This window comes from Burkholderia sp. GbtcB21, assembly GCF_019091065.1.
In the GTDB taxonomy this organism is placed as follows: Bacteria; Pseudomonadota; Gammaproteobacteria; order Burkholderiales; family Burkholderiaceae; genus Burkholderia; species Burkholderia pyrrocinia_C.
The window spans coordinates 745,459-801,989 of the sequence record NZ_JAGXKA010000002.1 but is presented as its reverse complement, the minus strand read 5'-3'; the positions used below and the strand labels follow the sequence as shown (position 1 = coordinate 801,989).

General features: G+C 66.0%; 53 protein-coding genes and 1 tRNA gene (2 of these 54 only partly in view). 36 read left to right on the top strand and 18 right to left on the bottom strand.

Translation table 11 applies throughout. From position 1 onward, the window contains the following. Positions 1-1,023, top strand: the 3' portion of a protein-coding gene (locus tag KVT39_RS08010; protein ID WP_175750262.1) for a long-chain fatty acid--CoA ligase. The gene continues 651 nt to the left of window position 1, outside the view; 1,023 of the gene's 1,674 nt are visible here — the last part of the coding sequence; its start codon lies off the left edge, out of view; it ends in the stop codon at positions 1,021-1,023. Positions 1,024-1,285: 262 nt separating this feature from the next. On the opposite strand, the gene KVT39_RS08005 is transcribed toward KVT39_RS08010, so the two are convergent. Further along, a complete protein-coding gene (locus tag KVT39_RS08005; RefSeq protein WP_034182628.1) occupies positions 1,286-2,443 on the bottom strand; it encodes a porin in 1,158 nt (385 codons plus the stop codon). Between the two features lie 275 nt (positions 2,444-2,718). On the opposite strand from KVT39_RS08005, the gene coq7 reads away from it, so the two are divergent. The 18 genes from coq7 (at position 2,719) to lpxC (ending at position 22,879) form a co-directional block, all read left to right on the top strand. Next, on the top strand, positions 2,719-3,345 hold the full coding sequence (gene coq7, locus KVT39_RS08000) for a 2-polyprenyl-3-methyl-6-methoxy-1,4-benzoquinone monooxygenase (RefSeq protein WP_034182629.1): 627 nt from the start codon (positions 2,719-2,721) through the stop codon (positions 3,343-3,345). 385 nt (positions 3,346-3,730) lie between these two features. Further along, on the top strand, positions 3,731-4,159 hold the full coding sequence (gene mraZ, locus KVT39_RS07995) for a division/cell wall cluster transcriptional repressor MraZ (protein WP_006487094.1): 429 nt from the start codon (positions 3,731-3,733) through the stop codon (positions 4,157-4,159). Positions 4,160-4,182: 23 nt separating this feature from the next. Beyond that, a complete protein-coding gene (rsmH, locus tag KVT39_RS07990; protein ID WP_034182630.1) occupies positions 4,183-5,124 on the top strand; it encodes a 16S rRNA (cytosine(1402)-N(4))-methyltransferase RsmH in 942 nt (313 codons plus the stop codon). After that, positions 5,121-5,462, top strand: coding sequence for a cell division protein FtsL (gene ftsL / locus KVT39_RS07985; protein ID WP_009694564.1), 342 nt, complete (start codon positions 5,121-5,123; stop codon positions 5,460-5,462). The genes rsmH and ftsL overlap by 4 nt, the downstream gene beginning before the upstream one ends. Continuing rightward, positions 5,459-7,306, top strand: a complete 1,848-nt coding sequence (locus KVT39_RS07980) for a penicillin-binding protein 2 (RefSeq protein WP_217588326.1) — start codon at positions 5,459-5,461, stop codon at positions 7,304-7,306. The genes ftsL and KVT39_RS07980 overlap by 4 nt, the downstream gene beginning before the upstream one ends. Further along, a complete protein-coding gene (locus KVT39_RS07975) occupies positions 7,303-8,841 on the top strand; it encodes a UDP-N-acetylmuramoyl-L-alanyl-D-glutamate--2,6-diaminopimelate ligase (RefSeq protein WP_131947300.1) in 1,539 nt (512 codons plus the stop codon). Before KVT39_RS07980 ends, KVT39_RS07975 begins: the two co-directional genes overlap by 4 nt. Next, on the top strand, positions 8,838-10,244 hold the full coding sequence (gene murF, locus KVT39_RS07970) for a UDP-N-acetylmuramoyl-tripeptide--D-alanyl-D-alanine ligase (protein ID WP_131947299.1): 1,407 nt from the start codon (positions 8,838-8,840) through the stop codon (positions 10,242-10,244). The genes KVT39_RS07975 and murF overlap by 4 nt, the downstream gene beginning before the upstream one ends. 16 nt (positions 10,245-10,260) lie before the next feature. Continuing rightward, positions 10,261-11,430, top strand: a complete 1,170-nt coding sequence (gene mraY / locus KVT39_RS07965) for a phospho-N-acetylmuramoyl-pentapeptide-transferase (protein WP_006477019.1) — start codon at positions 10,261-10,263, stop codon at positions 11,428-11,430. Positions 11,431-11,458: 28 nt separating this feature from the next. Further along, complete coding sequence (murD, locus tag KVT39_RS07960) at positions 11,459-12,970, top strand: UDP-N-acetylmuramoyl-L-alanine--D-glutamate ligase (RefSeq protein ID WP_131947298.1); 1,512 nt, start codon at positions 11,459-11,461, stop codon at positions 12,968-12,970. Continuing rightward, positions 12,967-14,250, top strand: a complete 1,284-nt coding sequence (ftsW, locus tag KVT39_RS07955; RefSeq protein WP_034182635.1) for a putative lipid II flippase FtsW — start codon at positions 12,967-12,969, stop codon at positions 14,248-14,250. Before murD ends, ftsW begins: the two co-directional genes overlap by 4 nt. After that, entirely contained in the window at positions 14,247-15,350 is a 1,104-nt protein-coding gene (gene murG / locus KVT39_RS07950; protein WP_034182636.1) for an undecaprenyldiphospho-muramoylpentapeptide beta-N-acetylglucosaminyltransferase, read from the top strand. The genes ftsW and murG overlap by 4 nt, the downstream gene beginning before the upstream one ends. Further along, positions 15,347-16,744 (top strand): UDP-N-acetylmuramate--L-alanine ligase, encoded by a 1,398-nt coding sequence (gene murC, locus KVT39_RS07945; protein ID WP_175963137.1) that lies wholly within the window; start codon positions 15,347-15,349, stop codon positions 16,742-16,744. Before murG ends, murC begins: the two co-directional genes overlap by 4 nt. A gap of 1 nt (position 16,745) precedes the next feature. Continuing rightward, positions 16,746-17,687: a D-alanine--D-alanine ligase gene (locus KVT39_RS07940; RefSeq protein ID WP_217588325.1), complete on the top strand. Its 942-nt coding sequence runs from the start codon at positions 16,746-16,748 to the stop codon at positions 17,685-17,687. A 19-nt stretch (positions 17,688-17,706) separates the two neighbouring features. Next, on the top strand, positions 17,707-18,459 hold the full coding sequence (locus tag KVT39_RS07935) for a cell division protein FtsQ/DivIB (RefSeq protein ID WP_034182639.1): 753 nt from the start codon (positions 17,707-17,709) through the stop codon (positions 18,457-18,459). A gap of 26 nt (positions 18,460-18,485) precedes the next feature. Beyond that, positions 18,486-19,718 (top strand): cell division protein FtsA, encoded by a 1,233-nt coding sequence (gene ftsA, locus KVT39_RS07930; RefSeq protein WP_034182640.1) that lies wholly within the window; start codon positions 18,486-18,488, stop codon positions 19,716-19,718. A gap of 111 nt (positions 19,719-19,829) precedes the next feature. Next, positions 19,830-21,026, top strand: coding sequence for a cell division protein FtsZ (gene ftsZ, locus KVT39_RS07925; RefSeq protein WP_006477012.1), 1,197 nt, complete (start codon positions 19,830-19,832; stop codon positions 21,024-21,026). Between the two features lie 188 nt (positions 21,027-21,214). Then, on the top strand, positions 21,215-21,721 hold the full coding sequence (locus KVT39_RS07920) for a peroxiredoxin (protein ID WP_217588323.1): 507 nt from the start codon (positions 21,215-21,217) through the stop codon (positions 21,719-21,721). 240 nt (positions 21,722-21,961) lie between these two features. Continuing rightward, positions 21,962-22,879, top strand: a complete 918-nt coding sequence (gene lpxC / locus KVT39_RS07915; protein ID WP_105389884.1) for a UDP-3-O-acyl-N-acetylglucosamine deacetylase — start codon at positions 21,962-21,964, stop codon at positions 22,877-22,879. Positions 22,880-22,956: 77 nt separating this feature from the next. Here the strand turns inward: lpxC and KVT39_RS07910 are convergent, their stop codons facing one another. Then, complete coding sequence (locus KVT39_RS07910) at positions 22,957-23,436, bottom strand: DUF721 domain-containing protein (protein WP_034182644.1); 480 nt, start codon at positions 23,434-23,436, stop codon at positions 22,957-22,959. 255 nt (positions 23,437-23,691) lie between these two features. On the opposite strand from KVT39_RS07910, the gene secA reads away from it, so the two are divergent. The 4 genes from secA to KVT39_RS07890 all read left to right on the top strand — a co-directional run bounded on the left by secA (position 23,692) and on the right by KVT39_RS07890 (position 29,220). After that, on the top strand, positions 23,692-26,490 hold the full coding sequence (secA, locus tag KVT39_RS07905; RefSeq protein ID WP_034182645.1) for a preprotein translocase subunit SecA: 2,799 nt from the start codon (positions 23,692-23,694) through the stop codon (positions 26,488-26,490). 144 nt (positions 26,491-26,634) lie between these two features. After that, complete coding sequence (gene argJ / locus KVT39_RS07900) at positions 26,635-27,876, top strand: bifunctional glutamate N-acetyltransferase/amino-acid acetyltransferase ArgJ (RefSeq protein WP_034182646.1); 1,242 nt, start codon at positions 26,635-26,637, stop codon at positions 27,874-27,876. Positions 27,877-27,895: 19 nt separating this feature from the next. Next, on the top strand, positions 27,896-28,765 hold the full coding sequence (locus KVT39_RS07895; protein ID WP_034182647.1) for an ATP-binding protein: 870 nt from the start codon (positions 27,896-27,898) through the stop codon (positions 28,763-28,765). Then, on the top strand, positions 28,762-29,220 hold the full coding sequence (locus KVT39_RS07890) for an NUDIX domain-containing protein (protein WP_034182648.1): 459 nt from the start codon (positions 28,762-28,764) through the stop codon (positions 29,218-29,220). The genes KVT39_RS07895 and KVT39_RS07890 overlap by 4 nt, the downstream gene beginning before the upstream one ends. A gap of 60 nt (positions 29,221-29,280) precedes the next feature. On the opposite strand, the gene KVT39_RS07885 is transcribed toward KVT39_RS07890, so the two are convergent. The 9 genes from KVT39_RS07885 to KVT39_RS07845 all read right to left on the bottom strand — a co-directional run bounded on the left by KVT39_RS07885 (position 29,281) and on the right by KVT39_RS07845 (position 37,200). After that, positions 29,281-29,481: a DNA gyrase inhibitor YacG gene (locus KVT39_RS07885; RefSeq protein WP_175750257.1), complete on the bottom strand. Its 201-nt coding sequence runs from the start codon at positions 29,479-29,481 to the stop codon at positions 29,281-29,283. A 28-nt stretch (positions 29,482-29,509) separates the two neighbouring features. Then, on the bottom strand, positions 29,510-30,265 hold the full coding sequence (gene zapD / locus KVT39_RS07880; RefSeq protein ID WP_034182650.1) for a cell division protein ZapD: 756 nt from the start codon (positions 30,263-30,265) through the stop codon (positions 29,510-29,512). A 109-nt stretch (positions 30,266-30,374) separates the two neighbouring features. Further along, a complete protein-coding gene (gene coaE / locus KVT39_RS07875) occupies positions 30,375-30,983 on the bottom strand; it encodes a dephospho-CoA kinase (protein ID WP_034182651.1) in 609 nt (202 codons plus the stop codon). A 1-nt stretch (position 30,984) separates the two neighbouring features. After that, entirely contained in the window at positions 30,985-31,896 is a 912-nt protein-coding gene (locus KVT39_RS07870; RefSeq protein WP_034182652.1) for an A24 family peptidase, read from the bottom strand. Positions 31,897-31,941: 45 nt separating this feature from the next. Beyond that, positions 31,942-33,147 carry a type II secretion system F family protein gene (locus KVT39_RS07865; protein ID WP_175750256.1) on the bottom strand — a complete coding sequence of 402 codons (1,206 nt, stop codon included), beginning with the start codon at positions 33,145-33,147 and terminating at the stop codon, positions 31,942-31,944. Positions 33,148-33,149: 2 nt separating this feature from the next. Next, entirely contained in the window at positions 33,150-34,427 is a 1,278-nt protein-coding gene (locus tag KVT39_RS07860; RefSeq protein WP_175750255.1) for a GspE/PulE family protein, read from the bottom strand. A gap of 83 nt (positions 34,428-34,510) precedes the next feature. Further along, a complete protein-coding gene (locus KVT39_RS07855; protein ID WP_175750254.1) occupies positions 34,511-35,803 on the bottom strand; it encodes an HlyC/CorC family transporter in 1,293 nt (430 codons plus the stop codon). Positions 35,804-35,946: 143 nt separating this feature from the next. Then, a tRNA-Pro gene (locus KVT39_RS07850) sits at positions 35,947-36,023 on the bottom strand. Positions 36,024-36,204: 181 nt separating this feature from the next. Beyond that, positions 36,205-37,200, bottom strand: a complete 996-nt coding sequence (locus tag KVT39_RS07845; RefSeq protein WP_034182656.1) for a polyprenyl synthetase family protein — start codon at positions 37,198-37,200, stop codon at positions 36,205-36,207. 210 nt (positions 37,201-37,410) lie between these two features. Here KVT39_RS07845 and rplU point away from each other — a divergent pair, with 210 nt between their 5' ends. From rplU to proB, 4 genes are all read left to right on the top strand, one after another. After that, the gene (rplU, locus tag KVT39_RS07840; RefSeq protein ID WP_006025184.1) at positions 37,411-37,722 is read left to right on the top strand and encodes a 50S ribosomal protein L21; all 312 of its coding nucleotides are present in this window, start codon (positions 37,411-37,413) and stop codon (positions 37,720-37,722) included. Positions 37,723-37,746: 24 nt separating this feature from the next. Then, a complete protein-coding gene (rpmA, locus tag KVT39_RS07835) occupies positions 37,747-38,010 on the top strand; it encodes a 50S ribosomal protein L27 (protein WP_006476999.1) in 264 nt (87 codons plus the stop codon). Between the two features lie 186 nt (positions 38,011-38,196). Further along, positions 38,197-39,309, top strand: a complete 1,113-nt coding sequence (obgE, locus tag KVT39_RS07830) for a GTPase ObgE (protein ID WP_217588322.1) — start codon at positions 38,197-38,199, stop codon at positions 39,307-39,309. A 90-nt stretch (positions 39,310-39,399) separates the two neighbouring features. Then, on the top strand, positions 39,400-40,518 hold the full coding sequence (gene proB, locus KVT39_RS07825) for a glutamate 5-kinase (RefSeq protein ID WP_034182658.1): 1,119 nt from the start codon (positions 39,400-39,402) through the stop codon (positions 40,516-40,518). A 96-nt stretch (positions 40,519-40,614) separates the two neighbouring features. Here proB and KVT39_RS07820 read toward each other — a convergent pair whose 3' ends face one another. Next, the gene (locus KVT39_RS07820; RefSeq protein ID WP_034182659.1) at positions 40,615-41,172 is read right to left on the bottom strand and encodes a CNP1-like family protein; all 558 of its coding nucleotides are present in this window, start codon (positions 41,170-41,172) and stop codon (positions 40,615-40,617) included. 63 nt (positions 41,173-41,235) lie between these two features. Continuing rightward, complete coding sequence (locus KVT39_RS07815; RefSeq protein WP_034182660.1) at positions 41,236-41,883, bottom strand: RNA pyrophosphohydrolase; 648 nt, start codon at positions 41,881-41,883, stop codon at positions 41,236-41,238. 218 nt (positions 41,884-42,101) lie between these two features. Here KVT39_RS07815 and KVT39_RS07810 point away from each other — a divergent pair, with 218 nt between their 5' ends. After that, positions 42,102-43,838 carry a proline--tRNA ligase gene (locus tag KVT39_RS07810; RefSeq protein ID WP_034182661.1) on the top strand — a complete coding sequence of 579 codons (1,737 nt, stop codon included), beginning with the start codon at positions 42,102-42,104 and terminating at the stop codon, positions 43,836-43,838. A 21-nt stretch (positions 43,839-43,859) separates the two neighbouring features. Beyond that, entirely contained in the window at positions 43,860-44,462 is a 603-nt protein-coding gene (locus KVT39_RS07805) for a MarC family protein (protein ID WP_217588321.1), read from the top strand. Between the two features lie 79 nt (positions 44,463-44,541). Here KVT39_RS07805 and KVT39_RS07800 read toward each other — a convergent pair whose 3' ends face one another. After that, positions 44,542-45,093: a hypoxanthine-guanine phosphoribosyltransferase gene (locus KVT39_RS07800; RefSeq protein WP_034182663.1), complete on the bottom strand. Its 552-nt coding sequence runs from the start codon at positions 45,091-45,093 to the stop codon at positions 44,542-44,544. 94 nt (positions 45,094-45,187) lie between these two features. Next, entirely contained in the window at positions 45,188-46,555 is a 1,368-nt protein-coding gene (ffh, locus tag KVT39_RS07795) for a signal recognition particle protein (RefSeq protein WP_034182664.1), read from the bottom strand. Between the two features lie 89 nt (positions 46,556-46,644). Here ffh and KVT39_RS07790 point away from each other — a divergent pair, with 89 nt between their 5' ends. The 7 genes from KVT39_RS07790 (at position 46,645) to KVT39_RS07760 (ending at position 54,556) form a co-directional block, all read left to right on the top strand. Further along, the gene (locus KVT39_RS07790; protein WP_105389877.1) at positions 46,645-47,538 is read left to right on the top strand and encodes an inner membrane protein YpjD; all 894 of its coding nucleotides are present in this window, start codon (positions 46,645-46,647) and stop codon (positions 47,536-47,538) included. A 13-nt stretch (positions 47,539-47,551) separates the two neighbouring features. Then, a complete protein-coding gene (locus KVT39_RS07785; RefSeq protein WP_034182666.1) occupies positions 47,552-47,860 on the top strand; it encodes a PP0621 family protein in 309 nt (102 codons plus the stop codon). Continuing rightward, positions 47,857-48,447, top strand: a complete 591-nt coding sequence (ampD, locus tag KVT39_RS07780; RefSeq protein WP_034182667.1) for a 1,6-anhydro-N-acetylmuramyl-L-alanine amidase AmpD — start codon at positions 47,857-47,859, stop codon at positions 48,445-48,447. The genes KVT39_RS07785 and ampD overlap by 4 nt, the downstream gene beginning before the upstream one ends. Before the next feature lie 452 nt (positions 48,448-48,899). After that, positions 48,900-51,890 carry a ribonucleoside-diphosphate reductase subunit alpha gene (locus KVT39_RS07775; RefSeq protein WP_105389875.1) on the top strand — a complete coding sequence of 997 codons (2,991 nt, stop codon included), beginning with the start codon at positions 48,900-48,902 and terminating at the stop codon, positions 51,888-51,890. A 363-nt stretch (positions 51,891-52,253) separates the two neighbouring features. Then, positions 52,254-53,465, top strand: a complete 1,212-nt coding sequence (locus KVT39_RS07770) for a ribonucleotide-diphosphate reductase subunit beta (protein ID WP_034182669.1) — start codon at positions 52,254-52,256, stop codon at positions 53,463-53,465. A gap of 82 nt (positions 53,466-53,547) precedes the next feature. Beyond that, positions 53,548-53,874, top strand: a complete 327-nt coding sequence (locus tag KVT39_RS07765; protein ID WP_217588320.1) for a hypothetical protein — start codon at positions 53,548-53,550, stop codon at positions 53,872-53,874. A gap of 28 nt (positions 53,875-53,902) precedes the next feature. After that, the gene (locus tag KVT39_RS07760) at positions 53,903-54,556 is read left to right on the top strand and encodes a histone H1-like DNA-binding protein (RefSeq protein ID WP_034182670.1); all 654 of its coding nucleotides are present in this window, start codon (positions 53,903-53,905) and stop codon (positions 54,554-54,556) included. A 214-nt stretch (positions 54,557-54,770) separates the two neighbouring features. Here KVT39_RS07760 and KVT39_RS07755 read toward each other — a convergent pair whose 3' ends face one another. The 3 genes from KVT39_RS07755 to tpx all read right to left on the bottom strand — a co-directional run. Beyond that, positions 54,771-55,244 (bottom strand): glycine zipper 2TM domain-containing protein, encoded by a 474-nt coding sequence (locus KVT39_RS07755; protein ID WP_034182671.1) that lies wholly within the window; start codon positions 55,242-55,244, stop codon positions 54,771-54,773. A 19-nt stretch (positions 55,245-55,263) separates the two neighbouring features. Beyond that, entirely contained in the window at positions 55,264-56,202 is a 939-nt protein-coding gene (locus tag KVT39_RS07750; RefSeq protein WP_034182672.1) for a carbohydrate kinase family protein, read from the bottom strand. A gap of 85 nt (positions 56,203-56,287) precedes the next feature. Beyond that, positions 56,288-56,531, bottom strand: the end of a protein-coding gene (gene tpx, locus KVT39_RS07745; protein WP_034182673.1) for a thiol peroxidase. The gene runs 260 nt beyond the window's last position; only the last 244 of its 504 coding nucleotides appear in the window; its start codon lies beyond the right edge, outside the window; its stop codon occupies positions 56,288-56,290.

Below are 56,531 nucleotides of genomic sequence, written 5' to 3'. Positions count from 1 at the left end.
GTCGCGAAGGGTGCGACGCTGCTGCACCGGAACATCGTGTCGAACGTGCTGCAGGCCGGCGCCTGGCACCATCCGGCTCATGAGAAGTACCCGGAGGTGAAACAGTTCGTGACGGTTGTCGCGCTGCCGCTGTATCACGTGTTCGCGCTGACCGTCTGCGGTTTCCTGACGATGCGCACGGGCGGGATGGGCATCCTGATCCCGAACCCGCGCGACATCGGCGGGATGATCAAGGAACTGAAGGGCTACCAGATCTCGACGATTCCGGCCGTCAATACGCTGTACAACGCACTGCTGAACCATCCCGAATTCAGTCAGCTCGACCTGTCGAAGCTCGTGATTGCCAACGGCGGCGGCATGGCGATCCAGGAGGGCGTCGCGAAGCGCTGGTATGAAAAGACCCATACCGCGATCATCGAAGGATACGGGCTGTCCGAGACGTCGCCGGTGGCGACCTGCAACCCGGTGACGGCGACCGAATACAGCGGGACGATCGGCTTGCCGCTGCCGTCGACCGAAGTGGCGATTCGCGACGACGCCGGCAACGACGTCGCGCTCGGCGAGCCCGGCGAGATCTGCATCCGTGGGCCGCAGGTGATGGCCGGCTACTGGAACCGGCCGGACGAGACCGAGAAGGTCATGTTCCCGGACGGCTTCTTCAAGACGGGCGACGTCGGCGTGATGGATGCGCGCGGTTACGTGAAGATCGTCGACCGGAAGAAAGACATGATTCTCGTGTCCGGCTTCAACGTGTATCCGAACGAAGTCGAGGACGTGGTGGCGTCGCATCCGGGCGTGTTCGAGGTGGCGGCGGTCGGCGTGCCGGACGAGCATTCCGGCGAAGCGGTGAAGCTGTTCATCGTGAAGAAGGACCCGGCGCTCACCGACAAGGACATCCTCGCTTACTGCAAGGAGCGGCTCACCGGTTACAAGCGGCCGAAACTGGTCGAGTTTCGCACGGAGCTGCCGAAAACGAACGTCGGCAAGATCCTGCGGCGCGAGTTGCGCGACGGACGCGCGTAACGGACGCGCGTAGCAGCGCGGTTGAACGGAAGAGCCCGGCTTGTGCCGGGCTTTTTTGTTTGCGGCACGGATCGGATGAGGTGGTTTCCCGCAGCGGCCGGCGTCTGGCCGTGGTTTTTCGCGCAGCGAACGGACACGGAGCTCCGGCGATGCGTGCAACGCGACCGGCCGGTCCGCCGCGCACCCGTCTTGCCGTCGCACCGGAAAAGAAAAAGGCGCCCGAAGGCGCCTTCAATATGCTGCGTCTTGTCAGACAAGCTGATTAGAACTTGTGACGGATGCCGACGCGTGCTGCGACCTGGTTGCTGGTGCTCGAACCTGCGAGACCGTTGATCGCTGCCGTTGCCTGAACGACATTGCCTTTCGCGTCGAGCGCGTTGCCCGATGCGTGCTGGTACACGCCGATCACGTAGACGTCGGTGCGCTTCGACAGGAAGTAGTCGACGCCCAGCGAGCCTTGGTGGTACTTGGCTGCCGAGTTGCCGTCGATCTTGCTGCCTTGCGTGTAGTCGTACGCTGCGCCGAGAATCAGCGCCGGGGTCAGCTGATACTTGAAGTTGATTTCGCCGTTGTTGAACGTCGCGGTCTGGTTCACGAACGGACCGACCGAGAAGCCCTTGAACTTCGTGTTCGAGTACGTCGCGCCGATCGTCGCTGCGCCGAACGTGTAAGCGCCGCCTGCACCGATGACCTGGTACGTGTTCGCGTTGTTCGCGTATGCGCCGTAGACCGGCGACGATACCGCCGTCGTCGCAGCCGTCGAGCCGTTGTTGAACATGCCGCCGAAGTTGCCCGGCGTGCGTGCGTTCAAGTAGCCGACACCCAGGACCAGCGGGCCGTTGTTGTAGCCTGCGCCGAGCGACCAGACCTGGTTCTTCGAGAACTGGCCTGCCTGACCGCCGAAGCTGTACAAGCCGCCGAACGTGAAGCCGCCGTACGACGGGCTCGTGAACTTGACCGCGTTGTTTACGCGATAGGCGTTGTTGAAGTTGTCGAGGTCGCCCGGGTGAGCGGCGATGTAGCCGCCCCACTGGTCGCCTGCCTCAAGCGGGCCGACGAAGTCGACGACGGAGTCGTACTGACGACCCAGCGTGACCGTACCGTACTGGCTCGACAGGCCGACGTAAGCCTGACGGCCGAACATCAGGCCGCCCTGGCCAAGCTTGCCGCTGTTCACGTCGAAACCATTTTCGAGGGTGAAGATTGCCTTCAGGCCGCCACCGAGGTCTTCGGTGCCGCGCAGGCCGAAGCGGCTGCCTTGCATCACGCCGCTGGCCATGCTGTACAGGTGCTTGCCACCCGCGTTGTTGTTGAAGAGCAGGCCTTCATCGATGATGCCGTAAAGCGTCACGCTGCTTTGCGCATGAGCAGCGCCAGCGAACGCGCCCAGCGCGACGAGCGCGAGAAGCGACTTTTTCATTAACGGATCTCCAAGAATCACTGAATTTTTTTGGCGGGGCAGATAGTTATGTTCTGTTGACGGGCCCATCAACTTCGCAAGAAGTCGCACGTAATGTAGCAAAACCGTTTTTTGCCACAAAGCGAAATGCCGCAGCTCAAGGTCGCCATGTTTCCTTTATGCAACAATGGTTAAAATCACGGGTTAACCGCAATTTCCGCTGAATAATCAAGTCGGATACGCAGCGGACTCGTGCTCTCGCCGCCCACGGCGGCACATGCAGCCAGGAGAACAGGATGGTGTTGGATGAACTGATCAGCGAATTCGATCGCGGCCTGCGATCGCTGACCGGCATTAGCCGGATGAGCCGGCCGGTGCCCGCGCCGGCCGCCGCGCCAGACGTCGAGCTGACGCCCGCGGAGCGTACGCATGCCGCAGGGCTGATGCGCGTGAACCACGTCGGCGAAGTCTGCGCGCAGGCGCTCTATCAGGCACAGAAACTCACCGCGCGCACGGCGTCGGCGAAGGCGATGTTCGAGGAGGCCGCGCGCGAGGAGGAGGACCACCTCGCGTGGACCGCGCACCGCCTGAAAGAGCTCGATTCGCGTCCGAGCCTGCTGAACCCGCTGTGGTATGCCGGCGCGCTCGCGATCGGCGTGGCGGCCGGCACGCTCGGCGACAAGGTCAGCCTCGGTTTCATGGCCGAGACGGAGCGGCAGGTCGAGAGTCACCTGGAAGGCCATATGTCGGAGCTGCCGGCGACCGATACGGCGTCGCGTGCGATCGTCGACCAGATGCGCATCGACGAGGTGAAGCACGGCAAGGCCGCGACCGACGCCGGCGGAATCGAACTGCCGCTGCCTGCGCGGATGCTGATGCGTGCCGCGTCGAAAGTCATGACGAGCACTGCATACTATCTGTGAGATTTGCGCCGGGCGACGCATGACGTCGCCCCGGCTCACCGCCCCCGATACCGCCCGTTTATTCCACGTTTTCCCTCCCCCGAAAGCCCCGTCCGCACGCCCGTCTGGCCCGTCTTTCTCATGTATCACCTTCACATGTTGCACTAGCTCATTCATTTATAACGGTTTTTGGAATGAGGGGGCGCATGAGCATGTGCGCGTAAGTCCTTGTTCTAACTAACAAAATTCGTCAAAAAAGCGGGCCGCTCCCTTGACCGTGCCACACCCTTCCTCTAAAGTGGGAGACAGTGTGAGAAAGTGTATTTTTGTGTGATTTGGCGGGCTATTCCGGCTAAATTCTCAGCATTGGTCGGGTACTTCGGTGCCCTGAACGGGAGAGCGGAAAGTGTTCCAAGGGGCGTCGGCGCTGACGCTCGATGCGAAAGGGCGGATGTCGGTGCCGGCTCGCTATCGCGAAGCGCTGCAAGGACAGGCAGAAGGACGGGTGACTGTGACCAAGCACCCGGACGGCTGCCTGTTGCTGTTTCCGCGCCCCGAATGGGAAGTGTTCCGCGCCAAGATCGCCGCGCTGCCGATGGACGCGCACTGGTGGCGGCGAATTTTTCTCGGCAATGCGATGGACGTCGATCTCGACAGCGCGGGCCGGATTCTTGTATCGCCCGAGCTGCGCATGGCAGCCGGACTGGAAAAGGAAGTCATGTTGTTGGGAATGGGTAGTCACTTCGAGCTGTGGGATTCGCAGACCTACAACGCGAAGGAGCAGGCGGCGATGGCGCAGGGCATGCCCGACGCGCTGAAGAATTTCACGTTCTGATTGCGGTGACGGAGACGCCCGCGATGGGAAACGAATTGCAGCATCGGACAGTGCTGTTGGATGAAGCGGTCGAGTCGCTCGTGACGCGGCCGGACGGCGTTTATGTCGACGGCACGTTCGGGCGCGGCGGCCACAGCCGCGCGGTGCTCGCGCGGCTGGCGGCGGCCGGGCGGCTGATCGCGTTCGACAAGGATCCGAGGGCGATTGAGACGGCGCAGGGCATCGAGGATGCGCGCTTCTCGATCGTGCATGACAGCTTTGCTTCGATGCGCGACGCGCTTGCGGCGCGCGGCGTCGAGAAGGTGTCCGGTGTGTTGCTGGACCTGGGCGTGTCCTCGCCGCAGGTGGACGATCCGGCGCGCGGCTTCAGCTTCCGCGCCGATGGTCCGCTGGACATGCGAATGGATCCGACGCGTGGCGAGTCGGCGGCCGAATGGCTCGCGCGGGCTTCGGTGCAGGAATTGACGGAGGTGATACGAGATTATGGGGAAGAACGGTTTGCTTTTCAGATTGCAAAGGCGCTTGTTGCTCGCCGGGCAGAGTCCGACCGTCTTGGGCCTCTCGACACCACGGGCGAGCTTGCCCAAATCGTGGGTCACGTCGTCAAAACCCGTGAGAAGGGCAAGGATCCGGCAACCCGCACCTTTCAGGCTATACGGATTCACGTCAATCAAGAGCTTGCGGACCTGCAAGTCGTACTAGACGCGGCACTGTCGTTGCTGGAGCAAGGGGGGCGGCTGGTGGTCATCAGCTTTCATTCACTCGAGGACCGGATCGTCAAGCGATTCATGCAGGCGCACGCCAGTGCGCCTGCGGTCGATCGTCGCCTGCCGATCCGTGCCGTCGATCTCCCGAGCCCGCCGCTCAAGATCATCAGCCGCCAGTTTCCGAGTGAAGCGGAGGTCGCCGCGAATCCGCGCGCCCGGTCCGCCGTGATGCGCATTGCGGAGCGCGTCACGCCATGAGCCGCTTCAATATCTTCCTGCTGATCATCGTGATGGGCTGCGCGCTGTCGGTCGTCAACTCGACGAACCAGCAGCGGCAGATCTTCATCCAGCTGCAGCGCGCGCAGTCGCAGGAGCGTCAGCTCCAGCAGGATTACGCGCAGCTTCAATATCAGCAGAGCGCGCTGTCGAAGACGTCGCGTATCGAGCAGCTTGCGAACGATTCGCTGAAGATGCAGCCGATCACGACCGGCCGCACGCAATACCTGACGCTGCCGCCGGGCGCCGCGAAGGCGATCGACGCGCCGATTCCTGCTTCGGCCGACACGGCCGGCAAGGGCAAGGGGGGCGCGCGATGAAGCCGTCGCAAAAGCGCCAGAACGTGAAATTCACGTCGAGCCCCGTGCTGGGCGTGCATCTGCCGATGTGGCGCTCGAAGCTCGTCGTGTTCATGCTGTTCATGGCGTTCGTCGCGCTGGCCGCGCGGGCGTTCTGGATCCAGGGGCCCGGCAACGCGTTCTATCAGAAGCAGGGCGAAAGCCGCTACCAGCGCACGCTGGAGTTGCCCGCGACGCGCGGCAAGATCCTCGACCGTAACGGGCTCGTGCTCGCGACGAGCCTGCCCGTGCGCGCAATCTGGGCAATTCCCGACGCGGTGCCGGACGATCTCGATGCCGACAAGGTCAACCAGCTCGGCAAGCTCCTCGGCATGACGTCGAAGGAGCTGCGCGTGAAGCTGTCGCAAGACAAGGGTTTCGTCTACGTAAAGCGCCAGGTGCCGATCGACATCGCGGACAAGGTCGCCGCGCTCGACATTCCGGGCATCTATCAGCGCAACGAATACAAGCGTTTCTATCCGGAAGGCGAGATCACCGCGCACCTGATCGGCTTCACGAACGTCGAGGACGAAGGGCAGGAGGGCGTCGAGCTCGGCGACCAGAAGATGTTGTCCGGCACGTCGGGCGTGCGCCGCGTGATCAAGGACCGGATGGGGCACATCGTCGAGGACGTCGCCGAGCAGATCCCGCCGCACAACGGAACCGACGTCGACCTGTCGATCGACAGCAAGATCCAGTACATCGCGTACGCGAACCTGAAGGCCGCCGTCGAGAAGTTCAAGGCGAAGGCCGGCGCGGCGATGGTCGTCGACGTGCGCACCGGCGAGGTGCTCGCGCTCGTCAACTACCCGACGTACAACCCGAACGACCGCTCGCGCATGACGGGCGAGCAGTTGCGCAACCGGATCATGACCGACGTGTTCGAGCCGGGTTCGATCATGAAGCCGTTCACGGTGTCGCTCGCGCTCGACCTGCATCGCGTGACGCCGAACACGCTCGTCGAGACGGGCAACGGGCATTTCGTGCTCGACGGCGCGCCGATCACCGACGACGCGGGTTTCGGCACGCTGACGGTCGGCGGCGTGATCCAGAAGTCGAGCAACATCGGCGCGACGAAGATCGCGATGACGATGCGGCCCGAGGAAATGTGGAATATGTATACCAGCATCGGCCTCGGCCAGGCGCCGAAGGTCGGCTTCCCGGGCGCGGTGGCCGGCCGCCTGCGGCTGTGGAAGAGCTGGCGCCGCATCGAGCAGGCGACGATGTCGTACGGCTATGGCCTGTCGGTGTCGCTGTTCCAGCTCGCGCGGGCTTATACGGCGATCGCGCACGACGGCGAGTTGATGCCCGTGACCATTTTCAAGACTGACCCCAACCAGCAGGTCGCGGGCACGCAGGTGTTCAACCCGACCACCGCGCGCGAAGTGCGCGCGATGCTCGAGACGGTGGTCGCGCCGGGCGGCACGTCGCCGGATGCGGCCGTGCCGGGTTATCGCGTCGGCGGCAAGAGCGGTACCGCGTACAAGCATGAAGGCCATGGCTATACGCGCAAGTACCGCGCATCGTTCGTCGGCATGGCGCCGATGCCGAATCCGCGCATCGTCGTCGCGGTGTCGGTCGACGAGCCGACCGCCGGCAGCCACTTCGGCGGCCAGGTGTCCGGCCCCGTATTCTCGGCGATCGCCGGCGACACGATGCGTGCGCTGAACGTGCCGCCGAACATGCCGATCAAGCAACTGGTCGTGTCTGACGATTCGCCGGCAGCACCTTCCGCAGCGGGGCCGCAAAAGCTGGCCGCGGGTGGCGGTGCGAAGCATATGATCGTGTCCAGCACGACGCGTAATTCACCAGGAGTTGTTCGATGAGCGCCGCCCGCAGTTCCCATCCGGCGCATCAGCAGATCGCAGCCGCGCTTGCGTGGCTGCGTCAGCATGTGGCCCCCGCCGCGCAACTGCATGCCGACACGCGCAGCCTCAAGGCTGGCGACGTGTTTGTCGCGTATGCAGTCGACGGGGCAGACAACCGCGCCTTCATTACCGATGCCGTCGCACGCGGCGCGGCCGCCGTGCTGTATCAGCCGGAAGGGCTGGCCGCTGCGCCGGCCGTGCCCGTCGCGCTCGCGGTGCCGGCGCTCGACCAGCTTGCCGGCGAGATCGCCAGCGGCTGGTACGGCGACCCGAGCGACAGCCTGCTCGCGGTGGGCGTGACCGGTACGAACGGCAAGACCTCGTGCACGCAGTGGATTGCCGCCGCGCTGACGGCGCTGCACCAGCCGTGCGCGGTAATCGGCACGCTCGGCAGCGGGATGCCAGGCCAGCTCGTGCCGACGGGCTTCACGACACCCGACGCGTCGCAGCTTCAGCGCAGCCTTGCGCAGTTGCGCGACGCGGGCGCGCGGGCCGTGGCGATGGAAGTATCGTCGCACGCGCTGCATCAGGGGCGCGTGAACGGTACGGCGTTCGACATCGCGGTATTTACGAATCTCACGCAGGATCACCTCGACTATCACGGCACGTTCGACGCGTACGAGGCGGCGAAGGCGAAGCTGTTCGCATGGCGCGGCCTGCGCGCGGCGGTCGTCAACCGCGACGACGCAGCCGGCCAAAACCTGCTCGAGAAGCTGGCCGGCCGCGTGCGCACGATCGCGTACGGGATCGGCGACGCGCAGGCGCCCGACGCCGATCGCGAACTGGTCGCGCTCGACGTGCGCGCCACCGCGACCGGCACGGCATTCCGCCTGCGTTCGTCGTGGGGCGACGCGGACGTCGAAGTCGGCACGCTGGGCACGTTCAACGTCAGCAACCTGCTCGCCGTGCTCGGCTCGCTGCTCGCGGCCGACGTGCCGTTCGACGCGGCACTCGCCGAGATCGAACGGCTCGAGTCCGTCAACGGCCGGATGCAGCGGCTTGGCGGCCGGCTGCAGAACGACGAACCGCTCGTCGTGATCGACTACGCACACACGCCCGACGCGCTCGAGAAGACGCTCGACGCGCTGCGCCCGATCGCGGCGGCGCGCGGCGGCCGGCTCGTCTGCATGTTCGGCTGCGGCGGCGACCGCGACGCGACGAAGCGGCCGCTGATGGGCGCGATCGCGGAACGGCTCGCCGACGAAATCGTCGTCACGAGCGACAACCCGCGCAGCGAAGATCCGCAGCGCATCATCGACCAGATCGTCGCGGGCATGACCATGCCCGCTCGCGCACGTCGTATCGAGGATCGCGCGAGCGCGATCCTGCAGGCGGTGCGCGGCGCCGCACGCGAGGACGTCGTCGTGCTGGCCGGCAAGGGCCACGAAGCGACGCAGGAAATCATGGGCAAGAAACGTACGTTCTCCGATCAGGATCACGCGCGGCTCGCGCTGGCAGCGCGAGCGACGCACGGCAAGGGAGGCGGCGAATGACGATGCTCAGTCTCGACGAAGCCGCTCGCCTGATTCCCGGCGCAACCGTTCACGGCGACGCGGGCGTCACGTTCGACCGTGTGTCGACGGACAGCCGCACGGTCGGCCCGGGCGACCTGTTCGTCGCGCTGAAGGGCGAGCGCTTCGATGCGCACGACTTCCTCGGCGATGTCGCGGCGCGCGGTGCTGCCGCGGCGCTGGTCGCGCACGTGCCGGCGGGCCTCGCGATGCCGGCGATCGAAGGCGGCGAAACGCGTGCCGCGCTCGGCGCGCTCGCGCACGGCTGGCGCAAACGATTCCCGCTGCCGCTCGTCGCGGTGACGGGCAGCAACGGCAAGACGACCGTCAAGGAAATGATCGCGTCGATCTTCGCGGCGGCGGTTGGCGCCGACGCGCGGCTCGCAACCGCCGGCAACCTGAACAACGACGTCGGCCTGCCGCTGACGCTGCTGCGCCTGTCGGCCGCGCATCGCCTCGCGGTGATCGAGCTCGGGATGAACCACCCGGGCGAGACCGAAATCCTCGCGCGCCTCACGGCGCCGACGGTCGCGCTCGTCAACAACGCGCAGCGCGAGCACCAGGAATTCATGGCGACGGTCGAAGCCGTCGCGCTCGAACACGCGGCCGTGATTCACGCGCTGCCGCCGGACGGCGTCGCGGTGTTCCCGGCCGACGATGCGTACGCGGGCATCTGGCGCGTCGCGGCGACGGGCAACCGGATCCTCGATTTCGCGCTGAACGATGCCGACCGGCAGACCGAAGCGCAGGTCACGGGCCGTCTGCAAGGCGGCGAACTCGCGATCGACACGCCGGCCGGCGCCGTCACGGTGCGGCTGCGTGCGCTCGGCGAGCACAACGCGCGCAACGCGCTGGCCGCGACGGCCGCGGCGCTGGGCGCCGGCGTCGCGCTGTCGGCGATCAGGCAGGGCCTCGAATCGTTCGAGCCGGTCAAGGGCCGGCTGCAGGTGAAGCAGGCGATCGCCGGCAGCCTCGCGGGCGCGACGGTCGTCGACGATACGTACAACGCGAACCCCGATTCGATGCGTGCCGCGATCGACGTGCTCGCCGCGCATCCGGCGCCGCGCGTGCTGGTGATCGGCGACATGGGCGAAGTCGGCGACGAAGGGCCGGCGTTCCATCGCGAGATCGGCGCCTATGCGCGCGAGCGCGGGATCGACGCGCTGTTCGCACTCGGCGATGCATCGCGCGATGCCTGTACGGCATACGGCGACACGGCCCGCCATTTCGACGACGTCGGCGCGCTCGTGTCGGCGCTGCTCGCGGCGGGCTACGGCGCGCAGGCGACGGTGCTCGTGAAGGGCTCGCGGTACATGAAGATGGAGCGCGTGGTCGACGCGCTGACGAACCAACCCGCAGCGGGCGCGACGCCCGCTGCCCACTGAGTAGAAGGAAGGAAGCATGCTGCTGGCGCTGGCGCAATGGCTGCAAGGAGACGCAAGCTTTTTGCGCTTGTTCACGTACCTCACGTTCCGGGCGGTGATGGCCACCATCACCGCGCTGGGGATCGGGCTCGTGTGCGGACCGTGGGTGATCCGCAAGCTGACGCAAATGAAGGTCGGGCAGGCCGTGCGCAAGGACGGCCCGCAGACGCACCTCGTCAAGTCCGGTACGCCGACGATGGGCGGCGTGCTGATCCTGATCGGCATCGCGGTCGCGACGCTGCTGTGGGGCGACCTGACGAACCGTTTCATCTGGATCGTGATGCTCGTCACGTTCGGTTTCGGCGTGATCGGCTGGGTCGACGATTACCGCAAGGTCGTCCACAAGGATCCGCGCGGGATGTCGTCGCGCGAGAAGTATTTCTGGCAGTCGGTGATCGGCCTGTTCGCGGCCGTCTACCTCGCCTTCAGCGTGTCCGAGGCGAACAACGTGCGCGTGTTCGACCTGTTCATGGCGTGGGTGCGCAGCGGGCTGTCGATGGGGCTGCCGGCCCGCGCCGACCTGATGCTGCCGTTCCTGAAGTCGATCAGCTACCCGCTCGGCGTGTGGGGCTTCATCGTGCTGACCTACTTCGTGATCGTCGGCGCGAGCAACGCGGTGAACCTGACCGACGGCCTCGACGGCCTCGTGATCATGCCGGTCGTGCTGGTCGGTGCGTCGCTCGGTGTGTTCGCGTACGTGATGGGCAGCGCGGTGTATTCAAAATACCTGCTGTTCCCACACATCCCGGGCGCGGGCGAACTGTTGATCTTCTGTTCCGCGATGGGCGGGGCAGGGCTCGCGTTCCTCTGGTACAACACGCACCCCGCGCAGGTGTTCATGGGCGACGTGGGCGCGCTGGCGCTCGGCGGCGCGCTCGGCACGGTCGCGGTGATCGTGCGCCAGGAAATCGTGCTGTTCATCATGGGCGGCATCTTCGTCGCGGAAACGCTGTCGGTGATGCTGCAGGTTTCGTGGTTCAAGTACACGAAAAAGCGCTACGGCGAAGGGCGGCGCCTGCTGAAGATGGCGCCGCTGCATCACCATTTCGAATTGTCCGGCTGGAAGGAAACGCAGGTGGTGGTGCGTTTCTGGATCATCACGTTGATGCTGTGCCTGTTCGGTCTGACCACCCTCAAGCTGCGGTAAAGGAAAGGTAACAAGGATGTCTGGCGAGATGTTTGGAGATCGGCAACGGCCGATGGTGCTCGTACTGGGGCTCGGGGAATCGGGTCTCGCGATCGCGCGATGGTGCGCGAGGCACGGGTGCCGGCTGCGGATTGCCGATACCCGCGAGGCACCGCCCAACCTTGCCGCGCTGCAGGCCGAAGGCATCGATGCGGAGTTCGTCGGCGGGCCGTTCGCGCCCGCGTTGCTCGACGGCGGCGTCGAGATCGTCGGGCTGAGCCCCGGCCTGTCGCCGCTCGAACCGGCGCTCGCGGCGCTGGTCGCGGCCGCGAACGAGCGCGGGATCGCGGTGTGGGGCGAGCTGGAATTCTTCGCGCAGGCGCTGCGCGCGCTCGGCACGAGCGGCTACCAGCCGAAGGTGCTCGCGATCACGGGCACCAACGGCAAGACGACGACGACGAGCCTCACGGGCCTGCTGTGCCAGCGCGCGGGCAAGAAGGTCGCCGTCGCAGGCAACATCAGCCCGGCGATGCTCGACCGGCTCGCGGGCGCGATCGACGAAACGGCGCTGCCCGACGTGTGGGTGCTCGAACTGTCGAGCTTCCAGCTCGAGACCGCACGCACGTTCGCGCCCGATGCGGCCGCGATCCTCAACATCACGCAGGACCACCTCGACTGGCACGGCAGCTTCGACGCGTACGCGCACGCAAAGGGCCGGATCTTCGGCGCGACGACGACGCGCGTGCTGAACCGCGACGACGCGGCCGTGATGAAGTTCGCGCCGGCAGCGGGCGTGGCCGACGCGCCGCGCACGGTCACGTTCGGCCTGAACGAGCCGACCCAGGACGGCGACTACGGGCTGTCGCGCGACAACGGCATCGCATGGCTGGTGGAAGCCGTCGATCGCGACGCGCCGGAGGAAGCGGCGCCGACCCGCCGGCGCAAGCGCGACGCCGCGCATACGCCCGACATCGCGCAGAAGCGCCTGATGCCGGCCGACGCGCTGCGGATTCGCGGGCTGCACAACGCGGCGAACGCGCTGGCCGCGTTCGCGCTCGCGCGTGCGATCGATCTGCCGGCTGCGCCGCTGCTGCACGCGCTGCGCGAATACCGCGGCGAAGCGCATCGCGTCGAAGTGATCGCGACGATCGACGACGTGGACTACGTCGACGACAGCAAGGGCACGAACGTCGGTGCGACGGTTGCCGCGCTCGACGGGCTCGCGCAGAAGATCGTGCTGATCGCCGGCGGCGACGGCAAGGGGCAGGATTTCGCGCCGCTGGTCGCGCCGGTCGCGCGCTGGTGCCGCGCGGTGATGCTGATCGGCCGCGATGCGCCGGCGATTCGCGACACGCTCGCCGAAACGGGCGTGCCGCTCGCCGATCACGCGACGCTCGAAGGTGCGGTGCATGCAGCGGCCGACCTGGCGGAGCCGGGCGATGCGGTGCTGCTGTCGCCCGCGTGCGCGAGCCTCGACATGTTCAGGAACTACGCCCATCGCGCGGACGTGTTCCGTGCGGCGGTCGACGAAATCGCCATCGACAAAGGAGCGACGCCATGAGCTGGTCCGATCGCCTCGTCTCCCGTTTCAACGACCGGCGCGATGCCGGCGGCAACGCCGCGGGCGGTCGCGTCGCGTCGGCCACGCGCGCCGCGACGGGCGGCCTCGCGAGCGTCGTCAACGGCGTGCGCCCGAGCCGCTCGCGGATGCTCGACTTCGATTATTCGCTGCTGTGGGTGGCGATCGCGCTGCTCGGGCTCGGCGTCGTGATGGTGTATTCGGCGTCGATCGCGATGCCGGATTCGCCGAAATACGCGTCGTATCACGATTACGCGTTCCTGATGCGTCACTGCGTGTCGCTCGTCGTCGCGTTCATCGCGGCCGTGATCGCATTCCGCGTGCCGGTGTCGACGTGGGACAAGTACGCGCCGCATCTCTTCCTGATCGCGCTCGTCAGCCTCGTGATCGTGCTGATCCCGCACGTCGGCAAGGGCGTGAACGGCGCGCGCCGCTGGATTCCGCTCGGCATCACGAACATGCAGCCGTCGGAAGTCATGAAGCTCGCGGTGACGATCTATGCGGCGAACTACACGGTGCGCAAGCAGGAATACATGCAGAGCTTCGCGAAGGGCTTCCTGCCGATGGCCTGTGCGGTGGGTCTCGTCGGCGCACTGCTGCTGCTCGAGCCGGACATGGGCGCGTTCATGGTGATCGCCGCGATCGCGATGGGCGTGCTGTTCCTCGGCGGCGTGAACGGCAAGCTGTTCGGCGGCCTCGTCGCGACGGCAGTCGGCACCTTCACGATGCTCGTGTGGCTGTCGCCGTGGCGTCGCGAGCGGATCTTCGCGTATCTCGATCCGTGGGACGAGCGCTACGCGCAGGGCAAGGCCTACCAGCTCACGCACTCGCTGATCGCGTTCGGCCGCGGCGAGTGGTTCGGCGTCGGCCTCGGCGGCAGCGTCGAGAAGCTGAACTACCTGCCCGAAGCGCATACCGACTTCATCCTCGCGGTGATCGGCGAGGAGCTCGGTTTCATCGGCGTGATGGTCGTGATCCTGCTGTTCTACTGGATCGTGCGCCGCGCGTTCGAGATCGGCCGCCAGGCGCTCGCACTCGACCGCACGTTCGCCGGGCTGACGGCGAAGGGCATCGGCATCTGGTTCGGCGCGCAGACGTTCATCAACATGGGCGTGAACCTCGGGCTGCTGCCGACCAAGGGCCTGACGCTGCCGCTGGTGAGCTACGGCGGGTCCGGCATTCTGCTGAACTGCGTCGCGCTCGCGGTGCTGCTGCGGGTCGACTACGAAAACCGGGTGTTGATGCGCGGAGGGAAGGTATGACCTCCTCGCGACGCACGCTGATGGTGATGGCAGGCGGCACCGGGGGCCACGTGTTCCCGGGGCTCGCGGTTGCGCACCGGATGGAAGCGGCGGGCTGGCGCGTCGTGTGGCTCGGCAATCCGGCCGGGATGGAAGCGACGCTCGTGCCGAAGCACGGCATTCCGATGGAGTACGTGCGGTTCGGCGGGCTGCGCGGCAAGGGCCTGAAGACCAAGCTGACGCTGCCGTTCAACCTGCTGCGCGCGTGCTGGCAGAGCCTTGGCGCGCTGCGCCGCGTGCGGCCGGACGTCGTGCTCGGGATGGGCGGCTACATCACGTTCCCGGCGGGCGTGATGACCGCGCTGTCGGGGCGTCCGCTCGTGCTGCACGAACAGAATTCGATCGCGGGCCTGACGAACAAGGTGCTCGCGAAATTCGCGAAACGCGTGCTCGTCGCGTTCCCCGGCGCACTGCCGCACGCGGAATGGACCGGCAACCCGATTCGCACGGAACTTGCGCGCGCGGAAGCGCCCAAAGCACGCTATGCATCGCGCAGCGGCCCGCTGAACGTGCTGGTCGTCGGCGGCAGCCTCGGCGCGGCTGCGCTGAACGAAGTCGTGCCGCGTGCGCTCGCGCTGCTGGCGCCGGGCGAACACCCGCGCATCGTGCACCAGGCCGGCGCGAAGCATATCGACGCGCTGAAGGCGAATTATGAAGCGGCCGGTTTCACGGCCGGCGATGACGTGCGGCTCGTGCCGTTCATCGATGACATGGCGGCCGCGTATGCGGCGGCGGATCTCGTGATCTGCCGCTCGGGCGCGATGACGGTGTCGGAGATCGCGGCGGTGGGCGTGGCGGCGCTGTTCGTGCCGTTCCCTTACGCGGTCGACGATCACCAGACGACCAACGCCGCGTTCCTCGCCGATGCGGGCGGGGCGGTGCTGGTGCAACAACGCGACCTGTCGGCGGATTTGCTCGCCGACTGGCTGCGCGGCCAGACGCGGGCGTCGCTCGCGGACATGGCGGAGCGTTCGCGCTCATTGGCGAAGCCCGAGGCCACCGATGAAGTCGCGCGCGTTTGCGCGAAGGTGGCCGGCGCGAACCTGGAAATATTGCAATGAAACATATCGTCAAACACATTCATTTCGTCGGGATCGGCGGCGCGGGCATGAGCGGCATCGCCGAAGTGCTCGTCAACCTCGGCTACGAGGTCAGCGGCTCGGACCTGTCGCGCAACGCGGTGACCGATCGTCTCCAGGCGCTCGGCGCGCGGATCGCGATCGGCCACGACGCGGCGAACATCGAGGGCGCGAACGCGGTCGTCGTGTCGACGGCCGTGCGTTCGGACAACCCGGAAGTGCTGGCCGCACGCCACCAGCGCGTGCCGATCGTGCAGCGCGCGGTGATGCTCGCCGAACTGATGCGCCTGAAGCAGGGGATCGCGATCGCCGGCACGCACGGCAAGACCACGACGACGAGCCTCGTCGCGAGCGTGCTCGCGGCAGGCGGCCTCGATCCGACCTTCGTGATCGGCGGGCGGCTGATCAGCGCCGGCGCGAACGCGCGGCTCGGCACGGGCGACTTCATCGTCGCCGAGGCCGACGAGTCGGACGCGTCGTTCCTGAACCTGTATCCGGTGATCGAAGTCATCACGAACATCGACGCCGACCACATGGACACCTACGGCCACGATTTCGCGCGGCTCAAGCAGGCGTTCATCGAATTCACGCAGCGCCTGCCGTTCTACGGCAGCGCGGTCGTGTGTGTCGACGATCCGAACGTGCGGCAGATCATCCCGTTCATCTCGAAGCCGGTCGTGCGCTACGGCCTGTCGCCGGACGCGCAGGTGCGCGCGGAAGACATCGATGCGCGCGACGGCCGGATGTATTTCACGGTGATCCGCGAAGGGCGCGCGCCGCTCGCGGTCGTGCTGAACATGCCGGGCCTGCACAACGTGCAGAACGCGCTCGCGGCGATCGCGATCGCGACCGACCTCGGCGTGGCGGACGACGCGATCCAGCAGGCGCTGGCGGAATTCAACGGTGTCGGCCGGCGCTTCCAGCGTTACGGCGAAGTGCCGACCGCGGACGGCGGCCAGTACACGCTGATCGACGATTACGGCCATCACCCGGTCGAGATGGCCGCGACGATCGCGGCCGCGCGCGGCGCGTTTCCGGGCCGCCGCCTCGTGCTGGCGTTCCAGCCGCATCGCTACACGCGCACGCGCGACTGCTTCGACGATTTCGTCAACGTGCTGTCGACGGTCGATGCGCTGGTGCTGACGGAAGTCTACGCGGCCGGCGAGGCCATGATCGCGACGGCCAACGGCGACGCGCTGTCGCGCGCGCTGCGCGCGGTGGGGAAGGTTGACCCGGTGTTCGTCGCGACGGTCGACGACGTGCCGGACGCATTGGCGAAGGTCGCGCGGAACGGCGACGTGGTGATCACGATGGGCGCGGGTTCGATCGGCGGCGTGCCGGCGAAGCTCGTGCAGAACACACAACAGAAGGCATGACATGAGCGGGATCGATCCGAAACGTTTCGGCAAGGTGGCGGTGTTGTTCGGCGGCGAATCCGCCGAGCGCGAGGTGTCGCTCACCTCGGGCCGCCTCGTGCTGCAGGGCCTGCGTGACGCGGGCGTCGATGCGCATCCGTTCGACCCGGCCGAGCGGCCGCTGTCGGCGCTGAAGGACGAAGGCTTCGTGCGCGCGTTCAACGCGCTGCACGGCGGCTACGGCGAGAACGGCCAGATCCAGGGCGCGCTCGATTTCTACGGGATCCGCTACACGGGCAGCGGCGTGCTCGGGTCGGCGCTCGGTCTCGACAAGTTCCGCACGAAGCTCGTGTGGCAGCAGACGGGCGTGCCGACGCCGCCGTTCGAGACGGTGATGCGCGGCGACGATCTCGCGGCGCGCGCGACCGACATCGTCGCGAAGCTCGGCCTGCCGCTGTTCGTGAAGCCGGCGAGCGAAGGCTCGAGCGTCGCGGTGCTGAAGGTGAAGACGGCCGACGCGCTGCCGGCCGCGCTGCAGGAAGCCGCGACGCACGACAAGATCGTGATCGTCGAGAAGAGCATCGAGGGCGGCGGCGAATACACCGCGTGCATCGCCGGCGATCTCGACCTGCCGCTGATCAAGATCGTGCCGGCGGGCGAGTTCTACGACTACCACGCGAAATACGTTGCCGACGATACGCAGTACCTGATCCCGTGCGGCCTGCCGGCCGAACAGGAAGCGGAGCTGAAGCGCATCGCGCGCCGCGCGTTCGACGTGCTCGGCTGCACCGACTGGGGCCGCGCGGATTTCATGCTCGACGCGGCCGGCAATGCGTATTTCCTGGAAGTGAACACCGCCCCCGGGATGACCGACCACTCGCTGCCGCCGAAGGCCGCACGCGCGGTCGGCATCAGCTATTCGGAGCTGGTCGTGAAGGTGCTGTCGCTCACGCTTAACGACTGACGCAGGAACGAAACGACGTATGTGGAACAACGTTCGCCAACTCAACCTTGCCGCCAGCGCGCTGTACGCGCTGCTGCTGCTCGTGTTGGCGGCGGCCGGCTGCTACTGGCTGATCCAGCGCCCGACGTTCGCGCTGCGGGAAATCCGGATCGACGGCGACACCGAGCACATCAACTCGCCGACGGTGCGCGCGGGCGTGGTCGGCCGGCTGAAGGGCAATTTCTTCACGGTCGATCTCGATACGGCGCGCGCCGCATTCGAGCAGATGCCGTGGGTGCGGCACGCGAGCGTGCGCCGGGTGTGGCCGAATGCGCTGGCTGTCACGCTCGAGGAGTACAAACCGCTCGGGACCTGGGGCAGCGACCAGCTCGTGAGCGTCGACGGCGAGCTGTTCACCGCGAACCAGGGCGAACTGGACAAGGAACTGCCGGCGTTCGACGGCCCGGAGGGCAGTGCGAAGGAAGTCGTCACGCGGTATCGCGACTTCGGGAAATGGTTTGCGCCGCTGAAGGCGGCGCCGGAAGAAGTGACGCTGTCGGCGCGGTACGCGTGGACGGTGAAGCTGTCGAACGGCATGCAGGTCGAGCTGGGCAAGGAACGCAACAGCGACACGCTGCATGACCGGAGCCAGCGCCTTGTCGCGGCCTGGCCGGCCGTCACGGAGCGTTGGGGCAACGACATCGAGTACGCGGACCTGCGCTATCCGAACGGATTCGCGATTCGCGCGGCAGGCATGCGGTTCCTGACCGATACCGACAAGCGCAAGAAGTAACGAGAGATCACACGCAAGAGCACTTTATGAGCAAAGACTACAAGGATCTGCTGGTTTCCCTCGACATCGGCACGTCGAAGGTGGTGGCCATCGTCGCCGAGCTGAAAGGCGAGGGTCACTACGAGGTGATCGGCCTCGGCCAGAGCGAGTCGAAGGGTCTGAAGAAAGGTGTGGTGGTCAACATCGAGGCCACCGTGCAGTCGATCCAGCGCGCGCTCGAGGAAGCCGAGCTGATGGCCGACTGCAAGATCACCAACGTGTTCACGGGGATCGCGGGCAGCCACATCCGCAGCTTCAACTCGAGCGGGATGGTCGCGATCAAGGACAAGGAAGTCACGCAGACCGACGTCGCGCGCGTGATCGAGACCGCGAAGGCGATCAACATCCCGACCGACCAGCAGGTGCTGCACATCCTCACGCAGGAATTCATCATCGACGGCCAGGAAGACGTGCGCGAGCCGATCGGGATGAGCGGCATCCGCCTCGAGGTGAAGGTGCACATCGTGACGGGCGCGGTGAGCGCCGCGCAGAACATCGTCAAGTGCGTGCGCCGCTGCGGGCTGGAAGTGAACGACCTGATCCTGCAGCCGCTCGCGTCGTCGCTGGCCGTGCTGACGGAAGACGAGAAGGATCTCGGCGTGGTGCTGGTCGACGTCGGCGGCGGCACGACGGACATCGCGATCTTCGCCGAAGGCGCGATCCGCCACACCGCGGTGATTCCGATCGCCGGCGACCAGATCACGAGCGACATCGCGATGGCGCTGCGCACGCCGACGCCGGATGCGGAAGACATCAAGGTCGGCTACGGGATCGCGAAGCAGGCGCTCGCCGATCCGGACGAGATGGTCGAAGTGCCGGGCCTCGGCGAACGCGGCCCGCGCACGCTGTCGCGCCAGGCGCTCGCGGCCGTGATCGAGCCGCGCGTCGAGGAACTGTTCTCGCTCGTGCAGCAGGTCGTGCGCGAGTCGGGTTACGAAGAACTGCTGAGCTCCGGCGTGGTCATTACCGGCGGTGCCGCGATGATGCCGGGCATGGTCGAGCTCGGCGAAGACATTTTCCTGAAACCGGTGCGCATCGGCGCGCCGGAGTATGCAGGCGGCCTCTCCGACGTCGTGCGCAATCCGCGCTACTCGACGGCGATGGGGCTGCTCGTCGAAGGCAGTGCTCAGCGCATGCGCGGCCGCAAGGTCGCCGTGCAGTCCGGCAACGCGGGGCAGGTTTTCTCGCGGATGAAGGAATGGTTCCTGAGCAATTTCTGACGAACCGAATCGAAATTCGCGCTGGTGCCGGCGGCTGGCGCGCGACAGGGGGTTGCCCGATCTCCTGCCGAATAACGGCCGATTAGCAGTCATTCTCTTGACGGAGGCAACATGGAATTCGAAATGCTGGAAACCGAGACCAACGGCACCATCATCAAGGTGGTCGGCGTTGGCGGCGCTGGCGGCAATGCCGTCCAGCACATGATCAACCGCGGCGTGCAGGGCGTCGATTTCATCGTGATGAACACGGACGCCCAGGCGCTGTCGCGTTCGCGTGCATCGTCGGTGATCCAGCTTGGCAACACGGGCCTCGGCGCCGGTGCGAAGCCGGAAATGGGCCGTGCGGCAGCGGAAGAAGCGCGCGAGCGCATCGCCGACGCACTGCGCGGCGCGCACATGGTGTTCATTACGGCCGGCATGGGCGGCGGTACGGGCACGGGCGCGGCACCGGTGGTCGCGCAGATCGCGAAAGAGATGGGCATCCTGACGGTCGGTGTCGTCAGCAAGCCGTTCGAGTTCGAAGGCGGCAAGCGGATGCGCGTCGCCGAAGCAGGTTCGCAGCAACTGGAGGATCACGTCGACTCGCTGATCGTCGTGCTGAACGACAAGCTGTTCGACGTGATGGGCGACGACGCCGAGATGGACAAGTGCTTCCAGTGCGCGGACGACGTGTTGAACAACGCGGTCGCAGGCATCGCCGAAATCATCAACGTCGACGGCCTCGTGAACGTCGACTTCGAAGACGTGAAGACGGTGATGGGCGAGCAGGGCAAGGCGATGATGGGCACGGCGACGGTCGCCGGCGTCGATCGCGCACGCCTCGCGGCGGAACAGGCCGTGGCGAGCCCGCTGCTCGAAGGCGTCGATCTGTCGGGCGCGCGCGGTGTGCTGGTCAACATCACGTCGAGCCGTTCGCTGCGCCTGTCGGAAACGCGCGAAGTGATGAACACGATCAAGAGCTACGCGGCGGAAGATGCCACGGTGATCTTCGGTGCGGTGTACGACGACGCAATGGGCGATGCGTTGCGCGTGACGGTCGTGGCAACGGGTCTGGGCCGTGCGGCGAAGAAGCAGCAGTCGGCTCCGATGACGCTGCTGCGCACGGGTACGGACAACCAGCCGGTCAGCGCGGTGTCGCATGGCTATGCGCAACCGCATCACGTCAGCACGGCCGACTACGGCGCGCTCGATACGCCGGCGGTGTGGCGCAACTCGCGCGAAACCGCGGCATCGCACGTGCAGGCGCTGCAGGAGAAGGGTGTCGACACCTACGACATCCCGGCTTTCCTGCGCAAGCAGGCTGACTGACGCAAACACAGGCGAAGCCGCGGCGGAATCGCCGCGGTATCGCCGGCGTGACGGATGCTGCGGACCACGACAGGCCGCGTCGGATGCGACGCCGGGCCGGGAAACGTGCCCTCTTCGCTTCGGCGGGGCGGGATGGGCCGTGCTGTCCGCAACACGCCGAAAAACCGTATCGCTATGAGGGACCAGCCATGATTCAAGTGGGCGACGCGCTGCCCGACGTGCAGTTGTTCGAGTTCATCGACGACGCGCGCGAAGGGTGCACGCTGGGGCCGAATGCCTTCAGCGTGCGCGACCAGGTTGCGGGAAAGCGGGTGGTGATCTTCGGATTGCCGGGCGCTTTCACGCCGACCTGCTCGGCGCAGCATGTACCGGGCTACGTCGAACACGCCGAGCAACTGCGCTCGGCGGGTATCGACGAGATCTGGTGCGTGTCCGTCAACGACGCATTCGTGATGGGCGCATGGGGACGTGATCTGCACACCGCGGGCAAGGTGCGCATGATGGCGGACGGCAGCGCGGCTTTCACTCATGCGCTGGGGCTGACGCAGGATTTGTCCGCGCGTGGCATGGGAATTCGTTCCCTGCGCTACGCGATGGTGATTGACGGCGGTGTGGTCAAGACGCTGGCCGTCGAGGCGCCGGGCAAATTCGAAGTGAGCGATGCGGCGAGTGTTCTCGCGACGTTGACGTCCTGATCATGCGGTGCGCCGTTGCCTGCCGGCAACGCTGCTCACCGGCCTCAGGACAGTTGTAACACGGGCTGATGACCGGAAACGCCTCCGTTCCGGGCATCGGCCCGTCCCGTATCGGCGCGGGTAAACTGCCGAAACAGATTGATACGCAGTTTCAAACAGCGTTGAATAGGGAATTACGCTATAATCCCATCTATCGAATATAACTCCTGATTGATATCTTCAATCAAGACGAAGAACACCATGCTGAAGCAGCGCACCATCAAATCGATCGTGAAGACCGTGGGTATCGGTCTGCACTCGGGCCGCAAGGTCGAACTGACGCTCCGTCCGGCGGCGCCCGGCACGGGCATCGTCTTCTCGCGCGTCGACCTGCCCACGCCCGTCGATATTCCCGCATCGGCCATGTCGATCGGCGACACGCGGCTCGCGTCGGTGCTGCAGAAGGATGGCGCGCGCGTGTCGACCGTCGAGCACCTGATGTCGGCGTGCGCGGGGCTCGGCATCGACAACCTGTATGTCGACGTGACGGCCGAGGAAATCCCGATCATGGACGGCAGCGCCGCGTCCTTCGTGTTCCTGATCCAGTCCGCCGGCATCGAGGAGCAGAACGCGCCGAAGCGGTTCATCAAGGTGACGAAGCCGGTTGAAATCCGCGATGGCGACAAGTTCGCGCGTCTCGATCCGTTTTTCGGCTTCAAGCTGAAATTCACGATCGACTTCCGTCACCCGGCCGTCGACAAGACCGGCCAGGAACTCGAGGTCGATTTCGCGAACACGTCGTACGTGCGCGAGATCGCGCGCGCGCGCACGTTCGGGTTCGCCCATGAAGTCGAAATGATGCGCGAGCTCGGCCTGGCGCGCGGCGGCAGCATGGACAATGCGATCGTGCTCGACGAGTACCGGATCCTGAACAACGACGGGCTGCGCTACGACGACGAGTTCGTGAAGCACAAGATGCTCGACGCGATCGGCGACCTGTACGTGGTCGGCCATCCGCTGCTGGCGTCGTACACCGCGTACAAGTCGGGGCACGGGCTGAACAACGCGCTGCTGCGCGAACTGCTCGCGCACGAAGACGCATACGAGATCGTCACGTTCGACGATCCGCAGGCCGCGCCGAGCGGCTTCGCGTTCGACGCGCAGACTGCGTTCGCCTGACCGGCGTTCGACACCAGCGATAAAAAAACGGCCTGCGGGCCGTTTTTTTTATTGGCAGGCCGCCGCCGGCGGCGCGCTCAGCGCGGCGATTTCGCGCCGTGCCGGGCCGCCATCCTCGCGAGCGCGGCCTGCAGCGGCGACGGTTCGAGGTGGTCGGCGAGGTCGCGCAATGCGGCGGCACCGACCGAGGTCATCCGCGCCTGCTTCACGTGCGGCGGCTCGGGCGCGTCCTTCGGACGCACGCGCACGCGCAGCGTCGCGACGGGCCAGCCGCGCTTCTGGAGATCGCCGAGCAGCCGCGGCTCGACCTGCCGCAGCCGCGCGGCCAGCGCATTGTGTGCGGCAAAGAGGGTCAGGGTGCCGTCCTTGACGAAGCCCGGTTCGACATGATTCGCAAGATAGTCGGGCAGGAGCGCGGACAGATCGCGCTGCAGCGACGCGATCTGCTCGACGCCGGCGCGCAGCGCAGTGAACGCGTCGGTGCGGCCGAGAACTTCGGACACGGGTTGCGGGCGATGCGCGGCGAGCGGGCCGAAACGCTTGGAAAATCGGTTCATCGAGGCATTCTTCGGGCGCGCACGCGCGCGGACGTTGACGCCGATTGTACCCGCGCCGGCCCGTGCACGGGCGGCTTTCGCCCCGTCCGCCCGGCCTCGGCGCGCAATGCCCGTCCGGCCGAGACGCGGGCGCACGCGCCCCCGCGTGCTAAAATTCACCGTTTGAGTCCACTAATTCGCTAAGCCGCCGAGGCTCGGGCGTCGAGGCGCGCAACACGCGCCGGACGCCGGTGCTGCGACGCAGGATCCGATCCGATGACAACCGGTTTTCTCCAGAAAATTTTTGGCAGCCGCAACCAGCGGCTCGTCAAGCAATACCAAAAGACCGTCACGACGATCAATGCGCTCGAAACGCAGATCGAGAAGCTGACGGACGACCAGTTGCGCGGCAAGACGGATGAATTCCGCCAGCGGGTCGCGGCCGGCGAGTCGCTCGACAAACTGCTGCCCGAAGCGTTCGCGGTCTGCCGCGAGGCGAGCCGCCGCGTGCTGAAGATGCGGCACTTCGACGTGCAGTTGATCGGCGGCATGGTGCTCCACTACGGCAAGATCGCGGAAATGCGCACCGGCGAAGGCAAGACGCTCGTCGCGACGCTGCCCGTGTACCTGAATGCGCTGGCCGGGCGCGGCGTGCACGTCGTGACCGTCAACGACTACCTCGCGCAGCGCGACGCCGAATGGATGGCGCGCCTCTACAACTTCCTCGGTCTGTCGGTCGGCATCAACCTGTCCGGCATGGAGCACGACCAGAAGCAGCAGGCCTACGCGGCGGACATCACGTACGGCACGAACAACGAGTTCGGCTTCGACTACCTGCGCGACAACATGGTCTACGAGACCGACGCGCGCGTGCAGCGGGCACTGAACTTTGCGGTCGTCGACGAAGTGGACTCGATCCTGATCGACGAGGCGCGCACGCCGCTGATCATCTCGGGGCAGGCCGAGGATCACACCGAACTGTACGTGCGGATGAACGCGCTGCCGCCGCTGCTCGAGCGCCAGATCGGCGAGGAGAAGGCCGACGGCACGGGCGTCGAGAAGCCGGGCGACTACACGCTCGACGAGAAGTCGCGCCAGGTGTTCCTGACGGAATCGGGCCACGAGAAGGCCGAGCGGCTGCTTGCCGAATGGGGCCTGATCGGCGATGGCGAGAGCCTGTACGCGCCGCAGAACATCACGCTGATGCACCACGTGTACGCGGCGCTGCGCGCCCACACGCTGTTCTACAAGGACCAGCACTACGTCGTGCAGAACGGCGAAGTGGTCATCGTCGACGAATTCACGGGCCGCCTGATGGCCGGCCGCCGCTGGTCCGACGGCCTGCACCAGGCCGTCGAGGCGAAGGAACACGTGAAGATCCAGAGCGAGAACCAGACGCTCGCATCGATCACGTTCCAGAACTACTTCCGGATGTACGCGAAGCTCGCGGGCATGACGGGTACCGCGGATACCGAAGCGTACGAATTCAACGAGATCTACGGTCTCGAGACGGTCGTGATCCCGACCAACCGTCCGCCGAAGCGGATCGACAAGCAGGACCAGATCTACAAGACGGCCAAGGAGCGCTACGACGCGGTGATCCGCGACATTCGCGACTGCTACGAGCGCGGCCAGCCGGTGCTGGTCGGCACGACGTCGATCGAGAACTCCGAGCTGCTGTCGCACCTGCTGAAGCAGGCCGGGCTGCCGCACGAAGTGCTGAACGCGAAGCAGCACGAGCGTGAAGCCGCGATCGTCGCGGAAGCCGGGCGTCCGAAGCGCGTCACGATCGCGACCAACATGGCCGGTCGCGGCACCGACATCGTGCTCGGCGGCAACGCCGAGAAGCAGGCCGCGTTCATCGAGGCCGACGAAGCGATCCCGGCCGACGAAAAGGCGCGCCGCATCCAGCAGCTGCACGACGAGTGGGAAACGCTGCACGAGCAGGTGAAGGCCGCGGGCGGCCTGCACATCATCGGCACCGAGCGCCACGAATCGCGCCGGATCGACAACCAGCTGCGCGGCCGTGCGGGCCGCCAGGGCGATCCGGGCTCGTCGCGCTTCTACCTGTCGCTCGACGATCCGCTGCTGCGCATCTTCGCGGGCGATCGCGTGCGCTCGATCATGGATCGCCTGAAGATGCCGGAAGGCGAGGCGATCGAGGCCGGCATCGTCACGCGTTCGATCGAATCCGCGCAGCGCAAGGTCGAAGCGCGCAACTTCGACATCCGCAAGCAGCTGCTCGAATACGACGACGTGTCGAACGACCAGCGCAAGGTCATCTACCAGCAGCGCAACGAACTGCTCGAAGCACACGACATCACCGAGACGATCACCGCGATGCGCCACGGCGTGATTACCGAAGTCGTCCGCCAGTTCGTGCCGGAAGGCAGCATCGAGGAGCAGTGGGACGTGCCCGAACTCGAGGAAGCGCTGCGCAACGACTGGCAGCTCGACCTCGCGATCCAGGAAATGGTGAACGAGTCGACGTCGATCACGGCCGAGGAGATTCTCGACGCCGTGACGACGGCCGCCGACGAGCAGTACGACGCAAAGGTCGCGATGGTCGGCCGCGAATCGTTCAGCGCGTTCGAGCGTTCGGTGATGCTGCAGACGGTCGACCGCCTGTGGCGCGAACACCTTGCGGCGCTCGATCACCTGCGCCAGGGCATCCACCTGCGCGGTTATGCGCAGAAGAACCCGAAGCAGGAATACAAGCGCGAAGCGTTCGAGCTGTTCGCCGCGATGCTCGACGCGATCAAGCAGGAAGTCACGCGGATCGTGATGAACGTGCAGATCCAGTCGCCGGAGCAGCTCGAGGAAGCGGCCGAGCAGATCGAGGAGCGCGGCGGCCATCTCGAGAACGTCGAGTATCAGCACGCCGAGTTTGCCGAAGCCGCCGCGCCGGTGGCCGGCGGGGCAGCCGTTGCGGCTGCTGCTGCGACGGCCGACATGGTCGGCAGCGCAATGGCCCACAGCGGCCCCGGCGGCGAGCAGCCGAAGGTCGGCCGCAACGATCCGTGCCCGTGCGGCAGCGGCAAGAAGTACAAGCACTGTCACGGGAAGCTGTCATGATCGACGGCGGCGCGCGTCACGCGCGCCGCTTCGTTCGCAGCTTCGAGTGAGTGATGTGAGTTGCGGCGGCCCGCGCGTGCGGCCGCCGGTTCTTCCAATCGATGCCGGCGTGTGCCGGCATTTTCCATCCGGCAGGTGTGCCCCATGGCTGTCAATTTTCCGTCGATCGATCCCGCCCAACTGCATCCCGTCGCCGGCGTCACGCTCGGTTGGGCGGAAGCGAACATCCGCAAGCCGAATCGCAAGGACGTGCTGGTCATCTCCGTCGACGAAGGGGCGACGGTCGCGGGCGTGTTCACCGAAAACCGTTTCTGCGCCGCGCCGGTCACCGTCTGCCGCGAGCATCTGGCGAAGGTGCGCGCGGGCGGCGCGGGCATTCGCGCGCTTGTCGTGAATACGGGCAATGCGAATGCCGGCACCGGCGAGCCGGGCCTCGTGAACACCCGCGAGACCTGCACGGAACTCGCGCGCCTCGCGGGCATCGAGCCGGCGCAGGTGCTGCCGTTCTCGACCGGCGTGATCCTCGAGCCGCTGCCGATCGACCGCCTGAAGGCCGGCCTGCCGGCCGCGCTCGCGAACCGCAAGGCCGCGAACTGGTTTGACGCCGCGCAGGCGATCATGACGACCGACACGCTGCCGAAGGCAACGTCGCGCCAGGTCGCGATCGATGGCCATACGGTTACGCTGACGGGCATCAGCAAGGGCGCCGGCATGATCAAGCCGAACATGGCGACGATGCTCGGCTTCCTCGCGTTCGACGCGAACGTCGCGCAGCCGGTGCTCGACACGCTCGTGAAGGAAGTCGCCGACCGCTCGTTCAACTGCATCACGATCGACGGCGACACGTCGACGAACGACTCGTTCATCCTGATCGCGTCGGGCAAGAGCACGCTGCCTGCAATCACGTCGACCGATTCGCCGGCCTATGCAGCGCTGCGCAATGCGGTGACGGAAGTCGCGCAGGTGCTGTCGCAACTGATCGTGCGCGACGGCGAAGGCGCGACGAAATTCATGACGGTGCAGGTCGAAGGCGGCAAGAGCGTCGCCGAATGCCGCCAGATCGCGTACGCGATCGGCCATTCGCCGCTCGTGAAGACGGCCTTCTACGCATCCGACCCCAACCTCGGCCGGATTCTCGCGGCGATCGGCTATGCGGGCGTCGCGGATCTCGACGTCGGCAAGATCGACCTCTATCTCGACGACGTGCTCGTCGCGAAGGCCGGCGGCCGCAATCCGGCCTACCAGGAAGAGGACGGCCAGCGCGTGATGAAGCAGAGCGAAATCACGATCCGCGTGCTGCTCGGCCGCGGCGACGCGCAGGCCACCGTGTGGACGTGCGACCTGTCGCACGATTACGTGAGCATCAACGCGGATTACCGCTCCTGATCGGGAGTGTTCGAACGACATGGACAAGCTTGAACAGTTTCTGACGCGCGCGGAAGCGCTGCTCGGCCGGCTCGAGGGGATGCTGCCGCCCACGCCGGCGGCCATCGACTGGAACGCCGCGCACGCGTTCCGCTGGCGCAAGCGCCAGGGGCGCGGCTACCTGCAGCCGGTGCCGGCCGTATCGTCGATCACGCTCGGCGACCTGTACAACATCGATCGCCAGAAAGGGCTGATCGAACAGAACACGCGGCAGTTCGTGCAGCAGAAGCCGGCCAACAACGTGCTGCTGACCGGCGCGCGCGGCACCGGCAAGTCGTCGCTGATCAAGGCGTGCCTGAACGCGTATGCGAAGGACGGGCTGCGCCTGATCGAAGTAGACAAGGACGACCTGCACGATCTCGGCGACATCGTCGACCTGATCTCGCAGCGTCCCGAGCGGTTCATCGTGTTTTGCGACGACCTGTCGTTCGAGGAAGGCGAATCGGGCTACAAGGCGCTGAAGGTCGCGCTCGACGGCTCGATCGCCGCGCAGTCGGACAACGTGCTGATCTACGCGACGTCGAACCGCCGCCATCTGCTGCCCGAGTACATGAGCGACAACGAGTCGTACAAGCATCTCCCGGATGGCGAGATTCATCCCGGCGAAGTCGTCGAGGAGAAGATCTCGCTGTCGGAGCGCTTCGGCCTGTGGGTCAGCTTCTATCCGTTCAAGCAGGACGACTACCTCGGCATCGTCGCGCACTGGCTGCGTCATTTCGGCTGCGCGGATGCGGAGATCGAGTCCGCGCGCGGCGACGCGCTCGTATGGGCGCTCGAGCGCGGTTCGCGGTCGGGACGCGTCGCGTGGCAATTCGCGCGCGACTGGTCGGGTCGCAAGGAGCAGGCATGAGCACGGATTTCGCACAGGGCGCCGTGCGCGCGCCGGATGGCCGCAAGGTGACGGAAGTCGCGGTCGGCGTGATGGTGCAGCCGGATGGCCCGGTCGGCCGCTGCCGTTACCTGCTCGCGCAGCGGCTGCAGGGCAAGCCGTATGAAGGCTACTGGGAGTTTCCGGGCGGCAAGCTGGAGGCCGGCGAGAGCGTCGAGGACGCGCTGGCGCGCGAACTGCACGAGGAGCTCGGCATCGTCGTCACGGCGAGCCATCGCTGGCACACGCTCGAACACGATTATCCGCACGCGTACGTGCGGCTTTATTTCTGCAAGGTGACGGGCTGGACCGGCGAGCCGCACAGCAAGGAAGGGCAGGCGTTCGTGTGGCAGCAACTGCCGGTCGACGTCGCGCCGCTGCTGCCGGCGGCGCTGCCGGTGCTCGAACTGCTCGAGAAGGAAGCGGCGTCGCAATGATGCCGCGGCGGCCTGCCTGAAAGGCGGGCCATATCGCCGGCGGGCGGTGCCGCGCGCCGATCAGCTGTCGCGGCGGTCGTCCGTGCCGTCTTCTTCCGACGAAGGGCCTTCGTCGGACGTACCGCCGATCCGGTACTTTTCCGCAGCCCAGGCGCCGAGGTCGAGCTGCTTGCAGCGGGCCGAACAGAACGGGCGGAACTGATTTTCAGGGGTCCAGCGCACTTCGGCGCCGCACGACGGGCATTTCACAACGGTAGTCATACGAAAGCGTCGATCCGGCACGCGGCCGTTACAGATTGCACAGAGTCAGGTGGAACGGTACGTCGATGTCCACCGCGCGCGGCCGCACATCGCCGTCCTGCATGGTGAACCGTACCCACAGCATGTATTTGTTCGCGCTCGCTTCGGGAATGACGCGCAATTCCGGCGGCACGCGCACCTGCATCAACTGGTACGTGCGGCCGGACAGCATCTGCTGGTAGCTGCCCTGCATCGCCATGACCTTCGACGCCTGGCCCGATTCGCGCGCGAGGCGCAGCACGATCGACGCGGCGTCGCGCAGCGGCAGCATCGGCATGATCCACTTCGCGATGTCCTGGCGCCGCTGCTCGGCGGGCCATTGCTGCCACGCGTAGTACGACGGCAGGTCGAACTTGCAGGTGCCGCCGGGAATCACCGCGCGACTGCGGATGCTGGCGAGCCACTCGTTGTCGATGAGGTGCTGCCCGGTCTTGCCCTGCATCTGCGCGAGATTCGCGAGCGTCTGCTCGATTTCGCCGAGCACGGCTTCGAGCGCGTTCTGCTCGATGCCCGGATTACCGCGAAAGGGGGCGAGCGTCTGGCGCTGACGTTCGAGCTCCTTCATCAGATCCGATTTCAGGTCCGCGCGGCCGGTTACTTCGGCGATTTCGAACAGCGTCGTTAGCGCGACGTGGTGTTCACGCGGGTCCTCCTGAGCCAAGAAGAACGCGAAGCGCTCGAACAGGTCTTCGAGGCGCAGCAGCGTGCGAATTCGCTCGTTGAACGGATACTCGTAAAGAATCAAGCGCGCTCGCCTCTAGGGTAGGAATTGAAACAATGCAGCACATTCTAATGCTCACTCTCTACCCTAGCAACGCACCAATTTCGTACGCCATCACGATCGCGCACGAGGGTCAGTGCGCGGCGGCCGCGAATCCGAGATAGCGTTGGTGCAGCGCATCGACCTGCGCGGCGAGCGCATCGGGCGTCGTCGCGTCGTTGACGATCACGTCGTCGGCCGCCGCGAGACGGGCTTCGCGCGTCGCCTGTCTCGCGATGATCGCCTCGACCTGCTCGCGCGTGAACCCGTTGCGCTGCATCACGCGCGCGATCTGCGTCTCGACCGGGCAGTCGACGACGAGCACGCGATTGCTGCGCGCCTTCCAGTTGCCCGACTCGACGAGCAGCGGCACGACGAACATCACGTACGGGCCCTGCGCTTCGCGTGCGTCGCGATCGGTTTCCGCGCGGATCAGCGGATGCGTGATCGCTTCGAGGCGCCGGCGCGCGTCGTCGTCGCTGAAAATCAGTGCACGCATCTTCGCGCGATCGAGCGAACCGTCCGCGGCAACGAAGCCGCGGCCGAATGCCTGTTCGATCGCAGGCATCGCGAGGCCGCCCGGCGCGGTGATGCGGTGGGCGATCAGGTCGGTATCGACGAGCGATGCGCCGCGGGCGCCGAACAGGTCCGCGACGGTCGTCTTGCCGCTGCCGATGCCGCCGGTGAGTCCTACTGCGAACATGTCAGCCTCCGAGCGCCGCGTAGAAAGGGGTGCCGAAAAACAGCGTCGCGACGCCGCCCGCCGCGAGGAACGGGCCGAACGGAATCGGCTCCTCGAAGCGCATGCGGCCGCGCCAGGTCGCGACGAGCCCGACGGTCGCGCCCGTCACCGCGGCGAACAGCACGACCTGCGGCAGTGCGGCCCAGCCCATCCACGCGCCGAGCGCGGCGAGCAGCTTCAGGTCGCCGAAGCCGATGCCCTCGATGCCGCGCAACCATTTGAACAGCCAGTAGATCGACCACAGGAACAGGTAGCCGGCCATTGCGCCGATCACGGCCGAGCGCAGCGACGTGAACGTGCCGCCGAGGTTCAGCACGAGCCCGGCCCAGAGGAGCGGCAGCGTCATCGAATCGGGCAGGTAGCCGGTGCGGATATCGATCGCGCTCATCGCCAGCAGCGCGGCGCACAGCGCGAAGGCGGCAAGCGCGGCGACGGTCGGGCCGAACGCGGCGAGCGAGCCGGCGGCGAGCAGTGCGCACGCGAGTTCGACGAGCGGATAACGGATGCCGATCGCGTGGCCGCAGCGGCGGCAGCGTCCGCGCAATATCAGGTAGCTGACGAGCGGGATGTTTTCCCATGCGCGCAGCACGTGGCCGCAATGCGGGCATGCGCTGCGCGGGCGCCACAGATCGTAGCGCGGCGGATAACCGTCATCGGGGGCGGTGCCGGCGTTGCCGGTCGCTTCGGCGATCTCGGCCTGCCATGCGCGCTGCATCATCACGGGCAGCCGGTGCACGACCACGTTCAGGAAGCTGCCGATGCAAAGGCCGATGACGACCGCGAACGCATACTGCAGCGCGGGCGGCAGCATCGCCAGCGCGAGCAGCGTGCTCTCGGGCGAATCGGGAACGGCGGACAGGGGCGCGGGCGTCATGAGGCTCAAGGTTCGGACTAAAAGGCGACAGAATCGGTTGCGATGCTACACCACGTTGCCGAGCTGAAGGATGGGCAGATACATCGCGATCACGAGGCCGCCGACGAGTGCGCCCAGTACGATCACGATCAGCGGTTCGCCGAGCGCCGCGAGCGTATCGAGACGCGCGTCGAGCTGGCGTTCGCACAGCGCGGCGAGGTCGGCGAGCATCGTGTCGAGCGCGCCGGTCTCCTCGGCGACGGCGATCGGCTGCACGACGTCGTCCGGAAAGCAGCCGGCCGACTGCATCGCATCGGCGAGACGCGCGCCGCGCAGCACGCGTGCCGCGATATGCGCGGTGGCCTGCTCGAACACCGGATGGCCGGCCGTGCGCTCGAGCGTGGCGAAGGCGTCTGCGAGCGGCACGCCGGCACCGAGCAGCGTCGCAAGCGAGCGGCACCAGCGTGCGGCTGCGAACCGCGTGAGCGCGCTGCCTGCGAGCGGGGCGTGCAGCAGGCGCCGCGCGAGCGCATGGCGCAGCGGCGCCGAGCGCCGAAGCGCGTGATGAGCGGCAAGCCCCGTTGCCGCGGCACCGGCCACGAGCACGCTGCCCCACGCCGACAGCGCGGAGGACAGCGCAAGCAGTGCGCGGGTCGGCGCCGGCAGTGCGGTGCCGAAACCGTCGAAGATCTGCCGGAACGTCGGCACGACCCATACCATCAACGCAGCCGAGATCGCGAGCGCGAACAGGATGACGGCTGCCGGATACGCGAGCGCGGCACGCAGCTTGCGCCACTGCGCGTCGGCGCGCTCGCGGTGTTCCGCGACCCGTGTCAGCACGATGCCGAGCGAGCCGGACGCTTCGCCGACCTCGATCAGCTGGCGATACAGCGTGCCGAACTGCGCGGGATAGCGGGCGAGCGCATCGGCGAAGCGCTGCCCGCCGACGATCTCGCGGGCGAGGCCGGCGGCGATGCGCGGCACGCCGTCGCGCGTGCGCGTGCGCGCGAGCATCTCGAGCGACGGCGCGAGCGGCAGCCCGGCCTGCAGCAGGCTCGCGAGCTGGCGCGTGAAGCGCGTGATGTCGCGTGCGCCGGCCGTCGGCGGCCGGGCCGGCCCGCGGACGTCGAGCGACAGCACCGCGATGCCGTCGCGCGCGAGCGCGGCGCGCGCAGCCGCGGCGTCGAAGGCGATGACGGCCCCGCGGCGCGGCGTGCCGTCACGGCGGCGGCCGCGCCACGCGAAGCGGGTTTCGCGCGGCGGTGTGCGCATGCTCAGGCCGCCGGTGTCGCGGCGACGGCTTCCGCGATGCTCGTCGTGCCGTCCCGGACGCGCGCGAAGGCAGCGTCGCGCAGATTGCGCACGCCTTCGGCCGCCGCGCATTGTGCGAGTTCGCCGACGCTCGCCCGCGTGACGATGCGTTCCGCCAGCGCGGGCGATACCGGCATCGTCTGATGCAGGCCGATGCGGCCGCGATAGCCGATACCGTGACACACGGAACAGCCGCGCGCGACGAACGGCCGCCATCCGGCTGCCAGGGCCGCCGGGTCGCAGCCGGCTTCCCGCAGCACGCGCGCCGGTGCGTCCGAGTGCATGCGGCACGCGACGCACAAGCGCCGGACGAGGCGCTGCGCGGTGACGAGGTGCAGCGCGGCCGCGAGGTTGTACGGCGCGACACCGATGTCGAGCAGCCTCGCGACGGCGGCCGGCGCGTCGTTCGTGTGCAGCGTCGACAGCACGAGATGGCCGGTCTGCGCGGCCTTGATCGCGACGTCGGCCGTCTCCGCATCGCGAATCTCGCCGACCATGATGATGTCCGGATCCTGTCGCAGCAGCGCGCGCAGCGCCGTCGCGAACGTGAGCCCTGCCTTTTCGGCGACACCGACCTGGCTGATCCCGTCGAGCTGGATCTCGGCGGGATCCTCGACCGTGCAGACGTTGTGTGCGTCGCGATCGAGCATCTGCAGCGCGCAGTAGAGCGACAGCGTCTTGCCGCTGCCGGTCGGGCCCGTGACGAGCACGAGGCCGTGCGGTGCACGTATCGCGGCTTCCATTGCTGCTGCCTGCTGCGCGTCGAAGCCGAGGCGGGCGAGCGTCAGATCGGGCGGCAGCGTTTCGAGGCGACGCAGCACGAGCTTTTCGCCGAACAGCGTGGGCAACGAACTGACGCGATAGTCGCCGCGCGTGCCGCCGTCGATCGCGATGCGCAGCCTGCCGTCCTGCGGCAGCCGCCGCTCGGCGATGTCCATGCGCGCGAGGACCTTGATCCGCGTGACGAGCGCGTCGCGCAGGTGTAACGGCGGCCGCGCATGTTCGTGCAGCACGCCGTCGATGCGCAGGCGGATGCGCCAGCCGGCTTCGAACGGTTCGACGTGGATGTCGGATGCGTCGCGCACGCGTGCCGCGTGAAGCGTGTCGGTCAGCAGCCGCACGGCCGGTGCGTCGTCGAGTTGGGCCGCGTCGAGCGCGTATGGTGCGGCGGCGGGCGACGCATCGGAGTGGGCGGGCGGCGGCTGCGTGCGCAGCGGCGCCCCGGGAGGAGGGAAATGCATGTGAGCCGGCGCGTCGGCCGCCTGTTGAACGTGATCTGCAGATGGTCGCGCGTCGCGGGCGGCGCCGGCAGTCGGCCGTTCGGCTAACGCAGGGCGGTGCGTGCGGTGCGCGCGCCGCGCGGCTTGAAGAGCTTGACGGTGCGCACGGCCTGGTCGTCGCTGCGCATCACCTCGAGCATCACGTCGCCGATTTTCAGGCACACGTCGTCTTCCGGAATTTCCTCGAGGGTTTCGAGAATCAACCCGTTCAGCGTCTTCGGCCCGTCGGTCGGCAGCTTCAGGTGCAGCCAGCGGTTCAGTTCGCGCAGCGGCATGCCGGCCGTGACGATGCATTCGCCGTTCTCGTCCCAGCCGCCCGCGCGTTCGCTGCGCGGCATCGACGTCGTGAATTCGCCGATCAGCTCCTCGATGATGTCTTCGGGCGTGACGAGCCCTTCGAGCTCGCCGTATTCGTTGACGACGAGCGCGGTACGCTGCCGGGTCTCCTGGAAATACTGGAGCTGCTGAACCACCGGCGTGCCCGACGGCACGTAGTACGGCTCGGCGAGCAGCGAGCGCAGCGTTTCGCGGTCGAACTCCTGGTTGTGCAGCGCGGTCAGCGTCTTGCGCACGTGCAGCACGCCGAGCACCTTGTCGATGTCGCCTTCGTAGACGACGAGCCGGTTGTGATAGCAGGTTTCGAGCTGGTGCAGGACGTCGTCGAGCGGCGCATAGAAGTTGAGCGATTCGATCTGGCGGCGCGGCACCATCACGTCGTCGACCGTGATGTTCTCGAGGTCGAACAGGTTGAGCAGGATGCTGCGGTGCTTGGTCGGCATGAAGCTGCTCGACTCGAGCACGATGGCCCGCAGTTCGTCGGCGGACATCCGCTGGTCGCGGCCCTTCTTCGTGTTGATGCGCAGCACCCACAGCACGCCGTTCGCGAGCGCGTTGACGAACCAGACGACCGGCTTGAACACGCGCATCAGCGGCGCGATCACGAGGCTCGCGGGCAGGGCGATGCGTTCGGGGAAGGTCGCGCCGACGATCTTCGGCGCGATTTCCGCGAACACGATGATCAGGAACGCGACGATGCCGGTCGCGATCGACAGCGCGAGATTGTTGCGGCCGAACGTATGGAGCGCGAGCGACGTCGTCAGGACCGGGATGATCGTGTTGAACAGGTTGTTGCCGATCAGTATCACGCTGAGCAGCAGGTCAGTACGCGTGAGAAGCCCCTGGGTGGTCTTCGCGCCGAGTGCGCCCTGGCCGGCGAGATGCTTCAGCCGATGGCGATTGAGCGCCATCATCGCGGTCTCGGAAATGGAGAAGAAGCTGGAACAGAGGAGAAGCAGGAAGACGGCGCCGATTTGCGCCCATAAGGGAATTTGGTCCACGCGTCGGAAAGGGCAGTGAAGGACAGGAATGGAGGGAATATAGCAGAGGCCGGCGACCGCGATGTGTCGTGCGCGACACGATGGGCCCGCAGCGGCCGGGCAAAAAAAAAACCGTGCACGCAGTGCACGGTTTTTTACAAATCTGGTCGGGGTGAGAGGATTCGAACCTCCGGCCTCTACGTCCCGAACGTAGCGCTCTACCAGGCTAAGCTACACCCCGATTTGGACTCTTCCGATTTCGCAGTCTTCTTCAAGACCGCTGCGTCGTCGAGCAAGAACATAACTATAACGACGTTTCTTCGAAAATGGAATACCTTGGCGAAGAAATTTTTCGAGACGGGGGAATCGCACCGTGTCGAACGTGCGTCGTTGCAGCAGTGGCGACGACGCACGCAATGCGTTTACGACTGCCGCGACGTCGAGTACGAGCACAGCGCGAGCAGGCTCTCCTTATAGATCGAATCGGGGAACGCGGCGATCGCTGCCGCTGCCGCCTGCGCTTCCTGGCGTGCGCATTCGAGCGTGTGATCCAGCGCGCCCGAACGTGTGATCGCTTCGAAAATCGTGTCGAAGCGATCGGTGCCGCCCTGTTCGATCGCCTCGCGTGCAAGCGCCGACTGTTCCGGCGTGCCGCGTTCGATCAGGTAGATGAGCGGCAGCGTCGGTTTGCCTTCGCGCAGGTCGTCGCCGGCATTCTTGCCCATCGCCTCGACGGTGCCCGCGTAGTCGAGCCAGTCGTCCATGATCTGGAACGCGGTGCCGATCCGGCGGCCGTATTCGGCGGCGGCGGCTTCGGTCGGCGCATCGGCGCCGGCGAGCACCGCGCCGAGACGCGCCGACGCCTCGAACAGTTTGGCTGTCTTGTAGCGGATCACCTGCATGTAGCGCGTTTCGTCGACGTCCGCGTCGTGCATGTTGAGGAGCTGCAGCACCTCGCCTTCGGAAATGATCGTCGTCGCTTCGGACAGGATCTCCATCACGCGCATCTTGCCGACGCCGACCATCATTTCGAACGAGCGCGAATAGAGGTAATCGCCTACCAGCACGCTCGCCGCGTTGCCGAACAGCGCGTTGGCGGTCTGGCGGCCGCGGCGCAGCTCGGATTCGTCGACGACGTCGTCATGCAGCAGCGTGGCCGTATGGATGAACTCGACGACGGCGGCCAGCACGTGCCGCTGGTGCGACGTCTCGCCGAGCGCGCCGGCGACGAGCAGCAGCAACGCCGGACGCAGCCGCTTGCCGCCCGCGCCGATGATGTACTCGGCGATCTGGTTGATCAGCAGCACGTCGGACGCGAGGCTTTGCCGGATAACGCGATTCACCTGCTCCATGTCGCTGGTGATCGGAGCGAGCAGGTGGGCGGCGCTGAGGGTGGGGGAGGCGGTGGACGACGACATGATGATGGAATTGGGTGATGCCGCGGATTATAAGTCGAATCCGAGATCTCCCGGTCTGTCGGACGTGCCGCAGCCGCGATTTTGGCCGTCCGGCCGAGGCCGGCGTACGGCAATCGTCGATCGGTTTTGACTTGGGTGCTAACCCCATGTATAATCACGTGTTTTCCGCGCGTGGTGTGCGGAAAAATTGGATCCAGAGTGAGGTTCTCAATGTACGCGGTCATAAAAACCGGCGGCAAGCAGTACAAGGTTGCCGTTGGCGAAAAACTCAAAGTAGAACAGATACCGGCTGACATTGACGCTGAAATCACGCTCGACCAGGTTCTCGCAGTGGGCGAAGGCGAATCGATTAAGTTCGGTACGCCGCTGGTCAGTGGGGCTTCCGTCAAGGCCACCGTTGTGTCGCACGGTCGTCACGCCAAGGTCACCATCTTCAAGATGCGTCGCCGGAAGCACTACCAAAAGCACGGCGGCCACCGCCAGAACTACACTGAGCTGCGCATCGACGCGATCAACGCGTAAGCGCCTCGGTTAAGGAGCAATCAGATGGCACACAAAAAGGCAGGCGGCTCTTCCCGGAACGGCCGCGACTCCGAGTCGAAACGTCTCGGCGTGAAGGTGTACGGCGGCCAGGCAATCAATGCCGGCGGCATCATCGTGCGTCAGCGCGGCACGCGCATGCACGCAGGCGAGAACGTCGGCATGGGCAAGGATCACACCCTGTTCGCGCTGGTCGACGGTCACGTGAAGTTCGCGACGAAGGGCGCGGACAAGAAGCATCTGGTCATCGTCGTCCCGGCGGCTGCCTAAGTTCAGGCACCCACGGGCTTCGAGCCGAAAGGCCCCGCAGTCTTCGCGGGGCCTTTTTTATTTGGCCGCCGGGCGCATGTGCGTTCCGGCGACCGTCGTGCAACCGGCGTACGATCGGCCGAACGGCAGATTGTTCAAGCGCGCCGGCGCGCGGCACAATAGCGGAAATACTGGGCGGAGTGACGAATGAAGTTCATTGACGAAGCACGAATCGAAGTCATCGCCGGCGACGGAGGCGATGGCAGCGCGTCGATGCGCCGCGAGAAATTCGTCCCGTTCGGCGGGCCGGACGGCGGCGACGGCGGCCGGGGCGGTAGCGTCTACGCGATCGCCGACCGCAACATCAATACGCTGATCGACTACCGTTACGCGAAGAAGCACCTGGCGCGCAATGGCGAAAACGGTCGCGGCTCGGATTGCTACGGCAAGGGCGGCGACGACGTCACGCTGCGCATGCCGGTCGGCACGATCATCAACGACATGGATACCGGCGAGCTGATCGCCGACCTGACCGAGCACGACCAGCAGGTGATGCTCGCACAGGGTGGCTCTGGCGGCCTCGGCAACCTGCATTTCAAGTCGAGCACGAACCGCGCGCCGCGTCAGAAGACAGACGGCAAGCCCGGCGAGCGGCGCATGCTGAAGCTCGAGTTGAAGGTGCTCGCCGATGTCGGCCTGCTCGGTATGCCGAACGCGGGCAAGTCGACGTTTATTTCGTCGGTGTCGAATGCGAGGCCGAAGATCGCCGACTACCCGTTCACGACGCTCGCGCCGAATCTCGGCGTGGTGCGCGTCGGCCCGAGCAAGAGCTTCGTGATCGCCGACATCCCGGGGCTGATCGAGGGCGCAGCCGAAGGCGCGGGCCTCGGACATCAGTTCCTGCGTCACCTGCAGCGCACGGGCGTGCTGCTGCATCTTGTCGATCTCGCCCCGTTCGACGAAAGCGTCGATCCGGTCGCGGAAGCGACTGCGATCGTCGGCGAGCTGCGCAAGTACGATGAGGCGCTGTACGAGAAGCCGCGCTGGCTCGTGCTCAACAAGCTCGACATGGTGCCGGAAGACGAGCGCGAGGCGCGCGTCGCGGATTTCCTCGAGCGCTTCGGTTGGGACGGCCCCGTGTTCGAGATTTCGGCGCTGACGGGGCAGGGCTGCGAAGCGCTGTGCTACGCGATCTACGATTACCTGTCCGAGCATTCGGACGCGCATCGCGCGGCGGAGGCGGAAGATCTCGCGGCGGACGTGCGTTTCCGCGATGCGCCGCCTGCGAACGGCGGTGCAGTGCCGGGCGACGACGCCTGAGCGGTTCCGGAACGCGCCGGGCGTGCCGCCCGGCGTCGGCGTTCAATCGCGCCCGGCCGGGCAGGCATCAGATACAGGAGACAGTGCAGGATGCGTTCGATCATCGCGGATTCGAAGCGATTGGTGGTGAAGGTGGGCTCCAGCCTCGTGACCAACGACGGCAAAGGGCTCGATCATGCTGCAATCGGCCGCTGGGCCGCCCAGATCGCCGCGCTGCGCGCTCAGGGCAAGGAAGTCGTGCTCGTCAGTTCGGGCGCGATTGCCGAAGGGATGCAGCGGCTCGGCTGGAGCAAGCGGCCGCGCGAAATCGACGAGCTGCAGGCCGCCGCCGCAGTCGGCCAGATGGGGCTCGCGCAGGTCTATGAGAGCCGTTTCACCGAACACGACATCCGCACCGCGCAGATCCTGCTCACGCACGCCGACCTGGCGGACCGCGAGCGTTACCTGAATGCGCGTTCGACGCTGCTCACGCTGCTGCGGCTCGGCGTCGTGCCGATCATCAACGAGAACGACACGGTCGTTACCGACGAAATCAAGTTCGGCGACAACGACACGCTCGGTGCGCTCGTCGCGAACCTGATCGAAGGCGATGCGCTGATCATCCTGACCGACCAGTCGGGGCTGTTCACGGCCGATCCGCGCAAGGATCCGAACGCGACGCTCGTCGCCGAGGCCAATGCGGGCGCGCCGGAACTCGAGGCGATGGCGGGCGGTGCGGGCTCGAGCCTCGGCCGCGGCGGGATGTTGACGAAGATTCTCGCGGCGAAGCGTGCGGCGCACAGCGGCGCGAACACCGTGATCGCGAGCGGTCGGGAGTCCGACGTGCTCGTGCGTCTGGCGGCCGGCGAGGCGATCGGCACGCAACTGATCGCACGTACCGCGCGGATGGCGGCGCGCAAGCAATGGATGGCCGATCACCTGCAGGTGCGCGGCCATGTCGTGATCGATGCCGGCGCGGTCGAGAAACTGACGGCCGGCGGCAAGAGCCTGCTGCCGATCGGCGTGACCGGCGTGCAGGGCGCGTTCGCGCGCGGCGAGGTGATCGCGTGCGTCGGCCCCGACGGGCGCGAAGTGGCGCGCGGGCTCACGAACTACAGCAGCGCCGAGACGAAGCTGATTCAGCGCAAGCCGAGCGGCGAGATCGAGACCGTGCTCGGCTACATGCTGGAGCCTGAACTGATCCATCGCGACAACCTCGTGCTGGTGTGACTGTCCGCTCCGGATCCGGTAGCCAAATAAAAAGCCCGCGTGATGCGGGCTTTTTGCATGGTGCGGGACGGAGCAGGCGGCTCGTGCCGCGTACCGTCAGCGCAACTGGCTCATTGCGGTGCGGTGAAACCGGATGTTCTCCAGGATCTGCTTGGTCGAGCCTTGCGGCATCTTGTTCGCGCAGAAATAGTCCTGATAGAGCGACGAGTGGTACGCATTCAGTTCGCCGTTCTCGATGCGCCGCCAGTCGTTCTCGACCGTGCGGTCCCAGCCGTCGTGTTCCGCATTCAGGCCGGCGTACTGCCGCCATTCGTAGGTGTCGCAGCGGATGCCTTCGTAGTTCACATTGCGCGCGCCGGCCGGGCTCGTGATGACGACGGCGTAGCGCACGACGCCATCGGTGCCGACCGCGAGCGACTTCGCATCGACGAAGAACTTGAGCGGCGTGTTCTGCGATACGTTGAACGGCAGCAGGTCGCCCGTCTGCGGCAGCGGCGGCAGTGTGTCGACCGCGTTTTCCTTCCAGGTGCCCTGGCGGTCCAGCAGATACACGAACTCGCTGTCATCCTTGTTGGTCGGCGTCTTCGAATTCGCGCAACCGGCCAGCATGGCCGCTGCGGCAATCGATGCGAGCGCGAGAGCAATCGCTTTCAATATGCATTCCTCGTAAAAAAAGGGCGCGACACAAGGTCGCGCCCGGTCATGCAGTCCGACTCGTCATTTGCCGACGATCACGTGGGGCGGCATCTCGTCGAGCGTGCCCGCTTCCACTTCGATCTCCGAACAGACTACCGATGTGTCGACAATCGTCAACGTCTGCTGGGCCTGTGCGCCGATGACGCGCGGATAGCGCGACAGACGCGGCCCGCGCGGCTTTTCGGCTCGCTGCGCCGGGCGGCGCAGGAAGCGCGACAGTTCCGTCAGCGCCAACTGATAGACATCCCGCTTGAACTCGATCACCGCATCGAGCGGCACCCAGTACTCGTTCCAGCGCCACGCATCGAACTCCGGGTGATCGGTCGCGCGCAAGCAAATGTCGCAATCGCGTCCAACCATCCGCAGCAGGAACCAGATCTGCTTCTGGCCGCGGTAATGACCGCGTACTTCGCGTTTGATGAACTTGTCAGGCACCTCGTAACGCAACCAGTCGCGAGTGCGGCCGATTATCTTGACGTGTTCCGGATGCAGGCCCGTTTCCTCGTGCAGTTCCCGGTACATCGCCTGCATGGGGGTCTCGCCGTACTTGATCCCACCTTGAGGAAACTGCCAGGAGTGCTCGCGGAGCCGCTTGCCCCAAAACACCTCGTTGCGCGCGTTCAAGAGGATGATGCCGACGTTCGGGCGAAAGCCTTCACGATCCAGCATACAACCACCTTCGAATCCTTTAAAATTGCTTTGATTATAAACAGATAACGGGCGCTGCGCACCGTGACGGAGCGAATCCGCGCGGGGCACACCGGCTGAATTGTCCCTGATTAGTCTGCTACGTCATCTGCGCCATCGTCGTTCGTCGCGCGCAGCTTTTTCACCTTGAAACTTTTTCGGGCGCCCCGCCTGGGGGCGCCGTTTTTGGAACCGTCCGCATGAAAGCTTCCCGTTTCTTTATCGGCACCCTGAAAGAAGCACCCGCCGACGCAGAGATCGTCAGCCACAAGCTGATGGTACGCGCCGGCATGATCCGTCGCGTCGCCGGCGGCATCTATAACTACCTGCCGGTCGGCCTGCGTTCGATTCGCAAGGTCGAGGCGATCGTGCGCGAGGAAATGAACCGGGCGGGCGCCATCGAGCTGCTGATGCCGGCCGTGCAGCCGGCCGAGCTGTGGCAGGAATCGGGCCGCTGGGAACAGTACGGCCCCGAGCTGCTGCGCTTCAAGGACCGCAAGGACAACGATTTCGTGATCGGGCCGACGCACGAGGAAGTCGTCACCGACATCGCGCGCAACCAGATCAAGAGCTACCGGCAGATGCCGGTGAACTTCTACCAGATCCAGACGAAGTTCCGCGACGAGATCCGTCCGCGCTTCGGCGTGATGCGCGGCCGCGAATTCATCATGAAGGACGCATATTCGTTCGACAAGGATGCGGCCGGCCTGAACGAGTCGTATCGCAAGATGTACGACGCGTACGTGCGCATCTTCACGCGCCTCGGCCTCGAGTTTCGTGCGGTCGCGGCCGACAGCGGCTCGATCGGCGGCAACTTCTCGCACGAGTTCCACGTGATCGCCGACACCGGCGAGGACGCGATCGCCTACTGCCCGACGTCCGAGTTCGCGGCGAACATCGAGGCGGCCGAAGCGCTGCCGCTGATTGCCGAGCGCGCTGCGCCGGCAGAAGCGATGGAAAAGGTCGCGACGCCGGGCAAGGCGAAGTGCGAAGCCGTCGCCGAACTGCTGGCCATCCCGCTCGAGCGCACGATCAAGTCGATCGTGCTCGCGACCGACAACGAAGGCGCCGAGCCGACCATCTGGCTCGTGATGCTGCGCGGCGACCACGACCTGAACGAGATCAAGGTGTCGAAGCTGCCGGGCCTGAAGAACCACCGCTTCGCGACCGAACAGGAAATCGTCGAGTGGTTCGGCACGCCGCCGGGCTACCTCGGCCCGGTCGGCACGAAGAAGCCCGTGAAGGTGATCGCGGACCGTACGGTCGCGAACATGAGCGACTTCGTCGTCGGCGCGAACGAGGTCGACTATCACATCGCGGGCGTGAACTGGGGCCGCGACCTGCCCGAGCCGGACGTCGCCGATGTGCGCAACGTGCAGAAGGGCGACCCGTCGCCGGACGGCAAGGGCGTGATCGACATCTGCCGCGGCATCGAGGTTGGCCACGTGTTCCAGCTCGGCACCAAGTACTCGGAAGCGCTGGGCGCGACGTTCCTCGACGAGTCGGGCAAGCCGCAGCCGATGCTGATGGGCTGCTACGGCGTCGGCGTCACGCGCATTCTCGGCGCGGCGATCGAACAGAACTTCGACGACCGCGGCATCATCTGGCCGGAGTCGATCGCGCCGTTCGAGGTCGTGCTGTGCCCGATGGGCTATGACCGCAGCGAAATGGTGCGCGAGACCGCCGACAAGCTGTACGCGGAACTCGTTGCGGCCGGCATCGACGTGATCCTCGACGACCGCGGCGAGCGTCCGGGCGTGATGTTCGCCGACTGGGAGCTGATCGGCGTGCCGCATCGCCTCGTGATCGGCGAGCGCGGCCTGAAGGAAGGCAAGATCGAGTATCAGGGCCGCCGCGACGCCGAAGCGACGCTGCTGCCGGTCGACGCGGCCGCGGCGACGGTCGCGGAGAAGATCCGCGCCGCGCTCGCGCACTAAGCGCGGCGACCGGGGGACACGATGGAATACACGTTCCTGTCGGCCACCGTGCTCCTGGTGCTGATCACCGATCCGCTCGGCAACATCCCGCTGTTCATTACGGCGATGCGGGACGTGCCGCGCGAGCGGCGCGTGAAGCTGATCCTGCGTGAAGTGGGGATCGCGTTCGTGATCCTGCTGTTCTTCATGGTGGTCGGCGACCGCTTCCTGCGGATGATGAACCTCACCGACCTGTCGTTGCGGCTCGGCGGCGGGATCGTGCTGTTCCTGATCGCACTGCGGATGATCTTCCCGCATCCGGACGGCGCGCTCGGCAGCGATCCGCGCGCGGGAGGCGAACCGTTCATCGTGCCGCTCGCGATTCCGGCACTCGCCGGGCCGTCGGCGCTCGCGACGGTGATGCTGCTGACGTCGCAGGCGCCGGGCAAGATGTTCGAGTGGGTCGGCGCGCTGACGGTCACGATGCTCGTCTGCGCGGTCACGCTGGTATTGGCCGAACGGATCCAGCAGTGGCTCGGCGAGCGGACGGTCGCGGCGTTCGAGCGGCTGATGGGCCTCGTGCTCGTCGCGATTTCGGTCGAGATGCTGCTGGCCGGCATCCGCGCGTTCGTGCACCAGCTGTAGGGCGGCGCGCACACGAAAAAAAGCGGCGCTCCGGGAAACCGGAGCGCCGCTTTCTTTTATATAGCGGGCAGCGCGGCGATCAGACGTTCGCGGTCAGCGCGCGGATCGTCGGCAGGTTGCGCCAGTAGCCCTTCGCATCCATCCCGCAGCCGAACACGTAGCGGTCCGGCACCGAGAAGCCGCAGAAGTCGGGGTGCAGCGGTTTGGCCTTCGCGAGCGTCTTCTCGCACAGCACGGCCGACATGAAGCGCTGCGCGCCCATGTCGAGGATGCGGTCGCGGATCGCGGCCATCGTCTCGCCTTCGTCGAGGATGTCGTCGAGCACGAGCACGATCCGGTCCTTCACCGATTCGCGCGGCGCGACGCGCCAGTGCATCTCCGGGCTGCCCTGCGTCGTGTTGCGGTAGCGGGTCAGGTGGATGTAGTCGAATTCGAGCGGGAAATCGAGATGCGGCAGCAGCATCCCGGTAAACACCGCGGCGCCGCCCATCACCGAGAGAACGAGCGGGAACGCATCGCCGATCTCGGCGCGGATCGCGTCGGCCATCCGGGCGATCGACGCATTGACGGCGTCGGCCGAGACGATCTCTTCGGAGTGGTCGAAAATGTGGAGGGCTTCTTCGCGGTTCATGTGTTCTGGCGGGCAGTCGGTATACAAATAAGGATGAAGCAGAACGGACGGCGCGCGCTACAGCAAAAACCCGCGCGCCGGCCGACGGGCGGAATCAGCGCATGCCGGGCATCATGCCCTTCAGGCCGCGCATCATCTTCTGCATGTTGCCGCCCTTCAGCTTCTTCATCATCGTACGCATCTGGTCGTACTGGTTCAGCATCCGGTTGACTTCCTGCACCGGCACGCCCGCGCCGGCCGCAATGCGGCGCTTGCGCGTCGCCTTGATGATTTCGGGTTTCGCGCGCTCGGCGGGCGTCATCGAGCTGATGATCCCTTCCATCCGGCGGATCTGCTTTTCGGCCTGGCCCATGTCGGCGCCGGCCGCCGCCTGCTGGAATTGCGCGGGCAGCTTGTCCATCAGCGACGACAGGCCGCCCATGTTCTTCATCTGCGAGATCTGCGCGCGGAAATCGTTCAGGTCGAAATCGCCGCCCTTCTTGACCTTGTCGGCGAGCTTCTGTGCGGCCTGCACGTCGACGCCGCGCTGCGCTTCCTCGACGAGCGCGAGGATGTCGCCCATGCCGAGGATCCGGTTCGCCATCCGGTCGGGGTGGAACACCTCGAGGCCGTCGAGCTTTTCGGCGACACCGACGAACTTGATCGGCTTGCCCGTGATGTGGCGCACCGACAGCGCGGCGCCGCCGCGCGAATCGCCGTCGAGCTTGGTCAGCACGACGCCGGTGAGCGGCAGCGTGTCGTTGAACGCCTTCGCGGTGTTGACCGCGTCCTGGCCGAGCATCGCGTCGACGACGAACAGCGTTTCGGCCGGCTTCAGCGTGCTGTGCAGCGCGGCGATTTCCTGCATCATCGCCTCGTCGATGCCGAGGCGGCCGGCCGTGTCGACGATCAGCACGTCATGGTAGTGGCGCTTCGCCCAGTCGACGGCCGCCAGCGCGATGTCGACGGGCTTCTGGTCCGGCGTCGACGGGAAGAAGTCGGCGCCGACCTGTTCGCTCACCGTTTTCAACTGCATGATGGCGGCCGGACGATACACGTCGCACGACACGGTCAGCACCTTCTTCTTGTACTTCTCGCGCAACAGCTTCGCGAGTTTGCCGACGGTCGTGGTCTTGCCCGCGCCCTGCAGGCCGGCCATCAGGATCACGGCGGGTGGCGTGACCGCGAGATTCAGCTCGGCGGCCTTGCCTTCGTAGTCGCCGCCGATCACGGCGGTCAGTTCCTTCTGGACCACGCCGACGAGCGCCTGACCCGGCGACAGGCTGCTGATCACTTCTTCGCCGAGCGCCTTTTCCTTGACCTTGGCGATGAATTCGCGGACGACCGGCAGCGACACGTCGGCTTCCAGCAGCGCGAGACGCACCTCGCGGAGCATCTCCTGCGTGTTGGCCTCGGTGAGCCGGGCCTCGCCGCGCAGCGTCTTGACGACGCGCGCCATCCGTTGAGTGAGATTGTCGAGCATGGGGAGCGATGGACAGTGGGGCCCGAAGGCGCGGCGGAACCGAACAAAGGGAGCCGTCGCGGGAAGGGGGCCTAGTGTAAACTTCGAACATGGATATTGTACTGTATGCCCTCACCGCATTCCTGTACGGCGGCCTCGCCGTCGCAGGCTGGCGCACGCACCGCCAGGGTGCGACGCCGCTCGTCGCGAGCGTGCCGGCCGTGCCGGTTCCCGCGTCCGCCGCGTCCGGGATGAGCGGGGCCGGCCGCGCGCTGCTGTTCGCCGCGCTCGTCGCGCACGGCGTGCTGCTCCACATGACGATTTTTCCGAACGACGCGATGGTGTTCGGCTTCGCGTTCGCGCTTTCCGCGATGTTCTGGCTCGGCGCCGGCATCTACTGGATCGAGAGCTTTTTCTTCCCGCTCGACAGCCTGCGCCTGCTGGTACTGCCGCTCGCGTGCGCCGCGTCGCTGCTGCCGCTGGTGTTCGGCGGCGTGCGGGTGCTGCCTTATGCCGCGGCGCCGCTGTTCAAGCTGCACTTCCTGATCGCGAACATCGCGTACGGCCTGTTCGCGATCGCGGCGCTGCACGCGATCCTGATGCTGATGGTCGAGCGGCGCCTGCAGTCGCTGCGCAACGGCGGGCGCGACGGCTCGACGGGCTGGATCGCGAGCTGGCTCGAAACGCTGCCGCCGCTGCTCACGCTCGAGAAGCTGCTGTTCCGCCTGATCGGCGCCGGCTTCGTGCTGCTCACGCTGACGCTCGCGTCGGGCATCCTGTTCAGCGAGCAGGTCGACGCGCGCGCGCTGCGGCTCGACCACAAGACCGTGTTCGCGATCCTGTCGTGGCTGATGTTCGGCGGCCTGCTGGTCGCCCGCAAGACGTCGGGCTGGCGCGGGCGCGGCGCCGCGCGCTGGGTGCTCGTGTCGTTCGCCGCGCTGCTGCTCGCGTATGTCGGCAGCCGGTTCGTTTTCGAGGTGCTGCTGCACCGTTCCGTGGTTTGACCGCAGGTTTCCGATGCGACAGATTCTTCTCCTGATTCTTCTCTTCTTCGCCGGTTCGTGGCTCGCACGCAAGCTGCGCCAGGCCCAGGAGCACGCGCAGGCACGCACCGGCCGCGGCGCGGGTGACGGCGGCGCGCCGGGTGCCGGCGCTGCGCGCCCGAACGGCGACACGCGGTCGCTGCCCGAGCCGATGGTGCGCTGCGCCGAATGCGGCGTGCATGCGCCGAAGGGCGACGCCGTCGCCGCGGGCGGCGAATACTTCTGCAGCGCCGAGCACGCACAGCGCCACGCCGCGCGCGCGAGCGGTCACGACGCACGATGAGCGGCGCGCCGCCGTTGTCGGTCGACGCGAACGGCTGGGTGCGCGAAGCGCGCCATGCGCCGTCGCCGAACTTCGAGGCGCGGCCCGCGGGTGCGGTGCCGACGCTCGTGGTCGTCCACAACATCAGCCTGCCGCCCGGCGAATTCGGCGGCGACGCGATCGAGGCGCTGTTCCTGAATCGCCTCGACTGCGATGCGCACCCCTATTACCAGAGTCACCTGCGCGGGGTGCGCGTGTCCGCGCACTTCCTGATCCGCCGCAGCGGTGAGCTCGTGCAGTTCGTGTCGTGCGACGAGCGCGCGTGGCACGCGGGCTCGTCCGAGTTCTTCGGTAGGGCGCGCTGCAACGATTTCTCGATCGGCATCGAGCTCGAAGGCGCGGACGACGTGCCGTTCGACGACGCGCAGTACGCGATGCTCGCCGCGCTCTCGCGCGCGCTCGCCGCACGTTATCCGGTCGACGCATTCGCGGGGCACTCGGACGTCGCGCCGGGTCGCAAGACCGACCCGGGCCCGCATTTCGATTGGCAACGCTTCGCGAGCGATGCCGGTTTTTCCGCCGGATACTTTCCTTTCCGTCAGCACTGATCGCGGGGTTTTTTGACCGGAGAAAGTTTTTTCTCCGACCAATGCCTTGTCGTGTCGGCGCGCGAGCGATGTCAAGACCTCTATTGCAAATTATCCGTTTTGACCTCGTCCGAATGTCCACTATACTTGGTGCCAGTTGAGCAGTTCTGCACTAGATATAGTGTGTGTCGCAGGGGAAACCCCGAGTGGCACCGGCCGGCGGGCAACGCCGGCGGACGGGGTTCTCAGGGCGGCGCGTCGGGCCGGGCGGTCAGAGCGTCGCGATCAGCGCAGCGAATTTCGACGGGGCAGGGTACACATGACGAAGCACACGACCGGCTCGGTTGTCGCGCATCGACCGAACCGGCTTCCCCGACGCATCGCTCGCCTCTTACCGCTCGCGCACCGCATTGCGCAGCGTTCGTTTTAATCCGCGGTTCTCTCCGCACCATCCAACACCAGGAGCTTTGCACATGCAAACCACCGACAACGCGACGTCCCAGTACGAGAGCGCCTCGAGCCGTCCGCTCGGCGGGACCGAACAGGGCGCGCAAGCGCTCGCGCCGCAAGCCACGTTTGCCGACTACAAGGTGATCCGCCGCAACGGCAGCGTGGTGTCGTTCGAGCCTTCGAAGATCGCGATCGCGGTGACCAAGGCTTTCCTGGCCGTCAACGGCGGGCAGGGCGCGGCATCGGCGCGCGTGCGCGAGCAGGTCGAACAGCTGACGCACAACGTGGTGCGCGCGCTCGTGCGCAGCCGCCCGAACGGCGGTACGTTCCATATCGAAGACATCCAGGACCAGGTCGAACTCGCGCTGATGCGCGGCGGCGAGCACAACGTCGCGCGTGCGTACGTGCTGTATCGCGAGAAGCGTCACCTCGAGCGCCAGCATGCGGGCGAGGAGGCAGCGGCGGCAGGCGGCGAGTCGAGCACCGGCATCAACGTCGTCGACAACGGCGTCTCGCGTCCGCTCGACATGAACGCGCTGCGCGCGCTGATCGTGTCGTCGTGCGATGGCCTCGGCGCTGCGGTTAACCCTGAGCCGATCGTCGCGGAGACGGTGAAGAACCTGTACGACGGCGTGCCGATGAGCCAGGTCTACGACTCGGCGATCCTCGCTGCGCGCACGATGATCGAGAAGGACCCGGCATACAGCCAGGTCACGGCCCGCATCCTGCTGCACACGATCCGTCGCGAGATCCTCGGCGAGGAAGTGGTGCAGGCCGAGATGTCGGCCCGCTACGCGGAATACTTCCCGCAGTTCCTGAAGCGCGGCGTCGACGCCGGCCTGCTCGACGACAAGCTGCTGCAGTTCGACCTGAAGCGCCTCGGTGAAGCGCTCGACGCGAACCGCGACCTGCAGTTCGGCTACCTCGGCCTGCAGACGCTGTACGACCGCTACTTCCTGCACGTCGACGGCACCCGCATCGAAATGCCGCAGGCATTCTTCATGCGCGTCGCGATGGGCCTGTCGCTGAACGAGATCGACCGCGAAACGCGCGCGATCGAGTTCTACAACGTGCTGTCGAGCTTCGACTTCATGAGCTCGACGCCGACGCTGTTCAACTCGGGCACGCATCGCTCGCAGCTGTCGTCGTGCTACCTGACGACGGTCGCGGACGATCTCGACGGCATCTATGAAGCGCTGAAGGAAAACGCGCTGCTGTCGAAGTTCGCCGGCGGTCTCGGCAACGACTGGACGCGCGTGCGCGCACTCGGCTCGCATATCAAGGGCACGAACGGCAAGTCGCAAGGCGTGGTCCCGTTCCTGAAGGTCGTGAACGACACGGCCGTCGCGGTCAACCAGGGCGGCAAGCGCAAGGGCGCGGTCTGCGCGTACCTCGAATCCTGGCACCTCGACATCGAGGAATTCCTCGAGCTGCGCAAGAACACGGGCGACGATCGCCGCCGTACGCACGACATGAACACGGCGAACTGGATTCCCGACCTGTTCATGAAGCGCGTGATGGAAGGCGCCGACTGGACGCTGTTCTCGCCGTCGACCTGCCCGGACCTGCACGACAAGTTCGGTGCCGATTTCGAGAAGGCTTACACGGCTTACGAAGAGAAAGTCGCGCGCGGCGAGATCAAGCTGTTCAAGAAGATCCCGGCGCAGCAGCTCTGGCGCAAGATGCTCGGCATGCTGTTCGAGACGGGCCACCCGTGGATCACGTTCAAGGATCCGTGCAACATCCGCTCGCCGCAGCAGCACGTCGGCGTCGTCCACTCGTCGAACCTGTGCACGGAAATCACGCTGAACACGAGCGACACCGAAATCGCGGTGTGCAACCTCGGCTCCGTGAACCTGCTCGCACACCTGGTGAAGCAGGCCGACGGCAGCTACGCGCTCGACCACGACAAGCTGAAGCGCACGATCAGCGTCGCGATGCGCATGCTCGACAACGTGATCGACATCAACTACTACGCGGTGCCGAAGGCGCGTAACTCGAACCTGAAGCACCGCCCGGTCGGCATGGGCATCATGGGCTTCCAGGACTGCCTGCACCTGCTGCGCACGCCGTACGCGTCGGAAGCGGCGGTCGAGTTCGCCGATCGCTCGATGGAAGCGGTCTGCTACTACGCGTACTACGCGTCGACCGAGCTGGCCGAAGAGCGCGGCCGCTACTCGAGCTACCGCGGCTCGCTGTGGGATCGCGGCATCCTCCCGCAGGACACGCTGAAGCTGCTGACGGAAGCGCGCGGCGGCTACGTCGAGGTCGACACGTCCGAGTCGCTCGACTGGACGACGCTGCGTTCGCGGATCGCCGCGCACGGCATGCGCAACTCGAACTGCGTCGCGATCGCGCCGACGGCGACGATCTCGAACATCATCGGCGTGTCGGCGTGCATCGAGCCGACCTTCCAGAACCTGTACGTGAAGTCGAACCTGTCGGGCGAATTCACGGTGGTGAACGAGTTCCTCGTTCGCGACCTGAAGGAACGCGGCTTGTGGGACGAAGTGATGGTCGCCGACCTGAAGTACTTCGACGGCATGCTGTCGCGCATCGACCGCATCCCGGCCGACCTGCGCGCGATCTACGCGACCGCGTTCGAAGTCGATCCGACGTGGCTGGTCGAAGCCGCATCGCGTCGCCAGAAGTGGATCGACCAGGCGCAGTCGCTGAACATCTACATGGGCGGCGCGTCGGGCAAGAAGCTCGACGAGGTCTACAAGCTCGCGTGGCTGCGCGGCCTGAAGACGACCTACTACCTCCGCACGATGGCGGCGACGCACGTCGAGAAGTCGACGGTCGCACACGGCGCGCTGAACGCGGTGCCGACGGGTGGTTCGAGCAGCGGCGGCGCGCAAGGCGCGGCAGGCGGCTTCGGTGCGGCAGGCGGCGATGCGTCGTCGGGCGCGATCGGCGCAGCGGCGGCACTCGCGCCGGTCGAGGCCGACGGTCCGGTGTGCACGATGCGTCCGGGCGATCCGGGCTTCGACGAATGCGAAGCGTGCCAGTAACGCAGCGCGCCTGACCTGAAGATGTGCCGTGCGGCGCGCACGACGACCGATCGAGGTTGAAGTGTGCGCCGCTCTCAACTAAAAAAATGATAAGGAATCTGTAACGCGGCACCAGCGTTGCAGGCAGCGACAAGCGATCGAAACATCCCCGACGACGTCGCGTTTCGATCAGCGTTCGATGCGTCGAGCGCACCTCGCGATACACGCGCGACACACGTCGCGCTCTGCATGAACGACGATGCGTTGCTCAAAGTGTTGTATCGAGGTCGCAACGCGAATCGAAAAAAGGATTTTTCGTGAGCGAACCCTTTTATCGCTCAGGAAAAGATGGTACAAACCGTTCTAAATTGATGGTGAGAATTTATGCTCAACTGGGATGACGAGAAGACTGCCGTAACTCCCGCGAGCGGAGCGCAGCACAATGCGATGCGCGCCCCCGCAGGAGTGGCTGTCGGAATGCAGGCTGCGTCGCCTGCCGCCCATCAGGTCCGCGACATTTTCGAAGGCGATCTTGCGGTGCCGCCGCAAGCATCGGCTGTTCCCGCCGGCGGTTCGGAAGCGCGGGTCAATGTCGCCGACAAGCGCATCATCAACGGCCAGACTGACGTCAATCAGCTGGTGCCGTTCAAATACAAGTGGGCGTGGGAAAAGTATCTGGCCGGTTGCGCGAACCACTGGATGCCGCAGGAAATCAACATGTCCCGCGACATCGCTCTGTGGAAGGACCCGAACGGTCTGACCGAGGACGAGCGCCGCATCGTGAAGCGCAACCTCGGCTTCTTCGTGACGGCCGATTCGCTCGCGGCGAACAACATCGTGCTCGGCACGTACCGCCACATCACGGCGCCCGAGTGCCGGCAGTTCCTGCTGCGCCAGGCGTTCGAAGAGGCAATCCACACGCACGCATATCAATATATTGTCGAATCGCTCGGTCTCGACGAAGGCGAGATCTTCAACGCGTACCACGAGGTCGCGTCGATCCGCGCGAAGGACGAATTCCTGATCCCGTTCATCCACACGCTGACGGACCCGGCCTTCAAGACCGGCACGCTCGAAGCGGATCAGAAGCTGCTGAAGTCGCTGATCGTGTTCGCCTGCATCATGGAAGGCCTGTTCTTCTATGTCGGGTTCACGCAGATCCTCGCCCTCGGCCGCCAGAACAAGATGACGGGTGCTGCAGAGCAATATCAGTACATCCTGCGCGACGAGTCGATGCACTGCAACTTCGGCATCGACCTGATCAACCAGATCAAGCTCGAGAACCCGCATCTCTGGACCGCGGAATTCCGCGCCGAGATTCGCGAGCTGTTCAAGCAGGCTGTCGAACTCGAATACCGCTACGCCGAGGACACGATGCCGCGCGGCGTGCTGGGTTTGAACGCGTCGATGTTCAAGAGCTATCTGCGCTTCATCAGCAACCGCCGTTGCCAGCAGATCGGCCTCGATCCGCTGTATCCGAACGAGGAAAACCCGTTCCCGTGGATGAGCGAGATGATCGACCTGAAGAAGGAGCGCAACTTCTTCGAGACGCGTGTGATCGAGTATCAGACGGGGGGCGCGCTGTCCTGGGAATAACCCGCAGCAGCGAACCCGTCACATGATGGAGCAGCCGGCGGCCTCTCGGCCCCGGCCCAAGGTTTAGGAGCAAGAACGCCTGATGCAAAGCATGCCCGGTGCCTTAGCGGCCCAACGACACGACAGGCACTTTGCGAACCCTTCAGTGGGATGGGCAAACTTCCCTCCGGATAAAGCGGACGGCCGTGTGGCGGTCCGCTTGATCAAGCGATTAGGGGTAGCGGCGCGAGGTGCGCCGGCTACCGACTTGATTTGGCGCGCGAGGCCATGTGGTCACGCGCGCCATACCGTATTCATTAGCGTAAGCGCGCGGTATCCGCGTACGCCGATGAATAGCCCGCTTCGAAGCGCACGTCCTGAACAGCGTCCGCGGGAAGCGGGTTTTGACGAAGGGTGTAGTTTGAACTGACTCTCATCTGAACCTGAAGGAGAACAACATGGCTACCGCCAAGAAGAAACCGGCTGCTAAGAAAGTTGCTGCCAAGAAGACCGTCGCGAAGAAGGCCGCTGCTCCGGCGAAGAAGGCCGCTGCAGTGAAGAAGGTTGCTGCGAAGAAGGTCGCGGTGAAGAAGGTTGCCGCGAAGAAGGCAGCACCGGCGAAGAAGGCCGCTGCGAAGAAGGTCGCGGCCAAGAAGGTCGCAACGAAGAAGGTTGCAGCCAAGAAGGTCGCAGCGAAGAAAGTCGCAGTGAAGAAGGTTGCTGCGAAGAAGGCAGCACCGGCCAAGAAGGCCGCTGCGAAGAAGGTTGCAGCCAAGAAAGTCGCAGTGAAGAAGGTTGCTGCGAAGAAGGCCGCACCGGCCAAGAAGGCTGCTGCCAAGAAGGCCGCGCCTGCGAAGAAGGCTGCTGCCAAGAAGGCTGCGCCTGCGAAGAAGGCCGCTGCGAAGAAGGCTGCACCCGCCAAGAAGGCTGCCCCTGCTGCGAAGAAGGCTGCCGCTCCGGCGAAGAAGGCTGCTGCTCCGAAGAAGGCCGTCGTGAAGAAGGCTGCACCGGCAACGACCGCGTCGACCGCATCGGTTGCGCCGGCATCGGGCGTGAAGACCGCGCTCAACCCGGCAGCGGCATGGCCGTTCCCGACCGGCAGCCGTCCGTAATCGCGGCTGACCAGCATCACCCGGGCACTCACGTGGTGTCCGTGGGTTGAGTAGCGCTACTCAATCAGTCCCGCCATCTGGCTCAGGTGGCGGGATTTTTTTTCGTCCGTATTCGCCCATGTACCGGCCGCGGCGAGTACGGACGAAAAAAAACGCATGTGCAGCTTCGCACATGCGTTCGACTGCGGCTTGCGCCGCATGCTGAGGTACCCGGTTAGTGCGTGACGCGCGTGACGCCGCCGCTCGACAGCAGCCGCACACGCTCGCCGGCGCGGAACGCTTCGCCGCTTGCTGCCTGCGTGATCGAGCGCAGGTCGCCGTTGTCGAGGCGCACGGTGATTTCGACACCGTTCGCCGTGCTGAGGTTTTCGCCGACCGCGTTGCCCGCGACCGCACCGACGAGACCGCCGGCGATTGCCGTCAGGATCGATCCCTTGCCGCCGCCGATCGCGCTGCCTGCGACCGCGCCGAGTGCGCCGCCGCCGAGCGTGCCGATCGCGCTGCCGCCGCCGTCGGACTGGATGCGCACCGCACGGACGCTTTCGACCGTGCCCATGCGGACCGTCTGTTCGCGCTGCGCCTGGCCGACGCTATAGACATCTGCCGAACCGGGTGCCGTGAAGCAGCCGGCGAGGGTCAGCGTGGCAGTCAGCATGGCCGCGAGCGTGAGGTTTTTTTTCGTCAACATTTTGGCTCTCCCACAATATTCATTTGAGACTGTAACCGAATGCAGCCTCGAAGCGCGCGTCGATTTCGGTGCGCGTCAGTACGTAAGTCTGGGGCCCCTGGTGAGCGATCTTGATCGAGCCCATCAGGCTCGCGAGGCGGCCCGTGGTTGCCCAGTCGAGGCCGTTCTCGATACCGTACAGCAGGCCGCCCCGGAAGGCATCGCCGCAGCCGGTCGGATCGACGACACGCTCGGCCGGCACAACCGGAATCTGCTCCGTGCCCTGCTTGTGGCGGATGGTCGCGCCGTGCTCGCCACGCGTAATGACGAGGGCGTCGACCCGGCTGGCGATTTCGTCTTCGGACCATCCCGTTTTGTCGCTCACCAGCTTGGCCTCGTAGTCGTTGACCGCGACATAGGTCGCAAGTTCAATGCTGCGGCGCAGCGTCGCGCCGTCGAACAGCGGCAGGCCCTGGCCCGGATCGAACACGAACGGCACACCGGCCTTGGCGAGCTCTTCCACGTGCTGCACCATCCCGTCGAAGCCGTCGGGGCCGACGATCGCGAGCTTGATGTCCGGCGCGTCGCCCGCATGGTTCAGGTGCGACTGCATCATCGCGCCGGGGTGGAACGCAGTGATCTGGTTGTTGTCGAGATCGGTCGTGATCATCGCTTGCGCCGTGTACGTATCGGGCAACACGCGAACGTGATCGCAGCGCAGGCCGAGCTGGTCGAACCGGTCGAGATACGGCTGCGCGTCGAGCGCGCCCATCGTCCCCATCATGCGCGCATCGCCGCCGAGCAGGTGCAGCGCGTACGCGATGTTGCCCGCGCAGCCGCCGAATTCGCGGCGCATCGTCGGCACGAGGAAGCTCAGGTTGATGAGGTGCACCTGGTCGGGCAGGATGTGCTCGCGGAACCGCCCTTCGAAGGTCATGATGGAGTCGTAGGCGATCGAGCCGCAAATCAGCGTAGCCAAGGTGTGCGTTCCTGTAGAAATGAGAGGCCCTGCGCGACAGCGCCGCGCGAAGGGCGCGGCGCGGCAGGGGACAGCGGGGAAATGCTTACTTCAGTGCGGCGAGCGCGGCGTCGTAGTTCGGCTCGTCCTTGATCTCGCCGACGAGTTCCGCGTGGATCACCTTGTCCTGCGCATCGAGCACGACGACGGCACGTGCGGTCAGGCCGTTCAGCGGGCCGCTCGTCACGTCGACGCCGTATGCGTTCGCGAACGCGCGGCCGGTGCGGAACGTCGAAGCCGTCACGACGTTCGCGAGGCCTTCGGTCGTGCAGAAGCGCGTGGCGGCGAAC

Excerpts from the sequence above, each read along its gene's own strand:
- KVT39_RS08005 (WP_034182628.1), bottom strand. The coding sequence starts at position 2,443 with ATGAAAAAGTCGCTTCTCGCGCTCGTCGCGCTGGGCGCGTTCGCTGGC.
- coq7 (WP_034182629.1), top strand. The coding sequence starts at position 2,719 with ATGGTGTTGGATGAACTGATCAGCGAATTCGATCGCGGCCTGCGATCG.
- rsmH (WP_034182630.1), top strand. The coding sequence starts at position 4,183 with ATGGGAAACGAATTGCAGCATCGGACAGTGCTGTTGGATGAAGCGGTC.
- ftsL (WP_009694564.1), top strand. The coding sequence starts at position 5,121 with ATGAGCCGCTTCAATATCTTCCTGCTGATCATCGTGATGGGCTGCGCG.
- KVT39_RS07980 (WP_217588326.1), top strand. The coding sequence starts at position 5,459 with ATGAAGCCGTCGCAAAAGCGCCAGAACGTGAAATTCACGTCGAGCCCC.
- KVT39_RS07975 (WP_131947300.1), top strand. The coding sequence starts at position 7,303 with ATGAGCGCCGCCCGCAGTTCCCATCCGGCGCATCAGCAGATCGCAGCC.
- murF (WP_131947299.1), top strand. The coding sequence starts at position 8,838 with ATGACGATGCTCAGTCTCGACGAAGCCGCTCGCCTGATTCCCGGCGCA.
- mraY (WP_006477019.1), top strand. The coding sequence starts at position 10,261 with ATGCTGCTGGCGCTGGCGCAATGGCTGCAAGGAGACGCAAGCTTTTTG.
- murD (WP_131947298.1), top strand. The coding sequence starts at position 11,459 with ATGTTTGGAGATCGGCAACGGCCGATGGTGCTCGTACTGGGGCTCGGG.
- ftsW (WP_034182635.1), top strand. The coding sequence starts at position 12,967 with ATGAGCTGGTCCGATCGCCTCGTCTCCCGTTTCAACGACCGGCGCGAT.
- murG (WP_034182636.1), top strand. The coding sequence starts at position 14,247 with ATGACCTCCTCGCGACGCACGCTGATGGTGATGGCAGGCGGCACCGGG.
- murC (WP_175963137.1), top strand. The coding sequence starts at position 15,347 with ATGAAACATATCGTCAAACACATTCATTTCGTCGGGATCGGCGGCGCG.
- KVT39_RS07940 (WP_217588325.1), top strand. The coding sequence starts at position 16,746 with ATGAGCGGGATCGATCCGAAACGTTTCGGCAAGGTGGCGGTGTTGTTC.
- KVT39_RS07935 (WP_034182639.1), top strand. The coding sequence starts at position 17,707 with ATGTGGAACAACGTTCGCCAACTCAACCTTGCCGCCAGCGCGCTGTAC.
- ftsA (WP_034182640.1), top strand. The coding sequence starts at position 18,486 with ATGAGCAAAGACTACAAGGATCTGCTGGTTTCCCTCGACATCGGCACG.
- ftsZ (WP_006477012.1), top strand. The coding sequence starts at position 19,830 with ATGGAATTCGAAATGCTGGAAACCGAGACCAACGGCACCATCATCAAG.
- KVT39_RS07920 (WP_217588323.1), top strand. The coding sequence starts at position 21,215 with ATGATTCAAGTGGGCGACGCGCTGCCCGACGTGCAGTTGTTCGAGTTC.
- lpxC (WP_105389884.1), top strand. The coding sequence starts at position 21,962 with ATGCTGAAGCAGCGCACCATCAAATCGATCGTGAAGACCGTGGGTATC.
- KVT39_RS07910 (WP_034182644.1), bottom strand. The coding sequence starts at position 23,436 with ATGAACCGATTTTCCAAGCGTTTCGGCCCGCTCGCCGCGCATCGCCCG.
- secA (WP_034182645.1), top strand. The coding sequence starts at position 23,692 with ATGACAACCGGTTTTCTCCAGAAAATTTTTGGCAGCCGCAACCAGCGG.
- argJ (WP_034182646.1), top strand. The coding sequence starts at position 26,635 with ATGGCTGTCAATTTTCCGTCGATCGATCCCGCCCAACTGCATCCCGTC.
- KVT39_RS07895 (WP_034182647.1), top strand. The coding sequence starts at position 27,896 with ATGGACAAGCTTGAACAGTTTCTGACGCGCGCGGAAGCGCTGCTCGGC.
- KVT39_RS07890 (WP_034182648.1), top strand. The coding sequence starts at position 28,762 with ATGAGCACGGATTTCGCACAGGGCGCCGTGCGCGCGCCGGATGGCCGC.
- KVT39_RS07885 (WP_175750257.1), bottom strand. The coding sequence starts at position 29,481 with ATGACTACCGTTGTGAAATGCCCGTCGTGCGGCGCCGAAGTGCGCTGG.
- coaE (WP_034182651.1), bottom strand. The coding sequence starts at position 30,983 with ATGTTCGCAGTAGGACTCACCGGCGGCATCGGCAGCGGCAAGACGACC.
- KVT39_RS07870 (WP_034182652.1), bottom strand. The coding sequence starts at position 31,896 with ATGACGCCCGCGCCCCTGTCCGCCGTTCCCGATTCGCCCGAGAGCACG.
- KVT39_RS07865 (WP_175750256.1), bottom strand. The coding sequence starts at position 33,147 with ATGCGCACACCGCCGCGCGAAACCCGCTTCGCGTGGCGCGGCCGCCGC.
- KVT39_RS07860 (WP_175750255.1), bottom strand. The coding sequence starts at position 34,427 with ATGCATTTCCCTCCTCCCGGGGCGCCGCTGCGCACGCAGCCGCCGCCC.
- KVT39_RS07845 (WP_034182656.1), bottom strand. The coding sequence starts at position 37,200 with ATGTCGTCGTCCACCGCCTCCCCCACCCTCAGCGCCGCCCACCTGCTC.
- rplU (WP_006025184.1), top strand. The coding sequence starts at position 37,411 with ATGTACGCGGTCATAAAAACCGGCGGCAAGCAGTACAAGGTTGCCGTT.
- rpmA (WP_006476999.1), top strand. The coding sequence starts at position 37,747 with ATGGCACACAAAAAGGCAGGCGGCTCTTCCCGGAACGGCCGCGACTCC.
- obgE (WP_217588322.1), top strand. The coding sequence starts at position 38,197 with ATGAAGTTCATTGACGAAGCACGAATCGAAGTCATCGCCGGCGACGGA.
- proB (WP_034182658.1), top strand. The coding sequence starts at position 39,400 with ATGCGTTCGATCATCGCGGATTCGAAGCGATTGGTGGTGAAGGTGGGC.
- KVT39_RS07815 (WP_034182660.1), bottom strand. The coding sequence starts at position 41,883 with ATGCTGGATCGTGAAGGCTTTCGCCCGAACGTCGGCATCATCCTCTTG.
- KVT39_RS07810 (WP_034182661.1), top strand. The coding sequence starts at position 42,102 with ATGAAAGCTTCCCGTTTCTTTATCGGCACCCTGAAAGAAGCACCCGCC.
- KVT39_RS07805 (WP_217588321.1), top strand. The coding sequence starts at position 43,860 with ATGGAATACACGTTCCTGTCGGCCACCGTGCTCCTGGTGCTGATCACC.
- KVT39_RS07800 (WP_034182663.1), bottom strand. The coding sequence starts at position 45,093 with ATGAACCGCGAAGAAGCCCTCCACATTTTCGACCACTCCGAAGAGATC.
- ffh (WP_034182664.1), bottom strand. The coding sequence starts at position 46,555 with ATGCTCGACAATCTCACTCAACGGATGGCGCGCGTCGTCAAGACGCTG.
- KVT39_RS07790 (WP_105389877.1), top strand. The coding sequence starts at position 46,645 with ATGGATATTGTACTGTATGCCCTCACCGCATTCCTGTACGGCGGCCTC.
- KVT39_RS07785 (WP_034182666.1), top strand. The coding sequence starts at position 47,552 with ATGCGACAGATTCTTCTCCTGATTCTTCTCTTCTTCGCCGGTTCGTGG.
- ampD (WP_034182667.1), top strand. The coding sequence starts at position 47,857 with ATGAGCGGCGCGCCGCCGTTGTCGGTCGACGCGAACGGCTGGGTGCGC.
- KVT39_RS07775 (WP_105389875.1), top strand. The coding sequence starts at position 48,900 with ATGCAAACCACCGACAACGCGACGTCCCAGTACGAGAGCGCCTCGAGC.
- KVT39_RS07770 (WP_034182669.1), top strand. The coding sequence starts at position 52,254 with ATGCTCAACTGGGATGACGAGAAGACTGCCGTAACTCCCGCGAGCGGA.
- KVT39_RS07765 (WP_217588320.1), top strand. The coding sequence starts at position 53,548 with ATGCAAAGCATGCCCGGTGCCTTAGCGGCCCAACGACACGACAGGCAC.
- KVT39_RS07760 (WP_034182670.1), top strand. The coding sequence starts at position 53,903 with ATGGCTACCGCCAAGAAGAAACCGGCTGCTAAGAAAGTTGCTGCCAAG.
- KVT39_RS07755 (WP_034182671.1), bottom strand. The coding sequence starts at position 55,244 with ATGTTGACGAAAAAAAACCTCACGCTCGCGGCCATGCTGACTGCCACG.